Source organism: Saccharopolyspora sp. 6M (genome assembly GCF_020176775.1).
In the GTDB taxonomy this organism is placed as follows: domain Bacteria; phylum Actinomycetota; class Actinomycetes; order Mycobacteriales; family Pseudonocardiaceae; genus Saccharopolyspora_C; species Saccharopolyspora_C gregorii.
On record NZ_JAIUJZ010000014.1, the window covers coordinates 55352 to 111828 of the forward strand.

General features: G+C 70.5%; 17 protein-coding genes (1 of these 17 cut by a window edge). 10 read left to right on the plus strand and 7 right to left on the minus strand.

The window, feature by feature from the left end; translation table 11 throughout:
* Positions 1–72, plus strand: partial view of a LacI family DNA-binding transcriptional regulator gene (locus LCD31_RS02840; RefSeq protein WP_224955840.1) — the 3' end only. Its footprint begins 924 nt before the window's first position; the window shows 72 of its 996 coding nt (coding positions 925–996); its start codon lies beyond the left edge, outside the window; the stop codon is at positions 70–72.
* A 51-nt stretch (positions 73–123) separates the two neighbouring features.
* On the opposite strand, the gene LCD31_RS02845 is transcribed toward LCD31_RS02840, so the two are convergent.
* Positions 124–1503, minus strand: coding sequence for an MFS transporter (locus tag LCD31_RS02845; RefSeq protein ID WP_224955841.1), 1380 nt, complete (start codon positions 1501–1503; stop codon positions 124–126).
* Positions 1504–1724: 221 nt separating this feature from the next.
* The gene (locus LCD31_RS02850) at positions 1725–3374 is read right to left on the minus strand and encodes an alpha-amylase family glycosyl hydrolase (RefSeq protein ID WP_224955842.1); all 1650 of its coding nucleotides are present in this window, start codon (positions 3372–3374) and stop codon (positions 1725–1727) included.
* A 277-nt stretch (positions 3375–3651) separates the two neighbouring features.
* Between LCD31_RS02850 and LCD31_RS02855 the strand changes: the two genes are divergently transcribed.
* Together LCD31_RS02855 and LCD31_RS02860 are read left to right on the plus strand one after the other, a co-directional pair.
* Positions 3652–3882: a hypothetical protein gene (locus LCD31_RS02855; protein WP_224955843.1), complete on the plus strand. Its 231-nt coding sequence runs from the start codon at positions 3652–3654 to the stop codon at positions 3880–3882.
* A gap of 433 nt (positions 3883–4315) precedes the next feature.
* On the plus strand, positions 4316–4642 hold the full coding sequence (locus tag LCD31_RS02860; RefSeq protein ID WP_224955844.1) for a hypothetical protein: 327 nt from the start codon (positions 4316–4318) through the stop codon (positions 4640–4642).
* A gap of 226 nt (positions 4643–4868) precedes the next feature.
* On the opposite strand, the gene LCD31_RS02865 is transcribed toward LCD31_RS02860, so the two are convergent.
* The 5 genes from LCD31_RS02865 to LCD31_RS02885 form a co-directional block, all read right to left on the minus strand.
* Positions 4869–6980 carry an aminotransferase class I/II-fold pyridoxal phosphate-dependent enzyme gene (locus tag LCD31_RS02865; RefSeq protein WP_224955845.1) on the minus strand — a complete coding sequence of 704 codons (2112 nt, stop codon included), beginning with the start codon at positions 6978–6980 and terminating at the stop codon, positions 4869–4871.
* 122 nt (positions 6981–7102) lie between these two features.
* A complete protein-coding gene (locus LCD31_RS29460) occupies positions 7103–9838 on the minus strand; it encodes a ferritin-like domain-containing protein (RefSeq protein WP_224955846.1) in 2736 nt (911 codons plus the stop codon).
* A gap of 221 nt (positions 9839–10059) precedes the next feature.
* Positions 10060–11265, minus strand: coding sequence for a cytochrome P450 (locus tag LCD31_RS02875; RefSeq protein WP_224955847.1), 1206 nt, complete (start codon positions 11263–11265; stop codon positions 10060–10062).
* Positions 11266–11539: 274 nt separating this feature from the next.
* A complete protein-coding gene (locus tag LCD31_RS02880) occupies positions 11540–14047 on the minus strand; it encodes an ABC transporter permease (RefSeq protein WP_224955848.1) in 2508 nt (835 codons plus the stop codon).
* Complete coding sequence (locus LCD31_RS02885) at positions 14047–14790, minus strand: ABC transporter ATP-binding protein (RefSeq protein WP_224955849.1); 744 nt, start codon at positions 14788–14790, stop codon at positions 14047–14049. The genes LCD31_RS02880 and LCD31_RS02885 overlap by 1 nt, the downstream gene beginning before the upstream one ends.
* Positions 14791–14902: 112 nt before the next feature.
* Here LCD31_RS02885 and LCD31_RS02890 point away from each other — a divergent pair, with 112 nt between their 5' ends.
* The 7 genes from LCD31_RS02890 to LCD31_RS02920 all read left to right on the plus strand — a co-directional run bounded on the left by LCD31_RS02890 (position 14903) and on the right by LCD31_RS02920 (position 56355).
* Positions 14903–16126, plus strand: coding sequence for a histidine kinase (locus tag LCD31_RS02890; RefSeq protein WP_224955850.1), 1224 nt, complete (start codon positions 14903–14905; stop codon positions 16124–16126).
* Between the two features lie 394 nt (positions 16127–16520).
* Complete coding sequence (locus LCD31_RS02895; protein ID WP_224955851.1) at positions 16521–18302, plus strand: fatty acyl-AMP ligase; 1782 nt, start codon at positions 16521–16523, stop codon at positions 18300–18302.
* Entirely contained in the window at positions 18299–18553 is a 255-nt protein-coding gene (locus LCD31_RS02900) for an acyl carrier protein (RefSeq protein WP_224955852.1), read from the plus strand. The genes LCD31_RS02895 and LCD31_RS02900 overlap by 4 nt, the downstream gene beginning before the upstream one ends.
* 102 nt (positions 18554–18655) lie before the next feature.
* Positions 18656–31621 (plus strand): amino acid adenylation domain-containing protein, encoded by a 12966-nt coding sequence (locus tag LCD31_RS02905; protein ID WP_374201637.1) that lies wholly within the window; start codon positions 18656–18658, stop codon positions 31619–31621.
* Between the two features lies 1 nt (position 31622).
* Positions 31623–48923 carry a non-ribosomal peptide synthase/polyketide synthase gene (locus LCD31_RS02910; RefSeq protein ID WP_224955854.1) on the plus strand — a complete coding sequence of 5767 codons (17301 nt, stop codon included), beginning with the start codon at positions 31623–31625 and terminating at the stop codon, positions 48921–48923.
* A complete protein-coding gene (locus LCD31_RS02915; protein ID WP_224955855.1) occupies positions 48920–56053 on the plus strand; it encodes a non-ribosomal peptide synthetase in 7134 nt (2377 codons plus the stop codon). Before LCD31_RS02910 ends, LCD31_RS02915 begins: the two co-directional genes overlap by 4 nt.
* Positions 56054–56133: 80 nt before the next feature.
* Positions 56134–56355, plus strand: coding sequence for an MbtH family protein (locus tag LCD31_RS02920; RefSeq protein ID WP_224955856.1), 222 nt, complete (start codon positions 56134–56136; stop codon positions 56353–56355).
* The last annotated feature ends 122 nt before the right edge of the window (positions 56356–56477 follow it).

Genomic DNA, 56477 nt, shown 5'->3' on the forward strand with positions numbered 1-56477 from the left:
CGCGAAACCGCCCGTCAGGTCGCCTTCCAGCCGGAACTGGTGCGCCGGGGCACCCACGCCCCTCCCGGGTGACCGAACGGGGGGCCGGACGGCGCGGGGGGGCCGCGCACCATCGGGTTCCGGTCAGGCGAACTTGTTCGCGCTGAGCTCCGAGCGGTAGGTCTCCTTCATGAACACCGTGATCACGACCAGTGCCAGCACGGCGGCCACCGCCAAGTACGCCCAGACCGCGTAGATCGTGCCGAACCGGTTCACCAGCAGCGCCGCGACGAACGGCGTCACGCCCATGAACACCGAGAACGAGCTGTTGTAGGCGATGGCGCTCGCGCTGAACCGGGTGCGGGTGGCGAACAGCTCCGCCGAACAGGTCGTCACGATCCCGGTCAGGAAGAACTCCGGGATGATGTAGACGAGCTGGCTGCCGACAGCCGCGCCGAAACCGCCCAGCTCGCCGATCGCGAAGGCCAGTGGCACCAGCGCGATGCAGCAGACCGCGCCGCTGATCAGCATCGGCTTGCGGCCGATCCGGTCGGACAGCTTCCCGGCCAGCGGCAGCAGCGGCATCAGCACCGCCACCGAGATCAGGTTCGACAGCAGCGCCTGCGAACGGCTCAGCCCGAGTTCGCTGACCAGGTACTCCGGGTAGTAGGTCACCCAGGTGTAGGACAGGATCGCCAGCATGATCGAGGCGCCGCAGAACACCAGGATCGCCTGCCACTGCTCACGGAGCGCCTCGCGGACCGGGGACCGCACGATGTCGGTGCCGCCGTTGGTCTCGCGCATGAACTCCGGGGTCTCCTCGATGCGGCTGCGCAGCCACAGGCCGACCAGCGACAGCGGCAGCACCGCGAGGAACGGGAGCCGCCAGCCCCACGACTCCAGCTGCGGCTGCTCGAACAGGGTGCTGACCAGCGCGGCGACGCCGGCGCCGCAGAGGATGCCGAGGAAGCAGCTGTTCGAGGCGTAAGAGGTGTAGTAGGCGCGCTGGTTCGGCTTCGCCCACTCCACGATGAACGCGACGGCGCCCACGTACTCGCCGCCGGAGATCATGCCCTGGAAGGTCCGGATCACCACGAGCAGCAGCGGGGCCAGGAAGCCCACCTGCTGGTAGGTCGGCAGCGCGCCGATCAGCGCGGTGGACACGCCCATCATGATGATCGTCCACAGCAGCGCCTTCTTGCGCCCGACCCGGTCGCCCCAGCGGCCGACGAGCGTGCCGCCGAGCGGGCGGAACACGCAGGCCACGGCGAGCACCGCGTAGGTGCTCAGCACCGCGCCCGCGCCGCCGCCACCGGGGAAGAACGACGAGGCCAGCATCGGGGCCATGTAGCCGTAGAGCCCGTAGTCGAACTGCTCGACGAAGTTCCCGACTCCGCCGGCGTACACCGCGCGGCGGATCTGCTGCTTCGTCGCCCGCTCCGGTTCGGCGGTGGGAGCGGGTGCTCCCGGCGTTCCGATGGACATCGGCATCTCCCAGTGGTTCGCGCCCCGTTGCGCGGTCATGCATACGTATGAAGGTTGTCGGAGGCTAGCTCTCACCCCACGGGGCGTCAAGAATCGCGCGGTGCGGCAGGAGGTTCCGCGCGGCCGGTGCGCCGCGGCGGAGGGCAGCCTGAACCGGCCCACCGCCCGGCCGCAAGACCTCGGCCGACCCCGGCGCGGGGTGGTTCGCCGCACCGGCGGCCCGGTGGTCGACCCGGTCGCGCGGGCCGCCCACCCGCGGGTCAGCCCGCCAGGTCGAACACGCCGTAGCCGAACCCGGGCACCACGACCTCGTCACCGTCCACCCGGGCTCCGCCGTCCTCGACGATCCGCGCCCCGGCGAGCCGAGCGTCCGGCACGGCCGCCGCCGCGGGCTCCCGCCGCGGGTTCGTGGTGACCAGGAACCGGTCGCCGCGCAGGTAGGTCAGCGGATAGCCGTCCGCGAGCACCCGCACGTCCGCCCGCGTCCCCAGCTCCGGGTACCGCTTGCGCAGCGCCAGCAGCCGCCGCACCAGGTTCAGCAGCGAACCGGGATGGTCGCGCTGCCCCGCGACCGTCGGCCGCTGCGGATCCGGGTCGATCGGGAGGTACAGCTGCTCGGCGGGGGCGGTGGAGAACCCGGCGTTCGGGCCGCCGTCCCACTGCATCGGCGTCCGGTTGCGCTGCCGTCCGGCGCTGCCCTCGACCTCGGGGAGGCCGTCGACCATCCGCATGCCGATCTCCTCCCCGTAGTACAGCGCGGGGACGATCGGCCAGGTCAGCAGGAACGCGAACGCGGCGGGCAGCTCCTGCGGGGTCCGCACGCCGTCGTTGAGCCGGTTCGCGCTGTCGTGGTTGGCCGTCGGCAGCATGATCCGCCCGCGCCCGATCCGCTCGGTCGCCTCGGTCCACGCGTCGATGAACACCTTCGGGCTGCCCGTTCCCGCCGCGCCGAAGTACGGGTTCTCGTGCCACAGCGACTTCCACGGCGCGCCGTCGCCGGGGCCGTTGACCGGCAGGTAGAAGTCGGCGTCGAACCCGGCGGGCACCGAGGTCTCCGGATCACCCCACTCGGAGATGAGCACCGCGTCCGGGTGCCGCCGCGCCACCCGCGCCCGCAGGTCGCCCCACAGCCGGCCGGTCTCGACCCACCCCGGGTCGTCCTTGACCAGCGTGGCCGCGAGGTCGCAGCGGAATCCGGCGATGCCCAGCCGAAGCCAGTGATCCATCACCTGGAAGATCTCGTCGCGGTTGCGCCGCGGCCCGTCGGCGTCCACCGCCTGGCGCCACGGCTCGGCCGGGTCCGTCCGCGCGTAGCCGTAGTTGATCGCGGGCTGCGTGTCGTAGTAGTTCTTGCGGAACGCGCCCGCCCGCGGGCCGGGGGAGGCCACGAAGTCCTCCGGCAGCGAGCCGTCCTCCGGCAGCTGTTCCGGCGACGCCCAGATGTAGCGGTGGTCGGTGTCGTCGCGCAGCGAGCCGAGGAACCAGGGGTGCTGGTCCGAGGTGTGCCCCGCGACGAGGTCGAACAGCACCCGCATGCCGCGCCGCCGCGCTTCCTCCACCAGCAGCACCACGTCCTGCTCGTCGCCGTAGCGCGGGTGCACACCGGTGTAGTCGGCGATGTCGTACCCGGCGTCGGTGAGCGGTGACGGGAACACCGGGTTCACCCAGATCGCGTCGACGCCGAGCCATTCCAGGTGGTCGAGGTGCGCCACGATCCCGCGGAGGTCGCCGACGCCCGATCCGTCGCCGTCCGCGAAGCTCTGCGGGTACAGCTGGTACAGCACGGACTCCGCCAGCCACGGCGGAGTCCCGGTGGTCCCACCCGCCGCCCGCGCCGCGGCGGGCGCGAACGCCGCTCCGGTCACCACGGCCCCGGCTCCGAGCACGAACGATCGCCTGCTGAACCTCATCAGGCACACCCTTTCCTTGACTACGTATGCAGGAACCTCAACGTACGCACCGGTGCGCCGCGGGGGAACGCCTCCGGCGCATTCCCGCCGCGAGCCGGGGCTTCCGGGCGCCCGCGGCGCGCGCCGGGTTTCCGGGCAGACCTGCTGCCTCGGCGTCCTCCGTCGCGCGTTTTCGCGATCCCGCGCGGGAGCGCGCTGCTTGACTGGCGACACCAGACCGAACGGACGGCGACGTCCGGCGGTCGACCGGGGGAACGCAGGCTGACGAGGAGGGGCGTTGCGCCAGCGCTGGACACATCTCGACGACACCGCGGCGGAAGGCGGCAAGGTCCCCGCCCTCGGCAAGGAGTACTGGCCGCGGGAGGAGGTGCCCGCTCCGGGCGAGGTGTGGCACCGAACCGTCCGGGTCGAGTCGGACGGGCCGGTCGCTCCGTGCGCAGGCGCGAGCGGTTGCCGGTGGTGGCAGCGGTCCGGCGCGCCGTGGCCGCGCAGCACCGGAGCCGCGTGACCCGCAGCAGACCGCGCGAGCCGGGGAGGGGGCGCGTTGAAGACCGTGAGCGATGAGGTGCGCACCGGCGGTCCCGGGGGCGGGGCGGCGGAACTGGGTGCAGCGGAATTCCTGGAGCTGCTGGCCGACCAGGCGACCGCGGTCGCACTGGTCCAGGCGAAGTGGGTGGAGGCGGTGCGCGCCGTTCCACCCCCGCCGGACCTCGGCCCGCTCGCCGCCGAGGTGCGGACGGCGTCGCTGGACCTCGTCCGGCGCGACCTGTGGTTCCGCGCCGAAGCCGTCCGCGAGACCTGGTTCACCCAGTACGCGCAGTGGGTGAGCTGGTGGGTGGACACCGCCCAACTCGCCCTGCAGTCCGCGGCCGGTCGCCGACACGTGTTACCCGAGCGGGTGGTCGCCCTACGACCGCCACCGGCCTACCTGGGCGGACTCGGTGCCGGCGCGCACCCCGGAGCTCCGGCTGCGGTACTGGGGCGCCGACTGGTCCCGGAACTCGCTGCCCCGGTTGCTGGAGGCCGGGGAACTGGAAGAACTGCTGGCGCTGGCGGACGTCGAGCGGTCGGAGGAGGTCCGGGCCGCCCACCTCGCGCTGCTGTCCGCCCGGAGCGCAGGCGACCTCGCCCTGCACCAGGAGGAGGCGAGGGTGCTCGACCCGGCCACCATCGACCGGAACTGGGACCTCTACGGCCTCCGCCACCAGTTCGCGTGCGAGTTCGCCCAAAGCGTCCTCGACCACCTCCGAAACCCGGCCCCCGCCTGAACCCACGATCCGGCGGCCACGGGCCAGGAGCGGAACAGCCGGGCCGAGCCGGTGATCCCGCGCCGATCGAGGCGGTGCCGCCGGACCTCGCCGTGGCCCGCCCATTCTGGGCGGCTCACTTGCACGCGGGTGGAGAACACGCGGGCACGACCGAATGCACGGCCGGCCGCCGGAGCGTCGGGCTGCGGGTAACCGCCCGTGCGGAACGACGCGATCACGGCGGACGCTATTCCGCGGCGAGCAGCCACAGCCAGGTCGACGGTGCGCCGAACGGTTCGCGCCGCTGAACCCGCAGGCCCGCCGCCGCGAAGGCGTCTTCGTAGGCGCGGCGGCTCGCGATCGGTGTGTCCATGAAGGCGTGCACCAGCTCGAACTCGACGGAGAAGATCGGCAGCGTGCTGGGCGAGGTACCCCAGTCCTGGCTGACGGTGTCGCCGACCAGGAACCACTTGGCGTCGGGGAACACCTTGCGCAGCATCCGCATCGTTCCTGCCGGGTCACCGCTGCTCTCGAACAGGTCGTGCATCATGAGGAAGCTCGTGACCAGCTCGACGCCGGGGAACGTCCGCTCGTCGAGGACGTCGAGGACGTCGGCGCACACGACTTCCACGCGGTGTCCCAGTCCCGCGTCGGCGACGCGTTTGACCGCCTTTTCGCAGGCTCCCTGGCTGGTGTCGATTCCGAGCCCGGTGCGGGCCTCGTTCGATCCGCACAGCCGGATCAACCGGGAGGCATCACCGCACCCGAGGTCCGCGACGGTGCCGAAATCGACGTCCGCGACGACCTCGTGCTCGGTGCGCAGCATGAGTTCTTCGCCGACCAGACCGGAGCCGACGGCGACCTTCCCGCCATCGCGGTCGACGTCCGTGCCGAAGGTGGCCCGGCCCGTGGCCAGGTCGGAGAGGTGGAGCAGCACGTCGCTGTACCCGCCGACTCCCCAGGTGAAGAAACCTCGGTGACGCGCCAGCACCCGCCCGGCGTCGGTCAGCGCGACCGTGCTCGCGGTCCCCGGATCCGACGGAGTGACAGCGGAACTCACCTCGACGTAGCCGAGCAGCGCGGCGGCGCGCAGGAGCGCGAGCAGCTTCGACGGCTCCGCTCCGGTCAGTGGGGGGAGAGCGTCGAACGGTCGCGCACCGTCCTGGAGGTGCTGCCAGACGTTCAGCTCGGTCAGGGCGAAGACCACGTTGGCGCCCACATAGCCGTTGAACAGCGCCGCCGGTTCGATCACGGGTCCGGTGGCCACCTGAATGCGGCCCTTCGGAGCGCCGAGGCCGGTGTTCAACTCGTTGTGCACTTCGGAGTCTTCGAGGATGGTGGCCAGCGCATCGCAGAACCGGTCCATCTGCTCCGTCGTACCGACGGTGACCCGCAGGTGGGCGGGCAGACCGAACATGTTCAGGTCCCGGACCAGGATGTCGTGGTCCTGCTTCAGCCGCGCGGCGATCTCAGCGCTGTTGCCGGGCGGCTTGACGAGCACGAAGTTCGTGGCAGAAGGCTGGAACGCCACGCCCATCTCGGTCAGGCGCGCGCAGAAGTGCTCCCGCGCCGCGACCGTTTTCCGCCGTACCTCGTCGACGTAGTCGCGGGACTCCAGCGCCGCGGCCCCGGCCTGCTGGACGATTCGATTGACGCTGAACGGCAGCGGCTCCCGGGTCCGGCGGATGCGCTCGACCAGGTCCGCCGGACCGAGCGCGCACCCGAGTCGCAGGGATGCCAGCCCCCACGCCTTGGAGAACGTGCGGAGCACCAGCAGACGACGACCGGCGCGGACCGCGCTGATCGCGTATTCGTGGTCCGGCCCCGCGAACTCCATGTACGCCTCGTCGAACACCGGGATCACGCCGGCGGCCTCGGCGGCCGTGAGGATCCGCTCGACGTCGGAGGGTTCGAGCACCGTTCCCGCCGGGTTGTGCGGGTTGCAGACGAACACCAGCGTGGGCGCTCTTTCCTCCGGCGCGGCCATCGCCTGCACCACGGCGTCGACCGGCACCCGGTAGTCGTCCAACGGCAGGCTGTGGACGCGGGCGCCGACCACGCGCGCCGAGGAGACGTATCCGGGGAACGTCGAATCGGTGACCAGAACCGTGTCGTCGGAGCCGAGGAAGGTCATCGAGGTCAGCAGCACGAGTTCGTCGGCTCCGTTGCCCACGACCACCATGTCGGACTTCAGCCCGTGGTACTCGGCGACCCGCTCGTGCAGTTCCGCGCAGTCGCTGTCCGGATAGGACGTGCAGGCGTTGTCGAGTTCCTCGGTCGCCGCGCCGAGCGCGGCGGGTGGTGGCGGATAGGCGCTCTCGTTGCAGTGCAGCCTGAGAACTCCGTCCTGTCGTGCCACTCCTGAGGACCCGGTATCGGTCGGCATCCGGCCCATGTGTACCCCTTCACATACGGATGAGTAGTTCCGGTGATTTCGTCCTCACTGGACAGTCGCGAGGGCGGAGTCGACGGCGGCCGGTGTCAGAACTCGACACCGGGGGACTGGAACGCGGGTCCGAGCACGGTGACGCCGTCCCCGGACGGCATGTCGTGGAGCTTCTTGGCCTGCACCTGGAGCTGGTACATCAGCCCGACGGAGTCGTCGAGTTCGTCGGGATGGCCGTTGAACACGCGGTGCAACGCGGTGAGCATGTTCGTGTAGGACTCGTCGCAGGCCACCGATTCGCGCCTGCCGGGGGAATCGGCCGGGAGGCGGTAGGTGTCCGCGTCGTCCACGACCGGATGGACCCCGGCCGGGTCGAAGGGCACCTCGGCTCCCTCGAACACCCACGCACCGCGCTCGTTCCGGATGAGTCGACGTCCCTCCACGATCTCCTGGAAGCGGTAGTAGTGGCCGAACTCGTCGGGATCGAGGACGCCGTCACCGTCGAGGTCGTGCGGGCTTCCCTCGCCCTCCTCGATGATCTGGTAGATGGCCAGCAGCGCGGAGCGCTTGTCGGTGACCTTGTAGAGCGTGCCCGGCGCGTCCGGCCAACTCACCTGGCGGGCGGGATCACCGGTGAACAGCGACCCGCCGTCGTCGAGTTCGCAGATCGCCCGCGCGATCTGGTTGTAGAACCAACCGATCGTCTGCGGTGTGTACTCGGCTCGGTTGAACCAGTCCTCCAGAGCCCGCATGGCGCCGTCGTCGGCCTCCAGCACGGAACCGGAACGGTCCAGCCGCACGCTGTCCGGTGCGATGACGGAACCGCGGAACAGTGCACCGTCCACAGTGGGGTGATCCGGCTGCTCGATCGCCATGAACACGTCCTTGACGTGCTCGCGGGACATCTTGCGCAGCCGTACGGTCAGATCGGGCAGCACCGGACCGGGAAGCTTGCCAGGATAGGTCGGGACCAAGCCGGGCCTGCCGATCTGCGGTGCCCCGCCCACGGCGTTGAGCAGGTTGCAGACCTGGGCCATGTGCTGCATCTCCTCGATGACCACCCCACGGATCGTCTCGGCGATCCGCACGTTGTGGCCTGCCTTGATCGAGAGCAGCGCCGCGAGGTACGGCGGCACCGTGGCCTGCTCGACCAAGACGGCCTGCTGTAGCACGGCACGCAGTTCTTCGGGACTGCCGATCTCCATCACCGGGGGAGCGGGCTCGGTCCGCAGCCACTTCACGATCATGTCTCGCTTTCCTGGTGAGAGGTCTCGGGTGACGGGCATGTGGTTCGGCGATTCCAGCGGGGCCAGCATCGTGCGGCGGATGTAGGTCCCGTGCCGCGTGACGTGCTGGTAGTTGCCCAGGTCGAAGAGGTCGTGCATGACCGGGTAGAGGTTGGCGTACCGCTGGAAGATCGGCCGCACGTCGCGGTTCCAGGTGGGGCGCTCCGGGCCGGTGTAGCGGTCGAACACCCGCACGCTGAGATGGCCCGACGGCGCGTCCGGTCGTGCGGCGAACCGGTAGGGGATGCGCACGGTGAGCCCGTCGAGCATCGGGCGGGGATGGCCGGGGTCCCGGCCGGTGAGGGTGATGCGCGCACGCCCCTGCTCGTCGGTCGTCACGCTGCGCGGAAACTCCACGACGTCGGACTCTTCGCCGGTACCGAGCGCGATGTCGGTGTGGGCGGCAGGTTGCCCGAAGCGAAACGCGCGGAAGTCGACGGTCGCGGTGTCGTGCCCCTTCTCGGGGTGGAGCCGGAAGACGGACTTGTCGGCGTGGAGCGTCCCGCCGTCGTGGGGCTCGGCGAGCAGCACCTTCGGCGGTCGTGCGTCGTCCACCACTGCCAGCCGTCGACCGGCCACCGCCTCGTGCTGACCGGCGGCGGGCCGAGCGGTGACGATGGCGGCAGTGCGTTCGTAGAAGCCCTGGTCGATGCCGTCGAGCGGAGCGAGCACCTCCGGCGTGCCGTTCTCGTCGAGCGCGGCGAGGCTCAGCGCCGGGAGCTCGACGAGAGGCCCACCGCGTGTCGACGCCCTGATGCTGTTGCCCAGGTCCACGAAAACGATCCCCGAACCGTCCACTCTGCACGGCGCATGGTGGAACGGCGCGCCTTCGACGGGACTCAGAACACGGGCGCCTGCCCAGTGCTTCGGCTGCCCGCTCCGATAGGGCCCGATCGACCCCACCATGCGACCGTAGGTGAGGTCGTCGCTCCACTCCTCGATCCCGTCCTCGACACCGTCCATGTTGAACTTGATCGAGAGCGTTCCGTCGTCGGTGGTGTCTCGGATCTCCCGCAGGATGGCCGATTCGAGCGGGTCCGCCCACTCCAGGTTGGTCAGCACCGAGTGGTACACCGCCGCCGGGTCGCCGCGGCCGGACGGCAGCGTCGCCCGCATCCACATCTCGTCCATAGCCGCTACGGCGTAGTCGGCTTTCAGGAGTTGGTCGCCCGCCGCGTCCAGGAGTCGCATCCGCAATCCGTAGATCTCGGAGACCAGTTGGTTCTCCGGGTCGAGATCGACGAACTTCCCGTTGGCGCGGAGGTCGTCGTCCCGCACCGTTCCTTCGAGAGCGGGGTCGTCGGCCTTCGACGTCAGGGTGCGGCCGTCGGCGTAGCAGGCGCTGGTGATGCGCAGGTCGTGCAGCCGCAGCGCGTTGGATCCGCCAGGGTTCCACAACCCGTTGACGTCCGGGAGCTTCATCCGCCAGTGGAAGCGCGGTTCGAACAGGTCGTTGTCGAAGTACGGCTGGGCGTTGTTCACCGTGGCGGCGTCGGACTGGAACGTACCCGCGAAGTTCAGCCGCGGGTGTCCGAGGTAGGTCACGGTGATCCTCCCACTGTCCGGTCGAGCGTCTGGCGTTCGTCGTGCGGCGGTCCGGCCGGATGCGCTCTGGACCGCGAGGGACGTCGAGATGTCCCTGCCAACGACACGATCGGGACCTTCCGGCACCGGTGCAAGGCCCTGAAGCCAGGAATCCGCCCCGAGACGGCGCTTTCACCCTGGACTTAACCGTCCATCATGGACGATGCGTCGAAACGTGGACGTCATGTGCTGAATTCGACCGGCAGTTCCTTGGCGAACCGGAAGTTGATGCTGTCGAGCCAGTCCAGGTCGTCGGTCCGCAGCCTGAGTTCGGTCGTCCGCTCCAACAGGACGCGCAGCGCGATCTCGATTTCGGCGAGCGCGAGCGAGGCCCCGAGGCAGTAGTGGATGCCGTGTCCGAACGACAGGTGGTCGGTCGCTTTGCGGGTGACGTCGAGACGATCCGGGTCGTCGTAGCGGCGTGGGTCGCGGTTGCCCGCCCCGAGGACCAGGGTGACGGACTGGCCCTGCTCGACGTGCTGGTCGCCGACCTCCATGCCTTCCAGCGCGACACGGGTGGTGAACTGCACCGAGCTGTCGTACCGCATCAACTCGTGGACCGCGACCTGGCAGAGGTCGGGATCGGCCCGGAGCCGGGCGAGCTGATCGGGGTGGCGCAGCAGCGCCAGGACCGCGTTGCCGATGAGGTGGGTCGTGGTGGCCTGTCCGGCGTCGATGAGCAGCAGGAAGTTGGCGAAGACCTCGTCGTCGGTGTAGGTCTCGCGTTCGAGCTGTCCGGCGATCACCTGGCTGAAGAGATCGTCGGCGGTACCCGCACGTCGCTTCGCGGCCTGCTCGTCGAAGGCGGCCCGCAGGGAGTTCACCCGGGGGACTTCCGCGCAGGACTGGGTGAAGAACTCGTGCAGCAGGCCTTGCCAGTTCTCCAGCAGCGGGGTGGCGTGGCCGGGCACTCCGGCCAGGTGTGCGATCACGTTCCGGGACAGCGGCTCGGAGAAGTCGCCGATGACGTCCATGTGCCCCTGGTCGAGCACCGCGTCCACGAGTTCCTCCGCCCGCTCGGCGATCAGCGGGCGCATCTCCCGGATGAACCTCGGGGTCAGACCCGGTTTGATGATGCGGCGCAGGCGGGTGTGCTCCGGCGGCTCGTTGAACAGCATCATGTCCGACAGCGCGCCGGCGAGCGGCTCCATATCGGAGCGGACCGATGCCGGGAGCTGGGCGTGGAAGTCTGCGATGCGCGCACCGGAGAGCCGGTCGTCCTTGGAAAGCCGCGCGATCTCGGCGTGACCGAGGACGATCCAGCTCCGCATCCAGTCGTCCCACTGGACCGGGCCTTCCTCGCGCATCGCGTGGTACAGCGCGTACGGATCAGCCGCCCAGTCCGGCTGGTAGAGGCTGAGCAGGCTGAGCGTGCTCGATGGCGCCATGCGCGTGAGGTCCTTCCCGCATCGGCAGCGAAGCGTCGTCGCGCGGATTCCCCAGAAAGGCGCGGGTGAGCGTGCTCCGCTGTGCGGCGAGTGTGTCAGCGGAGGTGCCCCGGGGCAACGGTTTCGGATCGCTCAGGGGCATCCGTTAAGCGCCGGCGAAATCAGTCCTGTGTGGACTGCGAGGCGCCCGCTGGCTGGGCGCTGTTCACCTGCTTCCGGACCCCGACGCGCAGGTTCCCTCCCACTGGTACGGGAGGGAACCGGGCGGGGCGGGTCAGTCGGACCCGATCGCCTCCAGCATGTTGGTGCGTGCCGCCCGGTGGGCGGGCCACAGCGAGGCCAGCACACCGACGATGACGATCCCGACCAGGGCGAGCAGGATCAGCGTCCACGGGAGCGTCGCTCGGGACAGCGCCTGCCCGAGCATCGCGTGCTGCATCACCGTCCCGGTACCGACTCCGACACCGACACCGAGGATGCCGCCGAACAGGGAGATCACGATGCTCTCCACCCTGATCGTACGGCGGACGAGGGCGCGGCCGGCTCCGACCGCGCGGGTCACGCCGATCTCGCGGGACCGCTCCATCACCGACAGCGCGAGCGTGTTGACGACGCCGAAGACGGCGATCACGATCGCGACGCCGAACATCGCGTACATGACCAGCAGGCCGTACCGGAACTCCTCCACCCGGTCGGCGATCACCCCGTCCCGATCGGTGATCGAGATCTCGGGACGGTCCTGGAAGGCGGTCGCGATGGCCTCGCGTGCGGCCTGCGGGTCGGGGCCGCCGGCGTAGACCGTCGTGACGTGGTCGCGCAGGTGCGGCGGTGCCAGGGCCTGGTCGAAGAAGATGCTCGCCTGTGCTTCGGTGGCGTCGTAGACGCCGACCACCGCGGTCTTCACCGGCGTTCCCTCGACGACCAGTTCGAGCGGGTCGCCGACCTCGAGGCCGAGCATGTTCGCCTCGTTCTGCGCGATGATCGCACCGCGCGACACGTCGTCGGTCCCTTCGGTGATCTTCGGCGTGAGCACCTCGCCCAGCCCCTCGCGGTCGATCGCGGAGACGATGCGCTCGCTGGTGCCACCCTCGTGCCGGATTTCGGCGAAGGTGTCCCTGCTGGCGAGGACGGTGGAGACGGCGGGCAGCGACCTGAGCTCCCCGACCACGCCGGGGCCGAGGGTGGCGGCGCCACCGGCGGCCGGTTCCAGCACCGTCGAGGTCACCGGGATGTTCAGCCGGATCGAGGCCGTCACCATCGTGGCCAGACTGGAGCTGAGCGTCGCGAAGGCGCACACGAGCCCGAGCCCGACCATCAGGGTGGTCGCGGTGGCAGCCGTACGCCGGGGGTCGCGGGCCGCGTTGCGCATCCCGAGCCGTGTCGCCGGGCCTCCCCAGCCCTGCGACCAGGTGGCGAGAGGGCGCAGCGCGCCGGCTGCGACCGGAGTCAGCAGCAGTACCCCGCCCGTGCACAGCACGGCACCGCCGATCGCGATCATCCGTTCGAGGGTGCCGAGACCGGGAGACGCGGTGGCCACGATCGCGACGAGGCCCGCGACCACGCAGATCCCACCGGCGATGGACTGGCGGGTGTGCGGGCCTTTCGACGTGACCACGTCGTTGCGCAGGGCGGCCATCGGGGAGACCGCCGCCGCGCGCCGGGCGGCACCGTAAGCCGCCGCGACGGTCACCAGGACCGCCACCAGATAGCCCGCCCCGACGCCGAGCAGCGGAACTCCGTAGCGGACCACGTCGCCCTCGGGCTGCATGAACCGGAACACGATCAGGCCGAGCCCGATCCCGAGCACCGTGCCGATCGTCGCCCCGACGCACGCGAGCGCGGTCGCCTCGACCACCACGCTCGACCGGACCTGCCTGCGATGGGCACCTACCGCGCGGAGCAGCGCGAACTGCCTCGTTCGCTGGGTGACCAGGAGGCTGAACGTGTTGGTGATGACGAACATGCCGACCAACAACGCGATCGCCGCGAAGGGCAGCAGTTGCGCGAGTGTGTCCGACGCCGTCTTGTCCGCGGCCTGCTCGGCGTTCGTGACCAGCTCGGCACCGGTGGACACGCTGTACTCGTCGGTGGCGTGCCCGGCTCCGATGGTCTGCTCGGCGGCCTGGCGCAAGGTGCTGGGTTCGGTGCCGGGGGTGCCCGTGAGTTCGATGCGGTCGAAGCGGTCCCCGACGAGCGACGCCGCGGTCGCCCCGTCGTAGGCGATGGACGGGACGTGCTCGGAGCGGCCCGCGGCATCGGGCCCCAGCGCGGAGTACTGGAAGAGCCCGACGACGACGGGTTCGTCGATGCGGCCGTCGCCGAGCACGATCCGGGCACGATCACCCAGGGCGAGTCGTGCCTCGCCGGCGCGCGACTCGGCGAGGGCCACCTCGCCCGGACGCTGCGGCCCTCGCCCGTCAACGAGGGTGAACCGGCCGGTCTCGTCCCAGTTCGTGCCCGCCAGGTCCGTGCCCGTCGAGACCAGCTTGCCGTCGGTGCCCACCACACCCGCACGTCCGGCGATCACGCCGTGCGCCTCGGCGACGCCGTTCGTGGCCGCCAACGCGTCGCGGTCGGCGAGCGTCAGATCCGGGTCCTGGGACGCGGTCTGCACCGACACGTCGACCCCACCCCGGGCGGTCTGCCCGGCGAGCGTCTTGGCCAGGGAGTCGGAGACGACGAAGCTCGCGACGACGAACGCGACGCCGAGCGCGATCGCGACCAAGGTCATGGCCAGGCGGCCCCGGTGTGCGCGGAGATCGCGCAGCATTGCTCGCAGCATCAGAGACCGACCTTCTCCAGAGACTTCATCTTGTCCAGCACGCCTTCGGCGGTCGGTGCGTACATCTCGTCCACCAGGCGGCCGTCGGCGAGGAACAACACCCGGTCCGCGTAGGTAGCGGCCATCGGCTCGTGGGTCACCATGACCACGGTGCGGTCGAAGTCGTCCACGCTGCGGCGGAGGAAGGACAGGATGTCCGACGACGACCTGGAGTCGAGCGCACCGGTCGGTTCGTCGGCGAACACCACGTCCGGCTGGGTGATGAGGGCACGGGCGCATGCCACTCGCTGTTGCTGGCCGCCGGAGAGTTCGCTCGGCCGGTGGCTGAGCCGGTCCCGCAAGCCGATCGCCTCGATGATCGATTCGGCCACCTGCGGGTCGGGCTTGCGCCCGGCGAGGTCCAGCGGGAGCGTGATGTTCTCCCAGGCGGTCAGCGTGGGGAGCAGGTTGAACGCCTGGAACACGAACCCGATCCGGTCCCGGCGCAGCTCGGTGAGGGCGACGTCGTCGAGGCCGGTCAGGGCGGTGCCGCCGACGAAGACCTCACCGTCGCTGGGGGCGTCGAGTCCCGCGACGCAGTGCATCAGCGTCGACTTGCCCGACCCGGACGGTCCCATGATGGCGGTGAACTGCTCGCTGCGGAACTCCACGTCGACGCTGTCGAGCGCCACGACGCGCGCCTCGGCATGGCCGTACACCTTGGTCAATCCGGCTGCACGGACGGCAGCGGTCGTTTGAGTCATCCGCACAGCGTCGTGCCCGGGAGAGTTCGCTGCCGTCGGCCGATCGGATAGACGATCTGCAACTAAAGTCGCGCCTCGAAAGGGGACGTCGGACGGCCGTTACGCTCGGCGCGTGGACCCCAAGGCGCGCTCGGAATCCCAGCAGCTCGATGCGAAGGACCGGTCGTGGTCGACGGCCGACCGCGTGCTCGCCGTAGCGGTGTGCCTTGCGGTGTTCGTCGCGACCTTCCTCCCCGCCGGAGCTCTGGTAGCCGAACCGGCCGCGTTCACCTCGATTCCGGGACTCGCCCTGACCCTGCTGATCGCCGCCCTCTCGGCGGTCGTGACCTGGCTGGCGCCTCGCTGGTCGTGGCCGTTGTACGCACTCGCGTTCGGTACTTGGTTGATCGCCTCGCTCTGGCCGTTGCTCTGCGTCGCGTCGTTCCGGGCGGCGTTGCGCCTGCGCTCGTTCGTGCTCGCGACCTACGCGGTCGCGGCGACGGCAGCGGTCATGGCGCCCACTCTCGTGCGCGTGGGGCGGCCGGACGTCGGGTGGGACTCGGTCCAGAGTTCCTTCGGCGGGGTGGCCCTGTTCGTCGTGCTGCCGTTGTTCATCGGACTGTGGGTGAAAGCGCGACGGCAGGTCGTCGAGGGGCTGCGGGAACGCACCCAGCAGCTTCTGCGGTCGCAGGAGGCCCGCGCGGAGCAAGCCCGCGCGCAGGAGCGTTCTCGCATCGCCCGCGAGATGCACGACGTGGTGGCGCACCGGGTGTCGCTGATGGTGCTCCACGCGGGCGCGATCGAGGCGAACTCGCCGAACGAACTGCTGGCGGACGAGGCCGCGCTGATCCGCCGCACCGGCCGGGAGGCGCTGGGGCAGCTCCGCGAGGTGCTCGGCGTGCTGCGACTCCACCCGTCGGAGGTCCAGCTGCAGCCGCAGGCCACCGTGGCGGACATCGAGGATCTGGTGGAACGGTCTCGCTCCGCTGGCCTCGACGTTCGCTATCGGTGCGAAGGCACGCCTGTGGCGTTGCCCGCGATGGTCGACCACACCGCCTACCGGCTCGCGCAAGAAGCGCTCACCAACGTGCACAAGCACGCCGGAACCGCCAGGACCGAGGTGACGGTGCGGTACCTGACGTCCGCGGTGGAGGTCGGTGTCAGCAACGCGGCTCCGGAACGGGTATCGGAGGGGCTGCCGGGCAGCGGTCTCGGACTGGTCGGCCTGCACGAGCGGGTGGGACTGCTGCACGGCACGCTCACCACCGGGCCGACCCCGGACGGCGGGTTCTCCGTCCAGGCGACGTTGCCGACCACTCCGGTGGAGTCCGGCGGGCCCACTCGGGGATCGGAGTGACGAGGTGCCGTACCGACCACCCACCCGCCCGGCCGGCGGGGTGACGGAGGAGCGGTCCACTGCGCGGGCGCGTTGTCACCGCATCCTCCGCCATCGAAATCGGGTCCGATCCAGCCGGGTCTGAACCTCCCCGTGCCGTGCGGTCGTTCGTTCCTTTTTGCGCTGACTTACGAACCTTGACCGGCGTTCACGTGCGCGGATAGCTTCCGATCGGTTCATGCCGGTGCGCTGACGACCTGCTCGGAGACGCGCGGCACACCACGAGAAGCTGGGGGCTTCAGCGCGGTGTCACGCGAGGCGTGGCACACGCTGAGTTTTCGCGGTTTTCTCGCCGTTTCTCTTGTTCCGCGGAACCGCCACGAGCGCGTGCCGCCAAGTTAGGGGGAATCCGCGCATGGTCGTCGACATCGGACGGTGGAGCAGCGTGACGGCGCTGCTTCGCCACCAGGCCGCGTCCCGCCCTGGGCAGGACGCGGTGGTGCGTGTCCACGACGCGAGCGCACGGGAGGCCGACCACCTCAGCTACGCGACGCTCGACGAGCGCGCCCGCACCGTCGCGGTGTGGCTGCGGGAGCGTTTCGCGGTCGGGTCACGAATTTTGCTGCTCTACCCACCGGCCGATTTCACCACCGGATTCCTCGGGTGCCTCTACGCGGGAATGGTCGCGGTGCCCGCCCCACTGCCGGGGCGGTACCACCACGAGCGGCGACGGGTTCGGGGCATCGCCTCCGACGCGGGCGTGAGCGCGGTGCTGACCGACCTCATCAACCTGGACGCCGTCGCACGCTTCGCGGGCGAGCAGCTGGGCGAGATCGACGTCCTCGCCACCGACTCCGGCGGCATCGCCGATCCCGCGAGCTGGACCGCCCCGGCGACGGTGCGGGACGACATCGCGCTGTTGCAGTACACCTCCGGCTCCACCGGATCGCCCAAGGGCGTCGTGGTCAGCCACGCCAACCTCCTCGTCAACGCCGAAGCGCTCTGCACCACGCTCCAGGTGGAGGACGGCACGCGATTCGGCGGCTGGGCACCGCAGTACCACGACATGGGGCTGATGGCGCAGACCCTGCCCGCGCTGTTCCTCGGGAGCACCTGCGTGCTGATGAGCCCGACGTCCTTCCTGAAACGTCCGCACCAGTGGCTCCAGATGATCGATCGCTACGACGTGGCGTGGTCGCCCGCGCCGAACTTCGGCTACGAGTTGGCCGCCCGGCGCACCAGTGACGACCAGGTGGCGGAGCTCGACCTGTCCCGCTGGCGGTACGCCGTGAACGGCTCCGAGCCGGTTCGGGTGTCCACGATGGAGGAATTCGCGGAGAGGTTCGCCCCCGCGGGTTTCCGGGCCGAGGCGCAGTGCGCCTGCTACGGACTCGCGGAAGCGACGGTGTTCGTGTCCGGCTCGGCTCCTCGCGAGCCGGTGACCGCCCGGGTCGCGCGCGGCGAGCTCGACCGCCACGTGTTCGCCCCGGTCCCCGGAGACGCGGCCGGCCGGGCGCTCGCCAGCAACGGCTTCGCCGCCGAGAGCTACGACGTGATCGTCGTCGATCCGCTCAGTCGCGAGGTCCTGCCGGAACGCGCGATCGGTGAGCTGTGGCTGCGGGGTGCCAGCGTCGCCCACGGCTACTGGAACAACGCTGCCGCCACCGAGCGGACCTTCCGCGCCACAACCGCGGACGGCGACGGCGAGTTCCTGCGTACCGGGGATCTCGGCACCGTGGTGGACGGCGAACTCTACGTCACCGGCCGGTTGAAGGAGATGCTGGTCCTCCGTGGACGGAACCTCTACCCGCACGACGTCGAGCAGGAAGTCCGCTCGCAGCATCCCGAACTGGGCAACGTGGGCGCGGTGTTCGACGTCGACGTGCCCGGGGACGACGCGGCAGTCGTGATCACGCACGAAGTGCGGGGCAACCCGGCACCGCGAGACCTCGCGGAACTCGCCACCGCGATCAGGCGGACGGTGTCCCGCGAGTTCGGTGTTCCGGTCGGTGGAGTGGTGCTGCTGGGCAGGGGAGCGGTGCGGCGGACCACCAGCGGCAAGATCGAGCGCGCACAGATGAAGTCCTCGTTCTGCGCGGGCGAACTCGAAGCCCGGTATGCGGAAGTGGACTCGCGCCTGCCGGGCCGGTCAGTGCGGGCACCCGAGCACACGGCGGAGACGGCGGTAGCCGGATGAACACGAGTCGAGCGCAACTCCAGGCGTGGCTGGCCGAACGCGTGGCCGCACTCCTGGACCGGCCGCCGTCCGAGATCGCGGTCGAGGCGGAGCTCGGTGATTACGGGCTGGATTCCGTCCGGGCAGCGGCGCTGGTCGCGGAGATCGAGGACGGTTGGGACCTCGTGCTCGACCCCGCCGTCGCCTGGGAACACCCGTCCGTCGCCGCCCTCGCGAGCCATCTGGCGGAACTCGGCGCAAACCCCCGCTGAAGCCGAGCCAAGACCGTGGGCGCGCCCACCCGTTCCATCCGAGGAGAGTGCACGGTGCCGAAGTCCGAGGCCGGGTTCGCGTTGTCGGCCGCGCAGCAGGGCGTGTGGGTCGCCCAGCAACTACAACCGGAGACGTCGCTCTACCACTGCGCCGTGTACTTCGAGATCGAAGGCGCGCTCGACGCCGATCGCCTGCGACGAGCCGTCACCCGGGCGGTGGAGGAGACCTGCGCGCTGCGGATGCGGTTCGAGTCCGATGTGGACGGCGTGCGCCAGGTGCCGCGCGCCATGACGGCCACGTTGACGGTCGTCGACTGCGAATCGGTGGCGGAGTGCCTCGAGTGGATGCGTGCCGAGGTTCGCGCGCCCCAGGACTGGGAGCACGGCGCGTTGTTCGCACACGCGCTGCTCCGTGCGCCCGGGCGGGAATTCCTGTACTTCCGCTACCACCACATCCTGATCGACGGGTGGGGGCAGACATTGCACTGCCGTCGCATCGCGGACCTCTACACTTCGTTCGCCGACGGCTCGCCCGACGTGGAGCCGGCGGTCGCACCGTTCGGTGAGTGGGCGGAGCTGCTCGCGGAAGAAGAGGCGTACCGCGCCTCGCCCCGGCACGACCGCGACCGCGAGTACTGGCGCGGTGCCTTCGCCGACGAGCCGATTCCGGCCGTCTTCGACGACGGCTCGGCACCTCCGGCCCACGGCGAACTCACCGACACCGTGTGGCTCGACCGAGTCGATGTCGAGGCCATGCTGGCGGTGGCGCGTGCGGCCAGGACGCGGTGGCCCGTGGTCTTCTTCGCGGCGATGGCCGCCTACGTGCACCGAAGCACCGGTGCCGAGGACGTGGTGCTAGGACTGCCGCTGTCGGCGCGGACGACACCGGCCGCGATGACCACGCCCGCGATGATGTCCAACGAACTTCCGCTGCGCGTGCCGGTCGGCCCGTGGCGACGATTCGGGGAACTGGTCGGGGACACCGCCCGGCAGGTGCTGCGCGCGATCACGCACCAGCGGTACCGAGGCGAGGACCTGCACACCGAACTCCGGCGAGGTCGCTCCGGGGCGTCGGCGAGTCCGGTGGTCAACGTCGTCACCTTCGACCAGACCGTTCAGTTCGACGGGCACGAGGTGGTCGCGCGGCAGCTGTCCACCGGCCGGGTGCGCGACGTGTCGGTGCACGCCTACGGAACCGCCGACGGTTCGAGCGGTGTCCGAGTCGACTTCGACGGCAACCCGCACGTGCTCGACGGCGATGCCGTGCGCGCACACCGGGATGGTTTCCTGAGCTTCCTCCGCACACTTCTGTCCGCGGTGGACGAGCCGATCGGCGGGTTGCCCGGACCGGACGACGATCGTCGTCGCGCCGCACTCGAACTCGGCTCGGGCGAGACCGACGACGGTGCCGCGGTCCTGCTCCCGGACCTGTTCGCCCGGCAGGCGCGGGACACTCCCGATGCGCTCGCGCTGTGGTCGTCCGACGCGCGGATGTCCTATCGGGACTTGGACGCCGTCGCGAACCGGCTCGCCCGGTATCTGCGTGCTCGTGGCGTCGGCGCGGGATCGTTCGTCGCGCTCGTGCTGCCGCGCTCGGTGGAGGCGGTCGCCGCGATGCTGGCCGTGCTGAAGTCGGGCGCCGCGTACGTGCCCGTCGACCAGGACCATCCGGCCGAGCGGATCCGGTACGTGATCGACGATTGCTCCCCGGCGCTGATCCTCACCTCCGACGAGGCGGCGGGCTCGGTGTCCACCGGGGACGCCGAGGTCGCCGTCCTCGCCGAAGCGCTCGCCGCCCCGGAATTCGCGGCACTGCCGTCGTACGCCCTTTCGGACGCTGATCGCCTCAGCCCGATCAGCCCGCGGCACCCCGCCTACGTCATCTACACGTCGGGATCCACCGGGCATCCCAAGGGCGTAGTCGTCGAGCACCGGTCGGTGGCCGGGTACCTGGCGCGTGCTCGCACGGCCTACCCCGGCGCGGGCGAGTCCTCCTTGCTGCACTCTCCGCTCGCCTTCGACCTCACGGTCACCGCGCTGTTCACCCCGCTGGTGAGCGGCGGATGCGTGCGCCTGGCGGACTTGACCGAGTCCGAGGTGCGCGCGGCGGGACGGCCGGCATTGCTGAAGGCGACGCCGAGCCACCTGGAGATGCTGGAGGCGTTGCCGGACCAGGCTTCCCCGAGCGGATGCCTGATCCTGGGCGGCGAGGCCCTGTTCGGTGGTGCGCTGGACTCGTGGCGGTCGCGGTTCCCCGACGTGACGGTGTGCAACGCCTACGGACCCACCGAGGCGACGGTCAACGTCACCGAGCACCGGCTCGAACCGGGAGTGCCGACGCCGTCCGGTGCGGTGCCGATCGGACGCCCGTTCCCGAACAGCCGTGCCTACGTTCTCGACGGCAGCCTGCGCCCGGTGCTCCAGGGCACGGCGGGGGAGCTGTACGTCGCCGGTTCCGTGCTCGCGCGGGGTTACTGGAAGCGGCCGGCCCTCACGTCGGAACGGTTCGTCGCGGACCCCCACGGTCCCGCCGGTTCGCGGATGTACCGCACCGGCGACCTGGTGCGCTGGAACGAACGCGGGGAGCTGGAGTTCGTCGGCCGTGCCGACTCGCAGGTGAAGGTGCGTGGATTCCGCATCGAACTGGGCGAGATCGAATCGGCGCTGCTGCGCCACCCCGGTGTGGGCCAGGCGGTGGTGCTGCTGCGCGAGGACCAGCCCGGCGACCAGCGCCTGGTCGCGTACGTGGTGGCCGACACCGGAGCGGAGACGGCCCACGAGGTGCGGGAACACCTCCGGCGGGTGCTGCCGGAGTACATGGTTCCCATCGTGACGGTCCTAGCCGCGCTGCCGTTGAACGCCAACGGCAAGGTCGACCGCAAGGCGCTTCCGCAGCCCACGACGACCACGCGACCGGCCGGCCGTGGTCCGCGCGGCCCCGAGGACGAGCTGTTGTGCGGGCTGTTCGCGGACGTTCTCGATGTGACCGGCGTGAGCATCGACGACGACTTCTTCGCCCTCGGCGGGCATTCGCTGCTCGCGACGAAACTGGTCGCGCGGGTCCGGGCCACCTTCGGGGTGGACCTGCCGATCCGGCAGCTCTTCGAGTCGCCGACGGTGGCCGACCTCGCAGCGCTGATCGGCGGGGCGGAACGGATCGGCGAGCTGCCACCGCTCGACAAGCGGGGACGCCCGGATCGGGTGCCGGTCTCGTACGCCCAGCACCGCTGGTGGTTCCTCGACAGCCTCGACGGCGGCAGTGCGACCTACAACATTCCCGTGCCACTACGTCTGACCGGTGACCTCGACGTTCCGGCGCTCCACCGTGCGCTGTCCGATGTGGTGGCAAGGCACGAGACGTTGCGCACCGTGTTCGCGGAAGACGACGACGGACTGCACCAGATCGTGCTCCCGGTCGCCGAGTCCGCGACGGCTCTGCCGGTGGTGCGCGTCGACCGGAACGACCTCGACGAGGAGCTCGTGCGCGCGGTGCGCGAGCACTTCGATCTCACGGTCGACCCTCCGCTGCGCGCGCGGCTGTTCGACGTGGTCGACGCTCCGGCCGAGCACGTGTTGCTGCTCGTCGTCCACCACGTCGCGGGTGACGGCTGGTCCATGCAACGCCTGGTGCACGACCTCACCATCGCCTACACCGACCGGCGCGACGGACGTGCGCCCCGTTGGCAGGCGCTGGCCGTGCAATACGCCGACTTCTCCCTGTGGCAGCGGGAGGTTCTCGGTTCGGAGAACGATCCCGGCAGCGTCCTCGCTCGACAGATGGCGTTCTGGCGCGAGGAGCTCCGGGACGCCCCCGACGAGTTGCCGCTCCCGGCAGACCGGCCGCGCCCCGCCGTCGCCTCCCATCAGGGCCGGCGCCTGGAGTTCGAGATCCCGGCCGCGGTGCACGAGGGTGTCCGCGCCCTGGCGAGGCAGAGCCGCACGAGTGTCTTCATGGTCGTGCAAGCCGCTTTCGCGGCGTTGCTGTCGCGGATGGGGGCGGGCACGGACCTCCCGATCGGCATCCCGATCGCCGGACGGACGCACGGTGCCGTCGACGAACTCGTCGGTGTCTTCGTCAACACCCTGGTCCTGCGGACCGACACCTCCGGCGACCCCGAATTCCTCGACCTGCTCGACCGGATTCGGAACACGAACCTGGCGGCCTACGCGCACCAGGACGTTCCGTTCGAGCGGTTGGTGGAGGCACTGCAACCGACGCGCTCGCTGTCGCGCCACCCGCTGTTCCAGGTGATGTTGAGCTGGCAGAACACCTTTCGCCAGGACGGGCTCGACGCGGTGAATGCGGCACCCGGGGTGCAGGTGGAGTTGCTCGACACCGATACCGGGGGCGCGGAGTTCGACCTGTCGATCGACCTCGGGGAGACGTTCTCGCCGGACGGCGCGGCGGCGGGTCTGGAAGGCGGGGTGCGTTACAGCAGCGATCTCTTCGACCCCGAGACGGCGCTGCTCATCGCCGCACGACTCCAGCACGTGCTGGAACACGTCATCGCCGAGCCGAACCGCACGCTCTCGACGCTGGACGTCCTCATACCCGGTGAGCGGCAGCGGACCCTCGTGGAGTGGAACGGTTCCCGGGACGAAGCGGAGGGAACCTGGCCCGAGCTGTTCGAACGGCAGGCGGCCGAAACCCCCTCGGCGACCGCCCTCAGGTGGTGGGACGGCGAACTGTCCTACGCGGACCTCAACGCGCGAGCGAACCGCCTGGCGCGGCACTTCGTCAGTCGAGGAGTACGGCCCGATTCCGTCGTCGCCCTCGCCTTGCCGCGTTCGCCCGAACTCGTCGTCGCACTCCTCGCGGCCATGAAGGCCGGAGGAGCCTACGCGCCGATCGACACCACCCAACCGTCCGACCGGATCGGCCTGATCCTGGAGGACACCGAGCCGGTGCTCGTGGTGACGGACTCCGCGCACGTCCGGCTGCTTCCGAGGACCGCGTCGCCGGTGCTGTTGTTGGACGACCCAGCCGTCGAGTCCGCCGTCGCGGGGTGCGCCGGGACCGACCTGTCCGCGACCGAGCGAGGAGGGGTGCGGTCGCGCGGTCGCGCCGCCTACGTGATCCACACCTCCGGGTCCACGGGTCGGCCCAAGGGTGTGGTGGTGACTCATGAAGGCGTCGCGAGCCTCGCTCGGACCCAGATCGCCGCGTTCGAAGTCGACGAATCCAGCAGGGTCCTCCAGTTCGCGTCGCCAGGATTCGACGCGTCGGTCTCCGAGATGTGCATGGCGCACTTGTCGGGTGCGTGCCTGGTGCTGCCCTCCGAGGAGAGCCGGAACCCCGGTGACGCACTCCGGCGGCTGCTGGAGGACGAGCGGATCACGCACGTCACGCTGCCTCCGGCGGCATTGGCGGTGATGCGGCCGGAAACCGTTCCCCGGGGGCTGCGCGTGGTGTCGGCGGGCGACAGCCTGCCCGTCGAGGTCGCTACCCGCTGGGCTCGCCACCACACGCTGTTCAACGCCTACGGTCCGACCGAGACCACTGTGGACGTGTCGAGCCGTCGTTGTGAGCAACCGGTGACCGATCCCGTTCCGATCGGTGTTCCTTCGACCAACACCACGGTGTACGTCCTGGACACCGGACTGAGGCCGGTGCCGATCGGCGTGCACGGAGAGCTGTACGTCGCGGGTTCCGGGCTCGCGCGCGGGTACCTGAACAGGCCGGGACTCACCGCCGAGCGATTCGTGCCTGATCCTTTCGGGGCACCGGGCTCCCGGATGTACCGCACCGGTGACGTGGTGCGGTGGAACCGGCACGGCGAGCTGGAGTTCGCAGGGCGGACCGACGACCAGGTCAAGATCCGCGGTTTCCGGGTCGAGCTGGGTGAGATCGAGTCCGTCCTGCAGGGACACCGCGACGTCCGGTACGTCGTGGTCGTGCCGCGCGCGGACGGCTCCGGCGGGACGCGCCTGGTGGCCTACGTGGTGTGCGAACGGCCTGTCGCGGACGCGGTCCTGCGGGCGCACGTGGAGGACGGGCTTCCCGACTACATGGTTCCCGCGGTGTTCGTGCCGCTGGACGAGATGCCGTTGACCGTCGCGGGCAAGGTGGATCGGGCCGCCCTGCCGGCACCGGGGCAAGTGGTCCGCACGCACGGGCGCGGGCCGCGCACTCCGCAGGAGGGGCTCCTGTGCGAGCTGTTCGCGGACGTTCTCGGGCTGCCGCAGGTCGGCATCGATGACAACTTCTTCCATCTGGGCGGTCATTCCCTGCTCGGTACGACACTCGCCGGTCGCATCCGGTCGACCTTCGGCGTGGACGTCACGATCCGCCAGTTGTTCACCGCTCCGACCGTGGCCGGCCTGGCCGCCGTGATCGAGACGAGCACCGGGTCGTCCCGGCCACCGGTCGTGGCCCTGCCGCGTCCCGAGCGGCTACCGCTGTCGTTCGCCCAGCAGCGGTTGTGGTTCCTCAACCGCATGGAGGGGCCGCGTTCGCAGTACAACACGCCGGTAGCGCTCCGGATCCCCGGCGCGGTCGACCACGCGGCGATGCGAGCGGCGCTGTCCGATGTGGTCGAACGCCACGAGTCGTTGAGAACGGTCTTCGGGGAAGACGACGAGGGGCCGTTCCAGGTCGTGCTGGCACCGGAGTCGGTACGACTCGGTTTCACCACGGTCGAGGTGTCCGAGAGCGACCTGCGAGGCGAACTCGTCTCGCACGGACAGGTCGGATTCGATCTCGCGACCGACATTCCCCTGCGCCCCACTCTTTTCGTCGTGCATTCCGACGACGACCCGAATCACGTGACCGAGCACGTGTTGTTGTTGTTGGTGCATCACGTGGTGTCGGATGGTTGGTCGTTGGGTGTGTTGGCGGGGGATGTGGGGTGTGCGTATTCGGCTCGGGTGTGCGGGGGTGTGCCTGGGTGGGGTGTGTTGGGTGTTCAGTATGTGGATTTTGCGTTGTGGCAGCGGGGGTTTTTGGGTGTTGAGGGTGATGCGGGGAGTGTGATTGCGGGGCAGTTGGGTTATTGGTCGGATGTGTTGTCGGGTGTGCCGGGTGAGTTGGTGTTGCCGGTGGATCGGGTGCGTCCGGTGGTGTCGTCTGGTGTGGGCGGGTCTGTGGAGTTCGGGGTTTCTGCGGGTGTTCATGCTGGTGTGGTGGGGTTGGCGCGGTCTGTGGATGCGAGTGTGTTCATGGTGGTGCAGGCGGCGTTAGTGGTGTTGTTGTCGCGGTTGGGTGGGGGTGTTGATGTTCCGGTGGGGTCTCCGGTGGCGGGTCGTGTTGATGAGGCGGTGGGGGGTGTTGTCGGGTTTTTCGTGAATACGTTGGTGTTGCGGGTGGATGTGTCGGGGGATCCGTCTTTTGTGGATGTGGTGGGTCGTGTTCGTGAGGTGGATTTGGGTGCGTTCGCGCATCAGGATGTGCCTTTTGAGCGTGTGGTGGAGGTGGTGAATCCGCAGCGTTCGTTGTCGCGGCATCCGTTGTTCCAAGTCATGCTCACCTTCGACAACACGGCCGTCGAAGGCGCGGTCGAGGCGGTGGCCGCCCGTTTCGGTCACGGGGCGACCGCCGAGGTCGTGGACATCGGCTCCGCCAAGTTCGACCTCATGTTCGGCTTCGGCGAACGACGGCGCCAGGACGGATCACCGGACGGAATGCGGGGGCTGCTCCAGTTCAGCGCCGACCTGTTCGATCGCTCCACGGCAGAACAACTGACCCAACGCCTGGTTCAGGTCCTCGAAGAAGTGGTCGCCGACCCGCACCTGCCGGTGAGCGCCGTCGACGTGCTGACGGACGAGGAGCGCGGCGCCCTGCTCGGTTCTTGGAACGACACCGACCACCCCACCGAGGGCGGCTGCCTCCCCCAGCGGTTCGAGCAGCAGGTGCGGCGGACACCCGACCGCGTCGCGGTTCGCTTCGACGGGGTCGACCTGTCCTACCAGGAGGTCAACGAGCGTGCGAACCGGCTCGCACGGCTGCTGGTCGAACGCGGAGCGGGACCGGAGCAGCGGGTCGCGGTGGCCGTGCCGCGTTCTCCGGAGCTGGTCGTCGGCCTCCTCGCCGCGCTGAAGTCCGGCGCGGCCTACGTACCGATCGACCCGGACCATCCCGCGGAGCGCATCGCGTTCCTGCTCGGCGACGCTCGTCCGGACGTCCTGCTGACGACCGAGGAGACCGAACGGTTCCTCCCGTCCACGAGTGGCGGGGTGCCCCGCATCGTCGTGGACTCGGCGGAGGTCCGCGCGAACCTCGATCAGCGCGACGGATCCGATCTCGCCCTGATCGGATCCGACGCCGTGCTCCCGGGCAATCCGGCCTACGTCATCTACACCTCGGGTTCGACCGGGCGACCGAAGGGCGTGGTCGTCGATCACGCGGGGATCGTCAACCGGCTCGACTGGATGCAGGGCGAGTACGGACTGGAGCCGGACGACCGGGTCCTCCAGAAGACACCGACAGGTTTCGACGTGTCGGTGTGGGAGTTCTTCTGGCCGCTGATCACCGGAGCGAGCCTGGTGCTGGCCGCGCCCCTGGGGCACCGCGACCCCGCGTACCTCGCCTCCCTCATCCAGCGCGAGCGCGTCACCACGGTCCACTTCGTCCCTCCCATGCTGGCGGCCTTCCTCGACGTGCCCGAGGCCGCGGAATGCACGACGTTGCGCCGCGTCCTGTGCAGTGGCGAAGCGTTGCCGGGCGATCTGGCGAAGAGGGGCAGGGCCGTCCTGGACACCCGGTTGGACAACTTGTACGGCCCGACCGAGGCATCGGTCGACGTCACGTGGTGGCAGTACGAGGCGGATCGCGGTGACGCGGTCGTCCCGATCGGTCGTCCTGTGTGGAACACCGTGGTCCGCGTGCTGGACGACAAGCTCGACCTGGTCGCCGGCAACGTGACGGGCGAGCTGTACCTCTGCGGAGTTCAGCTCGCGCGCGGATACTTCGACCGGCCCGACCTCACCGCTGACCGCTTCGTCGCCGATCCGCACGGAGCCCCGGGGGACCGGATGTACCGGACCGGCGACCTGGCCCGGTGGACCTCGGGCGGGTACCTGGAGTTCCTGGGACGTGCTGACGACCAGGTGAAGGTTCGCGGAATGCGGGTCGAGCCGGGTGAGATCGAGGCCGCGCTGCGCGAGAACCGTGACGTGTCGTCGGCGGTGGTCGTCGCGCGTCCCGACGTGCATGGCGAGGACCGGCTGGTCGCGTACGTGGTAGCCGTCGACCCCGACCTCGCGCCTCGTCCGGAGGACGTGCGGACCGCCTTGCGAACGGTCCTGCCGGAACACATGGTGCCAGCGGCGGTCGTGCTCCTGGACGCGTTACCGGTGACGGCGAACGGGAAGCTGGATCGCGCGGCACTGCCCGAACCGGACGGCGAACACCGACCGGAAGGCCGCGCGCCGCGCACCGTCGAGGAAGAACGGTTGTGCGAGTTGTTCGCGGAGGTTCTCGGTACCGAGCGGGTGAGCATCGACGACGACTTCTTCGCGCTCGGCGGCCACTCGCTGCTCGCGACCCGTCTGGTCGGCCGGATCCGCTCGCTGCTCGGCCTGGAGACCGGGCTGCGGCAGGTGTTCGAGACTCCCACCGTGGCCGGCCTTGCCGAGGTGCTCCAGGACGCTGGTGCCGCTCGTGCCGGAGTCGTCCGCGTACGGCCCAGGCCGGCGCGGATTCCGCTGTCCTTCGCGCAGCAGCGGCTGTGGCTGCTGCACCAGCTCCAGCCCGGACCCGCCTACAACCTGCCGATGGCGATGCGGCTTTCCGGTTCGCTCGACCTCGATTCCCTCCGATCCGCACTGTCCGATGTGGTCGGACGACACGAGTCGCTTCGCACGGTGTTCGCCGAGGACGCCGACGGCCCGTTCCAGGTCGTCCTCGACGCCGAGCAGGCCGCGGCGGAACTGACCGTGGTCGACGCGGACGAGGCGGATCTCCGTGCCCTGTTGGACGAGGAGGTCCGCCACTGCTTCGACCTGTCGGCCGCACCGCCGCTGCGCATGACCTTGTACCGCGTCGGACCGGACGAGCACGTGTTGTTGTTGTTGGTGCATCACGTGGTGTCGGATGGTTGGTCGTTGGGTGTGTTGGCGGGGGATGTGGGGTGTGCGTATTCGGCTCGGGTGTGCGGGGGTGTGCCTGGGTGGGGTGTGTTGGGTGTTCAGTATGTGGATTTTGCGTTGTGGCAGCGGGGGTTTTTGGGTGTTGAGGGTGATGCGGGGAGTGTGATTGCGGGGCAGTTGGGTTATTGGTCGGATGTGTTGTCGGGTGTGCCGGGTGAGTTGGTGTTGCCGGTGGATCGGGTGCGTCCGGTGGTGTCGTCTGGTGTGGGCGGGTCTGTGGAGTTCGGGGTTTCTGCGGGTGTTCATGCTGGTGTGGTGGGGTTGGCGCGGTCTGTGGATGCGAGTGTGTTCATGGTGGTGCAGGCGGCGTTAGTGGTGTTGTTGTCGCGGTTGGGTGGGGGTGTTGATGTTCCGGTGGGGTCTCCGGTGGCGGGTCGTGTTGATGAGGCGGTGGGGGGTGTTGTCGGGTTTTTCGTGAATACGTTGGTGTTGCGGGTGGATGTGTCGGGGGATCCGTCTTTTGTGGATGTGGTGGGTCGTGTTCGTGAGGTGGATTTGGGTGCGTTCGCGCATCAGGATGTGCCTTTTGAGCGTGTGGTGGAGGTGGTGAATCCGCAGCGTTCGTTGTCGCGGCATCCGTTGTTCCAAGTCATGCTCACCTTCGACGACGACGATCAGCAGACCGCCCTCGACGCGGCGCACGGAATGCACGGCCTCCGCGTGTCACCCCAGCCCACCGACACCGGTTCGGTGAAGTTCGACCTCGGTTTCACCGTGCGCAGCGCTCGCGCCGAGGACGGCTCACCGGGCGGACTCGCCGGCGTCCTGCACTACAGCGACGACCTGTTCGACGAGGAGACCGCGAGAACCATCGCGCGGCGCTTCGAAATCCTGCTCGACGCCGTCGTGCGCGACGCGCGACGTCGGGTGTCCGACCTCGACGTGTTCCTGCCGGACGAGCAGGAGGCCCTGCTCCACGGAGAGTTCGGCGAGGAATGGCGTCCCGTCGTCGACTCGTTGGGTTGGTCGGAGGCCGCCCCGCTGCTGCACTACTTCGTGCTCGATTCGGAAGGGCGCCTCGCGCCCACGGGAGTCGCCGGCGAACTGCACGTGGCCGGCAGCGGCGTCGAGCGCCTGGCGCTCGCCCCGGCAGCGGCGGTCGCGGCTCCGACCGGACTCGTCCACGACGTGCTGCACCCCACCGGCGTCCGCGTTCGCCGCACCCGTCGCGGTGCGGTCGAGGCACTCGGGTCACCCGACGCCGTCGACGTGGACCGCGGTACCGAGGTCGCTGGTGCCGGGTCGTCCGGTGGGCGCGTCGAGGACGTGTTGCGCGGGCTGTTCACCGAGGTCCTGCATCGTGAGGACGTCCGGCCGGACGACGAGTTCTTCGCCTTGGGCGGCGACAGCATCCTGTCCATCGAACTCGTCAGCCGGGCGCGCCGCGAGGGCCTCTCGATCACGCTGCGGCAGGTGTTCGAGCACCAGACCGCCGCTTCGCTCGCGAGCGTGGTCACCGACGCCCGTGCCGTGGCGGTCGACGGCGAGGACGCGGTAGGCACCGCGCCGGTGCTCCCCATCGCCCGGTGGTTCCTCGACCGCGGTGGCCCGATCGAGCACTTCACGCAGACGCAGGTCGTGACCGTCCCCGCGGACCTGGACCTCGACGCGCTGATCGACACGTGGCAGGTGCTGCTCGATCGGCACGACGCCCTGCGGATGACGCTGACGGGAACCGGCGAGGGTGCGGAGATGGACGTTCCTCCCACCGGAGCGGTCGTGGCCGCCGAGTGCGTCCGCCGGGTCGACGTGTCCACCGAGGACTCGGACGGACGTGGGGCGGCGGTGCGGGAGCAAGCGGTGCTGGCCCGCGAGCGGATCGATCCCGAAGCCGCGGCGATGGTCGCGGTGGTGTGGCTCGACCACGGCCGCGACGAGCCAGGCCGGCTGCTGATCGTGGCGCACCACCTCGCGGTGGACGGTGTTTCCTGGCGCATCCTGCTCGGTGACCTGGCCGAGGCGTACGCGGCCTCCGCGCGGGGTGAGCGGCCGGTGCTGCTCCCGGTGGGTACTTCACTGCGGTCCTGGGCGCGGCGGCTCACTGAGATCGCGACGCTGCCGGTGCGTCGCTCGGAGACCGCGTTCTGGTCCGACGTGGTGGACACCCCGGACCCGCTGCTCGGTTCACGGGCCTTGGACCCCGCGCGGGACACCTACGGCACGGTACGGCGCTGGCGGAGCACTCTCGGGCCGGAGGTGACCGGAGCCGCGCTGGCCTCCGCTCCGGCGGCGTTCCGGGCGGGCGTCGACGACGTGCTGCTCACCGCGCTCGCGGTCGCCGTGACCGCCTGGCGAGCGGACGCGGCCCGCGGCGGTGGGTCGGTGCTCCTGCTCGACGTGGAAGGGCACGGTCGCCAGGAGGACGTCGTCGGCGATGCGGACCTCTCCCGGACCGTGGGGTGGTTCACCGATCTGCACCCGGTCCGCCTCGACCCGGGTGAGGTCGATCGCGCGGACCTGCTCGCCGGTGGCGCGTCCGCGGCTACCGCGGTGCGCCGGATCAAGGAGCAACTTCGCGGGTTCCCCGACCGGGGCATGGGGTACGGACTGCTCCGCCACCTCGATGCCGAGACCGGGCCTGCGCTGGCGCGGGGCCGTGCACCGCAGGTGGCGTTCAACTACCTCGGCCGCTTCGACGCGCCTGGTCCGGTCGAGTGGGGGATGGAGCTCGGTCTCGACACCGGGCCGGACCAGCATCCTGATCTGCCGCTGCCGCACGTGATCGAGCTCAACGCCGGTGTGGTCGACGGCGAGGACGGCTCCCGCCTGGTCGCGAGCTGGAACTGGGCAGGGGGCCTGCTCGGCGAGGAGTCCGTGCGAACGATCGCGGACCTCTGGTTCCGGGTGCTCGAAGGCCTGGTGTCGCATGTGGACCGGGTCGGCGACCGGGGCGTGACCCCGTCCGACGTGGGCCTGAACGCGATCGACCAGGACGAGATCGATGAGTTCGAGTCCGAACTGCAAGCCGGCTGGGGGAGCTGACGTGATCCGCTCGAAACTGATCGAAGACATTCTCGCACTTTCGCCGCTCCAGGAAGGCCTGCTGTTCCACCACGTCTACGACCCGAACGGCACGGACGTCTACATCGGACAGTCCGTGCTGGAGTTCGAACGAGACCAGGTCGACATCGAATGCCTGCACGCCGCCGCGCAGGCGCTCCTGGACCGGCACACCGCCCTGCGGAGCTGCTTCCGGCAACGCAAGTCGGGCCAGTGGGCGCAGCTCGTCCTCCGCTCGGTACCGGCGGCGTGGCACCTGGTCGATCTGACGGGCGGAGCGTCGTCGGCCGACGAGCGCGAAGCAGCAGCGGACCGGGTCGCCGCCGAGGACCACGCGCGAGGCTTCGACCTCGGAAGCCCGCCGCTGCTGCGCTTCACCGCGGTCGTCCTCGGCCCCGGCAGGTTCCGGCTGATCCTGACCTACCACCACGTCCTGCTCGACGGGTGGTCGCTGCCGATCCTCGTGCACGAACTGCTCACGATCGAGTCCGGTGCGACCGACACCCTGCCGCCGGCGCGGCCGTACCGGGACTACCTCGAATGGATCGCCGCCCAGGACCCGGCGGCGGACGAACAGGCATGGCGTCGTGCGCTCGGCGGTGTCGACGAATCCACGGCGGTCGTACCCGCCGCCACCGACCCGGTCGTGCCGGAGCAGGTCCACGCGGAGCTGTCCGAGGACGAGACCGAACGGCTCGTCCAGCGGACGCGGGAGCTCGGCCTGACCTTGAACACCGTCGTCCTCACCGCGTGGGCGCTGGTCGTCGGTCACCAATCCGGCAGGGACACCGTCGTCGTCGGCAACACGGTCTCCGGTCGCCCGCCCGAGCTGGACGGGGTGGAGCGCATGATCGGCATGTTCGTCAACACCGTGCCCCGATGCGTTCGTACGCGGCCCGATCAGACCCTCGTGGAACTGTTGCGACAGGTCCAGGCCGAGCACGGTGTGCTGTTGCCGCACCAGCACGTCGGCTTGTCGGAGATCCAGCGCTGGATCGGCGTGGGCGAACTGTTCGACACGGTGTGCACCTTCCAGAACTACCCCCTCAGCGGGGAGGGTGATTCGTCCACCGCCCGCGAGTTCGGGCTCACCGGAGCACGCAGCAGCGACGCCACGCACTACCCGCTCGCCCTCGTCGTCGGCCCGGGGCACATCCTGCGCCTGAAGCTGGACCACCGTCCCGACCTGGTCGACCGGGAGCAGGCCGAAGCGATCCTGCGCCGCACGGTGCGGGTGCTGGCCGCGATCACCGACGATCCTCGGCAACTCGTCGGCGCCGTCGACCTGCTCGACGCGGGGGAGCGGCACCGGGTCCTCACCGAGCACAACGACACCGATCGCCCCGTCGGCCGGGTCTCGGTGCCGGAGTTGATCGAGGCACAAGCGAGGAGCACCCCGGACGCGCCCGCGATCGTCAGCGACGACACCGAACTGTCCTACGCCGAACTCAACGCGCGGGCCAACCGGTTGTCCCACTCGCTGACCGACCGGGGAGCGGGTCCGGGAACGATCGTGGCGGTCCTGCTCCCGCGCAGCCCGGAACTGCTCGTCTGCCTTCTCGCGGTGCTCAAGTCCGGAGCCGCGTACCTTCCGATCGATCCGGAGCATCCCGCCGAGCGCGTCGAACACCTGGTCGCCGACGCGGACCCGGTGCTGGTGCTGGCGGGCACCGGCCTGGCGCCGAAGAGCATCGGTGACCGGGTGGTGTCGTGGGACGACGTCGGTGGACACCTCAGCGATCACTCCGCCGGGGATCGTGGTGCGCAGCTGCGGCCCGCTGACGCGGCTTACGTCATCTACACCTCGGGTTCGACCGGCCACCCCAAGGGCGTCGTGGTCGAGCACCGCGCGCTCGGCCACTACCTGAGCTACGTCCGGGACCAGTACCCCGGCGTCTCCGGGCGCACGTTGCTGCACTCGTCGGTGGCTTTCGACCTCACCGTGACGTCGCTGTTCGCACCGCTGACCTGCGGTGGTCAGGTGGAGATCGCCGAGCTGACCGGAAGCGCCGAGCACGTGGCGGGACTCGGCAGGCCGACGTTCCTCAAAGCCACACCCGCGCACCTCCCGCTGCTGAACACGCTGCCCGACAACGTCAATCCGACGGGCCAACTCGTCGTCGGTGGTGAGGCGCTCACCGGTGCGAACGCGGCAGCGTGGCGGCGGAGGAACCCCGGCACCACGCTGATCAACGAATACGGCCCCACCGAGGCCACGGTCGGCACGATCGTGCACCGGCTCGAACCGGGTGCGGAGGACCCGCGCGGGCCCGTTCCCATCGGACGTCCAGTGTGGAACACCCGGGCGTACGTGCTCGACGGCGCCCTGCGCCCGGTGGCTCCCGGTGCCCCGGGTGAGCTGTACCTGGCAGGCGAGCAGCTCGCGCGCGGTTATCTGCATCGTGCCGGCTTGACGTCCGAACGGTTCGTGGCCGACCCGTTCGGCGGCGCGGGGAACCGCATGTACCGAACCGGCGACCTCGTCCGCTGGCGAAGTGACGGCGAGCTGGACTACCTCGGCCGGGTCGACGACCAGGTCAAGGTGCGCGGGCACCGGATCGAACTCGGCGAAGTGGAAGCCGCGCTGACGAGGAACTCCGCCGTGGAGCAGGCGACGGTGGTCGTCCGGGAGGACACCCCGGGTGATCAGCGGCTCGTCGCCTACGTCGTGGTGGACGAGGGTGTCCGGCCGGACGCCCTGCGCGAACACGTGCGCTCGGCGTTGCCGCAGTACATGGTCCCGTCGGAGTGGGTGGTCCTGGACGAGATTCCGCTGACGCCGAACGGGAAGGTCGACCGCGCCGCGCTTCCCGCACCCGAGCACGCACACGGGCAGGCACGGGAGCCCAGCAGCCCGACCGAGGAGATCCTCTGCGGCATGTTCGCCGAGGTCGTCGGTGCCGATCAGGTGGGCGTGGACGACGACTTCTTCCGGCTGGGCGGACATTCGCTCCTGGCGACCGCCCTGGTGAGCAAAGCCCGCGCCGCGTTGGGCGTCGAGCTGACCGTCCGCCAGGTCTTCGACCACCCGACGGTGGCGGCGCTCGCCAAGGCGCTGGATCGAACGCGTCGCGCGCGACCGGTGATGACGCCCGTCCCCCGGCCTGAACGGGTGCCGCTGTCGTTCGGCCAGCAGCGGCTGTGGTTCCTCAATCGCTTCGAACCCGACGCGACGTACAACATGCCGCTGGCTCTGCGGCTGTCCGGGTCGCTCGACCGGGCGGCGCTGCGCTCGGCGCTGTCCGACCTGGCCGCCAGGCACGAGGTCTTGCGCACCGTTTTCGCCGAGGACGACGCCGGAGCGCACCAGGTGGTCCGCGACGACGTCGACGTGGAGCTCCCGGTGGTGACGGCGGATCCGGCTGACGTGGACGAGCACCTCGCCGCCGCGTCGGCAACGCCCTTCGACCTCGCACACGAGCCCCCGCTGCGGTGCACGCTGTTCGAACTCGGACCGGACGACCACGTGCTGCTCCTCCTCACGCACCACGTCGCGGCCGACGGTCGGTCCATCACGGTGCTCGCCCGCGACCTCGGCCGGGCGTACGCGGCGCGTCGTGCGGGTGCGGTGCCCGACTGGTCGCCGATCCCCGTGCAGTACGCGGACTACGCGCTCTGGCAACGGGAATTCCTCGGCGACGAAGACGATCCGGTCAGTCCGCTAGCCGAGCAGCTCGAGTTCTGGCGGACCACACTGGACGGGTCGCCGGCAGAGCTGGCGCTGCCCACGGATCGTCGTCGGCCCGCCGTGGCGAGCTTCCGCGGCGATCACGTGCGGTTCGGTCTGGACGCCGCGTTGCACCAGCGACTCGAAGATCTCGCCCGCGCCAGCGGGACGAGCCTGTTCATGGTCGTGCAGGCCGGGCTGGGTTGCCTGCTCGCACGGCTCGGAGCCGGCGACGACCTGCCGCTGGGGGTGGCGGTCGCCGGTCGACCCGACGACGCCGTGGCGGACACCGTCGGGTTCTTCGTGAACACGCTGGTGCTGCGCGCGGATCTGTCCGGCGACCCCGAGTTCGCGGAAGTGCTCCACCGGGTGCGCCACACGAACCTGTCGGCGTTCGCGAACGAGGACGTTCCATTCGAACGAGTGGTGGACTCGGTACGGCCCGAGCGGTCGCTGTCCCGGCACCCGCTGTTCCAGGTGCTGCTGGCGCTGGCGCCGGACGGTGACGCGATCGCGCCCGACCTGCCCGAGCTGGACTGCACTCCGCACCCGGCTTCGACCTCGACGTCCCGGGTGGACCTGGCGTTCACCCTGCGACGCCGCGGCGGCCCGCGTCCGTCCGGTGTGGACGGTACGATCGAGTTCAGCACCGACCTGTTCGACCAGGAGACGGTCCAGCGGCTGGCCCGCCAGCTCGTCCGAGTGCTCGCCCTCGCCGTCGAGGACCCGCGCCGTCGGGTCAGCACCCTCGACCTGCTGGACGACCAGGAACGCCGCGCGCTGCTCGATGAGCCGAACGACACGGCTCGACCGGTGGACGACGAGTCGATCGTCGGGCTCTTCGAGGACAGGGCACGCCGATGCCCTACGGCGCCCGCGGTGCAGCAGGACGACGTGGTGCTCTCCTACGCCGAACTCGACGCACGCGCGAATCAGCTCGCACACCACCTGCTCAGGTACGGCGCGGGTCCAGAGGAGTTGATCGCGCTCGCCTTGCCGCGTGACGTGGGTCTGCTCGTGGCGATGCTCGCGGTGGTGAAAACCGGAGCCGCTTACGTCCCGCTCGACCCGGAGCATCCCGCCGGACGGATGCGCACGGTGCTGGCCGGCACCGAACCCCGGTGCGTTCTCACCATGCGGGAGACGGCGCGGAACCTCCCCTCGGGGCGACCCGTCCTGCTGCTCGACGAGGAGGACACGAGAGCGCTGCTGAGAGCAGAAGCGGAGACCGATCCGGGCACGCGAGCACGCGGCCATCATCCGGCCTACGTGATCCACACGTCCGGCTCGACCGGACGCCCGAAGGGCGTGGTGGTCGGACGGCGCGCGCTGGCGAACTTCCTGGCCGACATGACGCGCACGGTCGAGTTGTCGGCATCGGACCGGTTGCTCGCGGTCACCACGGTCGCCTTCGACATCGCGGCACTGGAACTGCTCGCGCCACTGCTGTCGGGTGGCCGCGTCGTGCTGGCTTCCCGCGAGGACGTCCGCGACCCGGAGCGGCTCCGCGCCTTGGTCGAGTCGGCGGGCATCACCGTCATGCAGGCGACACCGAGCCTGTGGCGCGAGGTGGTCGGCGGCGGTGCCGCCGACGCTCTGCGCTCGGTGCGCGTCCTGGTCGGTGGCGAACCACTGCCCGGAGACCTCGCACGCGCGCTGAACGCACACGCGCCGTCGGTGACGAACCTCTACGGTCCGACGGAGACGACGGTCTGGTCGACGTCGGCCATGCTGACCGGTGACGACCCGGAGCCGGGTATCGGCCTGCCCATCGCGAACACCCGGGTGTACGTCCTCGACGCGCACCTGCGGCCGGTCCCGCCCGGGGTGCCGGGAGAGCTGTACGTGGCCGGAGCGGGCCTGGCCCGGGGATATCTGGCCCGCCCGGATCTGACCTCCGAGCGGTTCGTGGCATGCCCGTTCGGCGGACCGGGCGAGCGGATGTACCGCACCGGGGATCTCGCCCGCTGGCGGGCTCGCGGCGGGCTGGAGCACCTCGGCCGCACCGACGACCAGGTCAAGCTGCGGGGCTTCCGGATCGAGCCCGAGGAGATCGCCGCGGAGCTGTCGAGACATCCCGCCGTCGCCCAGGCGGCGGTGGTGGTCCGGGAGGACCGGCCGGGTGATCGAAAGCTCGTCGGTTACGTCGTGGCCACAGCCTCCACGGCCGAGATCCGCGCGCACGCGGCGCAACACCTTCCGGCGTACATGGTTCCGGTCAGCCTCATCCCGCTCGACGCGCTTCCGCTGACGCCGAACGGGAAGCTCGACCGGGCGGCTCTGCCCGCACCGGAACCGGAGCACGCTCCCGAGACCCGGCGACCGAGGAACCCCGGGGAGGAGATGCTCTGCGCCCTGTTCGCAGAGGTGCTGGGTGTCGCATCGGTCGGCATCGACGACGACTTCTTCGCGCTCGGCGGTCATTCACTGCTCGTGACCCGCCTGACGAGCCGGATCCGCACCGCGTTCGGATCGGAGGTCGCGGTGCGTCGGGTGTTCGAGCACCCGACGGTCGAAGGACTGTCGCGCGCCCTGAACCCGGACGACGAGGCTCGGCCCGCGCTGACGGCGGAGGCCGTACGACCCGACCGGGTTCCACTGTCGTTCGCCCAGGAACGGCTGTGGTTCCTGCACCGCCTCCGGGGACCCTCCGCGACCTACAACCTGCCGCTCGTGCTGGACCTGTCGGGGAACCTGGACCGCGACGCGCTGGCCGCCGCACTGTCCGATGTGGTCGTCAGGCACGAGTCGCTGCGCACCGTCGTCGCCCAGGACGAGGAAGGGGCGCACCAGATCGTCCTGCCACCGTCCACGCCGGTGGACTTCCGCGTCGTGGAGGCACGCGGCACGGCGTGGGAATCCGCGGTCGAGGCGGACGCGCTGCACCGTTTCGACCTGGAGAACGAGCCACCCCTGCGGGTCCGGCTGTTCGAACGAGCCCGGGACGAGCACGTCCTGCTGGTGCTGGTCCACCACATCGCCGCTGATGGGTGGTCGGTGTCGGTGTTGGCCCGCGACCTCAGCGCGGCGTACGCGGCGCGCTGCGCGGGGACGCCGCCGCGGCTGTCGCCGCTTCCGGCCCAGTACTCGGATTACGTGCTGTGGCAGCGCGCGCTGCTGGGAGACGAGGGCGAGCAGGCCGGCCTCGCGGGAGCGCAGCTCGACTACTGGCGATCACGACTCGACGGCGTACCGGAGGAACTGCCGCTGCCGTTCGACCGGGCGCGACGCGCGGAGCCCTCGCACCGGGGTGACCAGGTGGAGTTCGAGATCCCCTCCGGCCTGCACCGCGAACTCGAAGGGTGGGGCCGTGAGCACGGAGCGAGCGTGTTCATGGTCGCGCAGGCGGCTCTCGCGGCGACGCTGCACCGGCTCGGTGCGGGCACCGACATCCCGATCGGGACACCGGTCGCCGGGCGGTCGGAGGAGGCGGTCGAGGACCTGGTCGGACTGTTCGTGAACTCGTTGGTGCTGCGGCACGACCTGTCCGGCCGACCGAGCTGCGCGGAACTGCTCGCGCGGGTGCGGGAGGTCTCGCTCGCGGCCTACGCCCACCAGGACGTGCCCTACGAGCGCTTGGTCGAGGTGCTCAACCCGCGTCGTTCGCTGGCCCGGCACCCGCTGTTCCAGGTGATGCTCACGTTCGAGCGCGACGATCCGCAGTACGCGGTGGACCTTCCTGGTCTCACCGCGTCGTCCCGCGCGGCCACCACGGGCTCGGCGAAGTTCGACCTCTCGATGGGACTCCGGGAGCGTCGGACGGCCGAAGGCGACCCGGCGGGAGTGCACGGCGTCCTGTTGTTCAGCACCGACCTGTTCGACCGCGCGACCGCAGAGATGATCACCCGGTGCTACGTGCGCGTCCTGTCGGAGGCAGTGCGAGATCCGCGACGCGCGGTCGCCGATCTCCGCCTGCTGGACCCCGCGGAGCGGCACCGCGTTCTCGTGGACTGGAACGACACCGCTGAGGACGTGCCCGCCCGCACCGTTCCCGACCTGTTCGAGCAGCAGGCCGCGCGGACCCCGCAGGCTCCCGCCGTGCGATCGGACGAGGAGACGCTGTCCTACGCCGACCTGAACGCGCGGGCCAACCGGCTCGCCCGGATGCTCAGCGAGCGGGGCGTGGGGCGCGGTTGCCTGGTCGGCCTCGCGCTGCCGCGATCGGTCGACCTGGTCGTCGCGCTGCTCGGCGTGCTGAAGGCCGGCGCGGGCTACGTGCCGGTGGATTTGGAGCAGCCGAGCGAGCGGATCGCGTACGTCCTCGGGGACGTCTCGCCGCAGCTCCTCGTCACCTCGGCGGCCTGCGCAGACGCGCTGCCCCGCGTGACCGGTGGCTCGGCGGTGCGGCTCGTGGTGGACGCACCCGAGGTCGTCAAGGCCCTCGCGCGGCGCAACGGCGAGAACCTCGGAGCTGGCCGACGGACCACCGTGCTCGGCGGGGACGTCGCGTACGTGATCTACACGTCGGGCTCGACGGGGCGTCCGAAGGGCGTCGTTGTGGAACACCGGGCGCTGGGCGCCTACGTCCAGCGTGCTCGCGACGCCTATCCCGAGGCCGCCGGCAGCACCCTGCTGCATTCACCGGTGTCCTTCGACCTCACCGTCAGCGCGCTGTACACCCCGCTGGTCGCCGGTGGGTGCGTGCGCCTGGGGTCGTTGAACGCGGACGAGGCCGACGACCGTGCGCGTCCCACGCTGATGAAGGTGACGCCGAGCCACCTGGAGGTGCTGGAGTCGCTCCCGGACAGCATGTCCCCGAGCGAACTGCTGCTGATCGGCGGCGAAGCGCTTCGCGGACCCGCGCTCGCGGCCTGGCGCTCGCGGCATCCCGAGGTCGCCGTCCGCAACGTCTACGGGCCGACCGAACTCACGGTGAACTGCCTGGAATACCGGCTCGACCCGGCGACCCCGACACCCGAGGGCGACGTGCCGATCGGACGGCCGTTCCGCAACGTGCGCGCCTACGTGCTGGACGATCGGATCGCCCCGGTGCCGGACGGAGTGGTCGGCGAACTGTACGTGGCGGGTGTCCAGCTCGCGCGGGGTTATCACGGTCGACCCGGATCGACCGCCGAGCGGTTCGTCGCGTGCCCGTTCGGCGAGCCGGGCGAGCGGATGTACCGCACGGGAGACCTCGTGCGACGCACCAGCGACGGCGACCTGGTCTACGTCGGACGCGCCGACGACCAGGTCGCAGTGCGGGGACACCGCGTCGAGCTCGGCGAGGTGCTGGCGGCGGTGCGAACCCATCCGGCGGTCGAACGCGTGGCCGCCCTCGTTCGCGAGGACCGCGCGGGTGACCCGCGGCTGGTCGCCTACGTCGTCGCGAGGGCGAGCCTGGACGTGGCGGAGTTGCGCTCGCACGTGGCGTCGACGCTGCCGGAGTACATGGTGCCTTCGGCGTTCGTTCGCGTGGACGAGATCCCGTTGACCACCAACGGAAAACTCGATCGCGCGGTGCTTCCTGCTCCGGAGTACGCGTCCTCGTCCCGGCCGGCCCGCGGCACTCGCGGAGCACGGGAGGACGTGCTCTGCTCGCTGTTCGCCGACGTGCTCGGCGTCCCGCACGTCGGTGTCGAGGACAGCTTCTTCGCGCTGGGTGGGCATTCGCTGCTCGCGACGCGGCTGGTCAACCGCATTCGCGGCGCGCTGGGCGTGGAGGTCGCGATCCGGCAGGTCTTCGAGCAGCCGACCGTGGCCGGGCTGGCCCGAACCCTCGACGGCGCTGGTGTCGCACGCGCGCCCGTCACCAGAGCCACCCCCCGGCCGCGGCGGGTTCCGCTGTCGATGGTGCAGCGCCGGCTCTGGCTGCTGGACCGGATGGAAGGACCCAACCCGAGCTACCACCTTCCGCTCGCGCTGGAGCTGTCGGGAAGCCTGGACGAGTCCGCCCTGCGTGCGGCGCTGGCCGACGTCGTGCGTCGCCACGAGACGCTGCGGACGGTGATCGCCGAGGATTCCCGGGGACCGCACCAGGTCCTGCTCGAAGCCGATGAGGTCCACATCGGTCCTCCGCGGATCGTGGTGGACGAGGACGAGCTGGACGCCACGCTGACCGGCCTCGTCGCCCACCCGTTCGACCTCGCCGCCGAGCCGCCGATCAGGACGTGGCTCGTCCGGGTGGGCGTCGAACGGCACGTGCTCCTCGTCCTCCTGCATCACATCGCCGCCGACGGCTGGTCGTTGCCGGTCCTCGCCGAGGATCTCCGCTCGGCCTACGAGGCACGCTGTTCGGGCACCGAGCCGGCGTGGCCGTCGTTGCCGGTGCAGTACGCCGACGTGGCTCTGTGGGAGGAGCGGACGCTCGGCACCACCGACCAGGACGGCCCGCTCGCCGACCAGGTCGACTACTGGACCACAGCGCTCGCCGGTCTGCCGGAGGAGTGCACCGTCACGCCCGACCGCTCCCGCCCGGCTAGCCCCGCCCACCGGGGCGACGTCGTCGCGTTCGACGTCCCGGCCGACCTGCACGCGCGCATGGACGCCTTCGCACGGCAGGTCGGGGCGAGCGTGTTCATGGTGATCCAGGCAGGGTTGTCGGCGCTGCTGTCGCGGTGGGGCGCGGGGGAGGACGTCGCGCTCGGAGTGCCGATCGAAGGCCGCCGGGATGAGGCTGTGGACCGGCTCGTCGGGTTCTTCGTCAACACGCTCGTCCTCCGCGCCGACCTGAGCCGGGACCCGACGTTCACCGAACTCGTCCGCCAGGTCCGGGACACCGACCTCGCCGCCTACGCTCATCAGGCCGTCCCGTTCGACCGGTTGGTGGAGGTGCTGCGCCCACAGCGTTCCCGGTCGAGGAACCCGCTGTTCCAGGTCTCGCTGACCTTCGACAGCGATCGCGCGGCCGTGGACGAGGACGTGCACGAGTGGGGCGGCGTGCGGGTCAGCGCCCGTCCGGTCGGCACGGCCACGGCGAAGGTGGACCTGGCGTTCTCGTTGCGGGAACGCCGTGCCGCCAGCGGTGTGGTGGAGCGCCTGCGCGGCTCGCTGGAGTACGACGTCGAGCTGTTCGACCGCCGGACGGCCGAGGACGTCGTCGACCGGCTCGTGCGGCTGCTCGACGCGGCGACGCGGCAACCGGACAGTCCGCTCTCCGGCACCGAATTGGTCGCCCCAGCGGAACTGGCGCGGCTCGTGCGAGGCGACAACCGCGGCGGCCCGCACCCGGAGACCCGCTGGACGGACGGTTTCCACGAGGTCGTCCGGACCACACCGGACGCCATCGCGGTGGAGTGCGCGCAGAGCGGAACCAGCCTGTCGTACGCGGAACTCGACCGGCGGGCCAACGCCCTCGCGCACCGGCTGGCGGCTTACGGCGCTGGACCGGAGCAGGTGGTCGCGGTCGTGCTGCCCCGCTCGTACGAGTGGATCGAGGCGGTCCTGGCCGTGTTCAAGCTCGGTGCGGTGTACCTCCCGCTGGCAGCCGACGCGCCTGCCGAGCGCACCCGGGCGATCGTCGCCGAGGCGCGGCCCCGCGTGTTCGTGACGGACGCGGCGACGCGGGCCGACCTGGAATCCAGCGTCGACGCTGCGGTCCTGGTGCCCGGCACCGACGAGGAGGCGGCGGCCCCGCCGGTCGAGTCCGAGGTGGCGCCGGCGAACCTCGCTTACATCATCTACACCTCCGGCTCCACCGGGCAGCCGAAGGGCGTGGCCGTCAGCCATGCTGGTCTGGCCGCACTCGCGACGACCCACCGGGACGGGCTCGCCCTGGAGCCGCGGAGCCGGGTGCTCCAGGTCGTGTCGCCGCAGTTCGACGTGTCGGTGGCCGATATCGTGATGACCCTGTCGGTGGGTGCCGCACTCGTGCTGGCACCACCGCCCGGTCGGCTCGTCGGGTCGGAGCTGGCCGCCGAACTCGTGAAACGGCGCGCCTCCCACGTGATGCTGTCCGCCTCGCTCCTCGACACGGTCGCGGAGCAGGAGGTTCCGGCCGTGCGGTGCGTGGTGATCGGAGGCGAGGCCGTCACGGCGGAACTCGCGTCCCGGTGGGCGACCGGTGGCCGCCGCGTGATCGATGCCTACGGGCCGACCGAGGTCACCGTCGCCGCGACGATGAGCGCACCGCTCGCGGTGGGCGAGCATCCGACGATCGGGCGGCCGGTGCTCGGCACCAGCGTTTTCGTCCTGGATCGCCGGCTTCGACCCGTTCCGGCCGGTATGCCGGGGGAACTGTACGTCGCCGGTTCCGGGTTGGCCCGGGGCTATCTGGCCCGTGCGGCGGGCACCGCCGAGCGTTTCATCGCCTGCCCGTTCGGTGCCCCCGGCGCGCGGATGTACCGAACCGGGGATCTGGTCCGGTGGAACCGGGACGGAGCGCTGGACTTCCTGGGTCGTGCCGACGACCAGGTCAAACTGCGCGGGTTCCGCGTCGAGCCGGGAGAGGTCGAGGCGGCGCTCACCGCGCACCCCGCCGTGGAGCGCAGTGCCGTCGTCGTGCGGGAGGACCAGCCCGGAAGCGCCCGGCTCGTGGCGTACCTCGTGCCGGCCGGCGAGGCGCTGGGGGTGGACTCGGTCCGCGAACACCTCGCGGCGCTCCTCCCGGAGTACCAAGTGCCGTCGGCGTTCGTCCTGATGGACGAGCTTCCCCTGACACCCAATGGGAAACTCGACCGCCGCGCACTGCCGGCACCGGAGGACGGCGGTACCGGCGGCGGGTCTCCGCGCGGACCGCAGGAGGAGATCCTCTGCGAGTTGTTCGCCGACGTGCTCGGCGTCGGTGCGGTCGGCATCGACGACGACTTCTTCGCGCGCGGCGGCCATTCGCTGCTCGCCACCACGCTGGCGGGCCGGATCCGTGCCGCCTTCGGTGCGGAGATCGCGGTCCGGCAGGTGTTCGACACGCCGACGGTCGCGGGGCTCGCTCTGGCGCTGCGCGACGCCGACCGGGCGCGCACCCCGCTGCGCAGGGCTTCCCGACCCGGGCTGCTGCCGCTGTCGTTCGGGCAGCGCAGGCTCTGGTTCGCCAACCGGTTCCAGGACGGCAACGCGGCGTACAACATGCCGCTGGCGCTCCGGCTGACCGGCAGGCTCGATCGCGACGCGCTCGCGGCGGCGTTCGCGGACGTGCTGGCCCGGCACGAGGTCCTGCGGACGGTGTTCGTGGAGGACGCGGAGGGTCCCCACCAGGTGGTCGTCGACATCGTTCGTCCACCCTGGGAGGTCGTGACGACGAGCGAGGCCGGACTCGCCGGAGACGTCACGGAGGCGGCGCGTCAGGGCTTCGACCTCGCCGGCGAGCTACCGGTGCGCGGCGTGCTGTTCGAGATCGACGGCCGGGACGACGAGCACGTGCTTCTCCTGTCCCTGCACCACATCGCCGCCGACGGCTGGTCGGTTCCGGTCCTGGTTCGCGATCTCACCACCGCGTACCGCGCCCGGCGGGCCGCCGAGGGTCCGCAGTGGCCTGAGCTGCCCGTGCAGTACGCGGATTACGCGCTGTGGCAGCGCGAGGCGCTCGGTGCCGAGGACGACCCGCACAGTCCACTGGCCGTTCAACTGGACTACTGGACGTCCTCGTTGGCCGACCTGCCCACCGAGATCAGCCTGCCGGTGGACCGTCCCCGCCCCTCCTCGTCGTCCTACCGGGGTGGTCGGACCACCTTCGAGGTCCCACCGGACCTGCACGCCCGGATCGTGCAGGTCGCCAGGGAGCACGCGGTGAGCGTGTTCATGGTGTTGCAGGCGACGTTGGCAGCGCTGCTGCACCGACTGGGCGCGGGCGACGACATCCCGCTGGGCACGACGGTCGCGGGCCGGACCGACGCGGCGACCGAGAACCTGGTCGGCTTCTTCGTCAACACGCTGGTGCTGCGGACCGACGTGTCCGGAGCGCCCACCTTCGCGGAACTGCTGGCGCGGGTCCGCCGCACCGACCTGGACGCCTACGCCCACCAGGACGTGCCGTTCGAGCGACTGGTGGACCTGCTGGCACCGGATCGGTCACTGGCCAAGCATCCGCTGTTCCAGGTGATGCTCTCGCTCAACGACGCCGCTGCTGTTCCCGGCGGAGGCGCCGGCGGAGTCGGAGGTGTCGCGGAGCTGGACGTCACCTCGTACCCGCTGGACACCGGAGTCGCGAACTTCGACCTGCTGTTCGGTTTCGGTGAGCGGCCCCGTGACCGGGACGGACGCGCGGGTGGGCTCGACTGCACGGTGCAGTTCAGCGCCGACCTGTTCGACGCCGCCACGGCGCGACGACTCGGCGAGTGGTTCCGCCGGTTGCTGGCCTCGTTGGTCGAGGATCCGTCCCGCCGGGTGCGGCAGGCCGAGGTGCTCGCGGCTTCCGAGCGCGCGGCACTGGTGGCGACGGGCGGCGGCGACGCCGACACCGAACCGGGAACGTGGGCCACGCTGTTCGAGCGCCAGTGCGACCGGACGCCGCACCACCCCGCCGTGGTGGCCGAGGGCCGGGAGATCCGCTTCGCGGAGCTCAACGCCCGCGCCAACCGGTGGGCTCGGTACCTGATCTCGCTCGGCGTCGGTCCTGAGCGGGTGGTGGCGGTCGCCTTGCCACGTGGCGAGGAACTCGTCGTCGCCCTGCTCGCAGTGCAGAAGGCGGGAGCGGCCTACCTGCCGGTCGATCCGAACTACCCGGCGGATCGCATCGAGTTCATGCTCGATGACGCGCGTCCGTCGCTGGTGATCACGGCGCGACACCTGGAGGAATCGCTTCCTCACCAGGGCGTCGCTCGGTTGCTGGTCGACGACGAGACGGTTCGCGCTGCGATTCGTGCGTGTCCTGACCACGACGTGGACGACGGCGACAGGATCTCGCCGCTCCAGCTGTCCGCAGTGGCCTACGTCGTGTACACGTCCGGTTCGACTGGTCGGCCCAAAGGCGTCCAGGTGGATCACCACGGCCTCGCGGGCCTGGCGGCCGGACACGTCGACAAACTCGGCCTCGACAGCACGAGCCGCGTGCTCCAGTTGGTGTCGCCGAACTTCGACGCGGCTCTCGGCGACTTCGTCATGACCCTCCTGAGCGGGACGACGATGGTGCTCGGACCGCGGGACAGCGTCGTCGGGGGTGACGAACTCGCCGAGTTCGTCCGAGCGCACGGTGTCACGCACCTGGCGGCACCACCGGCGCTGCTCGCCACCCTCGACCCCCTGGACGTGCCGAGCCTGCGCGGAGTGCTGGTCGGCGGCGAGGCGTTCTCGGCTGAACTCGCGGCGCGCTGGCATCGTGCGGGACGCCGGCTGGTCAACGTCTACGGTGCCACCGAGTCGACCGTGCTCACCACGATGAGCGAACCGCTCACCGGTGCCGAGCAGCCCGACGCCGGCCGGGCCATCCCGGACGACCGGCTGTACGTGCTGGACGCGGCGCTCAACCCGGTGCCGCGCGGTGTCCTCGGCGAGGCGTACCTCGCTGGCAGCGGTGTCGGCCGGGGGTACCTGGGCCGCCGCGTCCTCACGGCCGAGCGGTTCGTGGCCGACCCCTTCGGAGCCCCGGGCGAGCGGATGTACCGCACCGGCGACCTGGTGCGCTGGAACGCACGTGGTGACGTGGAGTTCGTCGGCCGGGTCGACCACCAGGTGAAGATCCGCGGCTTCCGCGTCGAACTCGGCGAGATCGACGCGGTACTGCAACGACATCCCGCCGTGGCGCAGGGCGTGACGCTGCTCAGGCAGGACCGTCCGGGGGACAAACGCCTCGTGAGCTACGTGGTGCCGACGGCCGCCGGGACCGGCGTGGACGGGGAAGCGCTGCGTGCGCACGTGGCCGCCGCACTGCCGGAGTACATGGTCCCGGCCGCGATCGTCCGCCTCGACGCACTGCCGTTCACCCCCAACGGCAAGATCGACCACCGCGCGCTGCCGGAGCCGGTCGCCGAGGCCGTGGTGACCGGGCGAGCGCCGAGGGACGAGCGCGAAAAGGTGCTGTGCGAGCTGTTCGCGGACGTTCTCGGACTGGAGTCCGTGGGCATCGACGACGGATTCTTCGCGTTGGGCGGGGACAGCATCATGTCCATCCAGCTCGCCGGCCGTGCGCGCCGCGTCGGACTGGTGTTCACCGCCAAGGACGTCTTCGAGCACAAGTCGGTCGCGGGGCTGGCGCGGGTGGCGCGGTTCGAGGAGAGCGCGCCCGATCTCGCCGACACCAACGGGGTGGGCGAGGTCCCACTGACCCCGGTGCTGCACTGGTTCGCCGAGATGGGCGGGCCGGTGGACCGGCTCAACCAGTGGAAGGTGCTGCGGGCTCCCGACGACACCGAGCACGACACGCTCGTCTCGGCGGTGCAGGCGGTGCTCGACCACCACGACGCATTGCGGATGCGCGTCGACTTCGACCCGGCCGACACCGGGCGCGGGGCCGGCTCGCGCTGGGCTCTGCACGTCGTGGAGCCGGGAACCGTGCGGGCGGACGACCGGGTCCGCACCATCGACGTGTCCCGGTCGCAGGGCCGAGACCGGCTGCGGCTCATGGCCGACCACGCCGCCTCGGCGCGGGAACGGCTCGACCTGGCGACCGGGAACCTCCTGCAAGTGGTGCACTTCCCGGCAGGAGGAGGCGAACCCGCGACGATCCTCGTCGTCGCGCACCACCTCGCCGTGGATCCGGTGTCGTGGGCGGCGCTCGTGCCGGATCTGGCCGAGGCGTACCAGTGCCTGCACGACGCCCGGCCGGTCGAGCTCCAGCCCGTGCGCACCTCGTTCCGGCAGTGGGCGTTGCGGCTGCGTGACTGGGCCCGTTCGCCGGGCCGGGAGCCGGAACTCGCCTACTGGGCGGGCCTGCATGCCGAGAGCAGCCCGTTGTTCGAAGTGGACGCCGATTCAGTGGGCCGGACGAACGCCGACTGCGCTCGGGTGTCCAGGCAAGTGCCGCGGGAGATCACCGAGGCGGTGTTGACCACGGCTCCGGAGGCGTTCCACGCGGGCGTGAACGACGTCCTGCTCGCGGCCCTGACGATGGCGCTGGCCCAATGGCGGCGAGGCCGCGCCGCCGGTGTCCTGGTCGACCTGGAGAACCACGGCCGGGAGGAGGAGATCCTCGGCGGTGTCGACGTGTCCCGCACGATGGGCTGGTTCGCCAACATGCATCCCGTCCTGCTCGACACCGGTGCGGTCGACCGCGTCGAGGCGATGGCGGGCGGCCCTGCCGCGGGGCAGGTGCTGCGGCAGGTCAAGGAACGGCTGCGCGCCGTCCCGGACCACGGCCTGGGATACGGCGCGCTGCGCTACCTGGACGAGCGAGGCGCGACCGTCCTCGCCGGCTGCCCACAAGCGCAAGTCGGTTTCAACTACCTGGGCCGTTCCTCCGAGTCCGAGGCATCCGGGCCGAGCGCGGCCTGGTCCCTGTTGGGAGATCTTTCCGGTATCGGCGGCCAGGACCAGGACATGGTGCTGCCCCACCTGCTGGAGGTCGCCACCGTCACCAGGGACGGGGCCGACGGGCCGAAGCTGGAGACGAACTGGGTGTGGCCACGTGCCCTGCTCGACGAGGGCGAGGTCGTGGAACTCGCGGACCTGTTCGGCCAGGCGTTGCGGGCGCTCGTGGAACACGCGCACGCCCCGGACGGGGGCGGGCACACCCCGTCCGACGTCGCACTGGCGGAGTTGAGCCAGAGCGAGATCGACATGCTGGAAGCCGAGTGGAGGAACGCGGAATGAGCCGGTCCGGCCTTCAGGACATCCTGCCGTTGTCCCCGTTGCAGGAGGGGATCTTCTTCCACCACGTCTACGACGAGGCGGGGCCGGACCTCTACGCGGTGCAACTGGTGTTGGACCTGGAGGGACCCCTCGACCGCGTCGCGCTGCGCGCCGCCGCGGACGGCCTGTTGCGGCGTCACGACAACCTGCGAGCCGCGTTCCGCTACCAGGGCGTGAACCGTCCGGTGCAGCTCATCCCGAAGAGCGTGGAACTGCCGTGGCGCGAGGTCGACCTCGGTGACCTGCCGGACGGGGAGCGCGCCGAGGCCGCCGATCGCACCGTCGCCGAGGAGCGGGCGCGGCGGCTGGACCTCACCGCACCGCCCGTGCTGCGGTTCACGCTCATCCGCGAGGGGGAGCGGCGGCATCGATTCATTCTGACGTTCCACCACATCCTGCTCGACGGCTGGTCGATGCCGTTGCTGTGGAAGGAACTCCTCGCGCTGTACGCGAGCAACGGCGACGTGGACGGATTGCCGCGCGTACGGCCGTACAAGGACTACCTCGGCTGGCTCGCCGCCCAAGACCGGGACGAGGCGCGCAGAGCCTGGCGGGAGCACCTCGCCGGCATCGACGGCGCCACGCTCGTCGCGCCCGACGCGGACCCCGCGTCCACGGTCCCGTGCAAGCTGGGAGTCTCGCTGCCGGCGCAGGTCACGGCGGCGCTCACCACGTGGACCAGGGACGAAGGACTCACCCTGAACACCGTCCTGCAAGGCGCGTGGTCGTGCGTCGTGTCGCGGCTGACCGGCCGAGGGGACGTCACGGCGGGGATCACGGTGTCCGGGAGACCCTCTGACCTCGTCGGGGTCGAGGACATGCTCGGCCTGTTCATCAACACCGTGCCCCTGCGGGCGCGAGTCAGGCCGGGGCAGACCGCCACCGAGTTCCTGCACGGTCTCCAGAACGAGCAGACCAGGCTGATGCCGTACCACCACCTCGGCCTCGCCGAGATCCAGCGCCTGGTCGCGGCAGGCGGGCGCGGGTTGTTCGACACGCTGGTGGTGTTCGAGAACTACCCGTCGGGTAGCGCGCCGGCCGCTGACGGCCCCGGCGACCGCCTACGTGTGTCCGCAGTGGACGGAGTGGACGCCAGCCACTACCCGATGACCCTCGTCGGTGCGCCCGGTGAGCGGATCCGGTTGCGCCTGGACTACCGGCCCGACGTGTTCGACCGCGCCACGGCTCAGGACGTGCTGGATCGGGTGGCACGCCTGATCACCGACATCGCGACCGACCCGGACCGCCCGGTGGGCACCCTCGGCGCGCCGGAGGCGGTGGCAGCCGGAACGCACGGCGTACCCGGGCCGGTCGAGCTCCGCTCCCTCCCCGATCTCGTCCGCGACCATGCCGGCAGGACACCGGACGCGGTCGCCGTCTCCGGCGCCAACGGCGACACCACCTACCGCGAGCTGGTGGCCCGTGCGCACCGGCTCGGCCACCGGCTGCTGGCCGAGGGCGTCGAGCCCGAGGAGCGGGTGCTCATCCTGATGGAGCGCGCACCGCACACCGTGACGGCGGTTCTCGGCGTGCTCGGGTCCGGCGGTGCCTACGTCCCGCTGCACCGTTCGTTCCCCACGGGGCGGCGTCGGCGGATGGCGCGGGAAGTCGGGGCCCGGATCGTCCTCACCGACCGGCGCTACCAGGAGGAAGCGGCGGAGCTGGGGCTGCGAACGCTCGTCGTCGACTCCGACGAGACCGTCGCCGGGATGCCCGAACACGCGCCGGAGGTCGCGATCGCCCCGGACCAGCTCGCCTACGTCATGTTCACCTCGGGCTCGACGGGAGTGCCCAAGGGCGTCGGGATCACGCACCGTGGCGTCGCCGAGTTGGCGCACGACCAGCGCTGGCGGACTGGAGCGCACGACCGCGTCCTGATGACCGCGGCCCTGGCGTTCGACGCGTCCACCTACGAGCTGTGGGTGCCGCTGCTCAACGGCAAGCGGATCGTCGTCGTGCCCGACGGCGAGGTGGATCTCGCGGGCCTGCACGAGCTGGTCGTCCGGCACGAGGTGACCGGCGCGCTGCTGACCACCGCACTGTTCACCCTGATCGCCGACGAGCAGCCCGCGCTGCTGTCGACCTTGCGGGAGGTGACGACCGGAGGTGACGCCGCGTCCGCACGGTCGTTCCGGCGGGTGCTGGAGCGCTCACCCGGCCTGACCGTCACCAACCTGTACGGCCCGACCGAGATCACCGTGAACGCTACCCACCAGCCGGTGCGGACCGCCGAGGAGGTCGGCGAGGTGGTGCCGATCGGTGCGCCGATGGACGGCACCTCGCTGTACGTCCTCGACCGGGACCTGCATCCGGTCGCCCCCGGTATGGCGGGGGAGCTGTACCTCGCCGGTGCGGGGCTGGCACGCGGCTACCTAGGCCAGGCCGGCCCGACCGGGCAGCGCTTCGTGGCGAACCCGTTCGGACCGGCCGGGTCGCGGATGTACCGAACCGGGGACCTGGTGCGCCGCAACCGGGACGGAGCGCTCGAGTTCGTGGGGCGGTCGGACGAGCAGTTCAAGCTGCGTGGTTTCCGCGTCGAACCCGGGGAAATCGAAACCGTGCTCGCCGGGCAGCCCGGGGTGCGGGACTGCGTGGTCGTCCTCCGCACCGACGGGGAGAAGCGGCTCGTCGCCTACGTCGCGGGTTCCGACGACCTCGACACGGCGGCGTTGCGCGCCGCAATCACCGAAGTCCTGCCTCGCTACCTGGTGCCGAACGCGGTCCACGCCGTGCCGGAGATACCCCGAACGCCCGGCGGGAAGGTCGACAAGGCGGCCTTGCCGGACGTCGACGCCGCGGTGGCCGAGGTCCAGCGCGGACCGAGGGGACCGCGTGAGGAGATCCTCTGCGAGCTGTTCGCGGAGATCCTCGGCCTGCGCTCGGTGGGGATCGACGACCACCTGTTCGACCTGGGCGGAAACTCGTTGCTGGCCACCCGGCTGGTGAGCCGCATCCGGTCCACCTTGCACCGGGAAGTGCCGGTGCGGTCGGTGTTCGACCATCCGACGGTCGCGAGCCTGTCCGCCGCCCTCGATCGGGCCGGTTCCCGGCGCGGTGGCGTGACTCCCGCGACGCCGAGGCCGTCCCGGATTCCGTTGTCGTTCGCCCAGCAGCGGCTGTGGTTCTTGCATCGGGTGGAAGGTCCCCAGCCGACGTACAACATCCCGGCAGCCTTGCGGTTGTCCGGCCGGCTGGACCGGGACGCGCTCCGCGAAGCGCTGTGCGACGTGGTCGCACGCCACGAGCCACTGCGGACGGTCTTCGGCGAGGACGACGAAGGCCCGTACCAGGTCGTGCGCGAGGACGCGACCGTCGCGCTCGACGTCGTGAACACGACCGAGGCCGAGCTGGAGGACCGGCTCACCGACGCCGTGCGGCACCGGTTCGACCTCGCCGCGGAGCCCCCGCTGCGAGCGTTGCTGTTCGCTGTGGATTCCGGTGACCACGTCCTGCTCCTGCTGTTGCACCACATCTGCGGTGACGGGTGGTCCATGCCGTTGCTGCGGCGGGACCTCAGCGTCGCTTACGACGCGCGGCGGGAACACGTGAGCCCGCAGTGGACTCCGCTACCGGTCCAGTACGCGGACTACGCGCTGTGGCAGCGGGACATCCTCGGTTCCGAGCACGATCCGGACAGCGAGCTGAGCAGCCAGCTCGCGTACTGGGCGGAGGCGTTGGACGGCCTTCCGCAGGAACTGGAGTTGCCCACGGACCGATCCCGGCCGGCGGTGTCCTCGCAGGAAGCCGGGATGGTCCTGTTCGACGTTCCCGCCGACCTGCACGCGGCATTGCTCAAGTTGGCCCGGGACACCCGTTCGACGTTGTTCATGGTGTTGCAGGCAGGACTGGCGGCCGTCCTCAGCAGGCTGGGCGCGGGCCGGGACATCCCGATCGGAACACCCATCGCGGGCCGTACCGACGACGCCGTGGACGACGTGGTCGGCTTCTTCGTGAACTCGCTGGTGCTGCGCACCGACCTCACGGGCGATCCCACTTTCCGCGAGTTGCTGGACCGCGTCCGGGAGACCGACCTGGCGGCCTACGAGCACCAGGAACTGCCGTTCGAGCGGCTCGTGGAGCTGCTCAACCCGGATCGCTCACTGGCTCGCCACCCGCTGTACCAAGTGCAGCTCACGCTGAACAACAACGAACAGGTGGTCGTGGAAGGCGCGCCGGACCGGTCGGCCGAGCTGACGGTCCGCACGCAGCCGATCATCAAGCCCACGGCCAAGTTCGACCTGTTCTGGTTCTTCGCCGAAAGTCGCGGTGAGGATGGTTCCCCGGCGGGGATGCAGGCGTCGGTCGAGTACAGCGCCGACCTCTTCGATCGGTCCACCGCACAGGCGCTGAGCGAGCGCCTGGTGCGGCTGCTGCGCACCGTGGTGGCGAACCCGGCGGTGCGGGTCGACCGGGTGGACGTGCTGTCGCCGGAGGATCGCGAGCTGGTCGTCGGTACCTTCAACGACACCGGGAGCGCGTTGCCGTGGCGGAACCTGCCCGCCGTGTTCGAAGAGCAGGTCAGGGCGACACCGCGACGCCGAGCGGTCGTCCACGGCTCGGATGCCGTCACCTACGCGGAACTCAGCGCGCGGGCGAATCGCCTCGCGCGAGTCCTCGTGGAACGCGGAGTGGGTGCCGAGTCGTACGTGGCGGTACTGCTCCCCAGGTCGATCGACTTCGTCGTCACGGTCTGGGCGGTGGTGAAATCCGGTGCCGCGTACGTCCCGATCGACGTCTCGCACCCGGACGAGCGCATTCGGTTCGTCCTGAACGACGCCGAACCCGCAGTGCTGCTGACGAACAGCGACCAGGGGGAGCGCTTCGCGGGCGTCGTCGGGGAGACGTTGTGCTTGGACGACCCCGCGCTGCGGGAACACGTCGCCGCGCAGACGTCGGCGGACCTGACGGACGCCGAGCGGCACGCACCGCTGCTGGCCGACCACCCGCTGTACGTGATCTACACGTCCGGCTCGACCGGTCGCCCCAAAGCCGTCGTGCAGCGGGCGGGCACGGTCGTGAACCTCGTGTCGTGGCAGGACACCGTGCTGCCACGGGACCCCGGCGAGCCCAAGGTGACGGCGCAGTTCGCTCCCATCGGTTTCGACGTGTCGGTGCAGGAGATCTTCTCCGCGACGCTCTTCGGCAAGACGCTCGTGGAGTGCCCGGAGGACGTGCGTCGCGACTCCGAACGGCTGGTCGGCTGGCTGGACGAACACCGCATCGAGGAACTGTTCGTACCGAACCTGGTGGTGCAGGCCGTCGCCGAGGCCGCTCTCGACCAGGACCGCGACCTTCCCGCGCTGTGCGACATCGTGCAGTCCGGGGAAGCGCTCGTGCCCAGCGACGCGATTCGTGATTTCCACGCTCGCGTACCCGGCCGGCGGATGCACAACCAGTACGGGCCGACCGAGACGCACGTGATGACGGGATGCGTGCTGGACGGGAACGCCGAGGTCTGGCCGAGCGCACCGCCGATCGGCGGTGCGATCCGCGACGCCCGGTTGTACGTGCTCGATGACCAGCTCGTACCGGTCGCCGTGGGTGCGGTGGGAGAGCTGTACATCGCGGGGTCGGGAGTCGGGCGCGGGTACCTGAACCGCCCGGACATGACGGCGGAACGGTTCGTCGCCGACGTGTTCGGAGCGGCTGGTTCCCGCATGTACCGCACCGGTGATCTGGTGCGGTGGACGCGGGAGGGGCAACTCCGGTTCGTGGGCCGGGCGGACTTCCAGGTGAAGGTCCGAGGTTTCCGCATCGAACTCGGCGAAGTCGAGTCCGCGGTGACCAGCCACCCGGCGGTGCGGACGGCCGTCGTCCTCGCGCGGGAGTACCCGCCCCGAGATCTCCGCCTGGTCTGCTACGTGGTGCTCCACGACGGGCACAGCGTGGACCCGGAGGCCCTCGGCAAGCACGTCGGGACGGTGCTGCCGGAATACATGGTGCCGTCAGCGTTCGTGCCGCTCGACGCGTTCCCCCTGACCGCCAACGGCAAGCTCGACCGATCCGCACTCCCGGAACCGTGCCTCGGCACTGACGAGGTCGCGCCTCGCACACCGGAGGAGGAAGTCCTGTGCGGTCTGTTCGAGGAGCTGCTGGGCTTGCCGTCGATCGGCGTCCACGACGACTTCTTCAGGTCGGGAGGACACTCGTTCCTCGCCACGCAGTTGGTGAATCGGGTTCGTGCCGCGTTCGGTGTGGAGCTGTCGGTGCGCTCGGTGTTCGAGTCGCCCACCGTGGCCATGCTCGCCGAGGAACTGGGATCGGACACCACCCGGGACCCGTTCGAATGCCTGCTCCCGCTGCGGCCGAGGGGAAACAGGCCACCGCTGTTCTGCGTGCACCCTGGTTCCGGGACGAGCTGGTCGTACGCGGGGCTGATGGCGCACCTGTCCGCCGACCAGCCGCTCTACGGCATCCAGGCCCGGGGGCTGCGAAACGCCGACGCGACCCCGGGTTCCATCGGGGAGATGGCCGCCGACTACGTGCGGGAGGTCCGGCGAGTCCAACCGCGGGGTCCGTACCGGCTGCTCGGGTGGTCCTTCGGCGGCCTCGTCGTGCACGCGATGGCGACGCTGCTGCAGGAGCAGGGCGAGCGGGTCAGCCACGTGGTGACGGTGGACTCGTTCCCGGACGAGGGGCGGACCATCGTCGATCGTACGGACGCGGAGATCGTGGGCTCGCTCCTGGCCGATGCCGGCTTCGACTTCGACGGTGCCGAGTTCGAGGGCGACCAGGACGCGGTGCTCACCCGGTACGCGGACTACCTCGACGAGCAGAACAGCAGGTTGGCGGCACTGGGCACCGACGGGTTGAAGGCGTGCATGAGGGTCTTCGTGGACAACTGCAGGCTCATGGAGAGCTTCGAGCCCGCGCGTTTCGACGGTGACCTGGTGAGCTTCACCGCACTCCGGCGCACCCACGATCGGACCGCAGTGGACGGGGATCGAGGTGATCCGCTCACCTCCGCCGCCTGGCGGCCGTACGTGACGGGAACGGTGCTGGATCACGGCGTGGACGCCACCCACGACGGGATGCTCACCGATCCGGACGCGATCGCCCGCATCGGCGGCGTCCTGGACGACCTGCTGTGAGCCCAGGATTCCGGCCTCGACCACGACACCGCGAAGCACGACCAACGCACGACCAACGCATGACCGGAGAGGAGAACATCATGAGCACCAACCCGTTCGAGGACCCCGACGGCACGTATCTGGTTCTGGTGAACGACGAGGGCCAGCACTCGCTGTGGCCGGCGTTCGCCGAGGCCCCGGCCGGATGGACCGTCGCGCTCGAGGAGACCGATCGCCAATCAGCCGTGGACTACGTCAACGAGAACTGGACTGACATGCGACCGAAGAGCCTGATTCGAGAAATGGAAGGCGTCCGTCTCTGACCTGTCGGGGGGGGGGGGGGGGGGGGGGCCGCGCCGCCCCCCCCCCCCCCCCCCCCACCCACACCACAACCACGCCCGCCCCACCCCCCCCCCCCCCCCGGGGGCCCCCCCCCCCCCCCGTC

Excerpts from the sequence above, each read along its gene's own strand:
- LCD31_RS02845 (WP_224955841.1), bottom strand. The coding sequence starts at position 1,503 with ATGACCGCGCAACGGGGCGCGAACCACTGGGAGATGCCGATGTCCATC.
- LCD31_RS02850 (WP_224955842.1), bottom strand. The coding sequence starts at position 3,374 with ATGAGGTTCAGCAGGCGATCGTTCGTGCTCGGAGCCGGGGCCGTGGTG.
- LCD31_RS02875 (WP_224955847.1), bottom strand. The coding sequence starts at position 11,265 with ATGGCGCCATCGAGCACGCTCAGCCTGCTCAGCCTCTACCAGCCGGAC.
- LCD31_RS02880 (WP_224955848.1), bottom strand. The coding sequence starts at position 14,047 with ATGCTGCGAGCAATGCTGCGCGATCTCCGCGCACACCGGGGCCGCCTG.
- LCD31_RS02885 (WP_224955849.1), bottom strand. The coding sequence starts at position 14,790 with ATGACTCAAACGACCGCTGCCGTCCGTGCAGCCGGATTGACCAAGGTG.
- LCD31_RS02895 (WP_224955851.1), top strand. The coding sequence starts at position 16,521 with ATGGTCGTCGACATCGGACGGTGGAGCAGCGTGACGGCGCTGCTTCGC.
- LCD31_RS02900 (WP_224955852.1), top strand. The coding sequence starts at position 18,299 with ATGAACACGAGTCGAGCGCAACTCCAGGCGTGGCTGGCCGAACGCGTG.
- LCD31_RS02915 (WP_224955855.1), top strand. The coding sequence starts at position 48,920 with ATGAGCCGGTCCGGCCTTCAGGACATCCTGCCGTTGTCCCCGTTGCAG.
- LCD31_RS02920 (WP_224955856.1), top strand. The coding sequence starts at position 56,134 with ATGAGCACCAACCCGTTCGAGGACCCCGACGGCACGTATCTGGTTCTG.